A 57,671-nucleotide genomic window follows, 5' to 3' on the forward strand; every position below is an offset into this window, starting at 1 on the left:
TTTTTTTTGCCTAAAATTTTTGTATTTTCAACTCTCTGTCAATTCGCTTATCTGTGAATTGTGTCAGAATGGGCATGTTAAATTAGAGCAATTACTCTTTAATTCAAGTATTGCATCTGATAAGGTACGCCTAAAAGGAAAAACAAATTAATTAGAGGACAGGAAGAATGTCTAAATTCCAAAAAATGGGACAGGGTGTGGCGGTTGCGTTACTCACAACATCAATATTATCAGGGTGTTCACAAATCATTAAAACAGGGGCTAATGTCGCATTAAGTTTTAGTGAAAATCATATTGTTCCACCAATTTTGGCGATGGATGACGCCGAAATGGTGTGTAATTCAGGTAATGCCTTAACTCCAGCGGTGATGTCAACCAAGGATATGGGTGCTGATCCAACACGTATGGCGGTGTTATTGTATACCTCAGCAGGTATTTGTGCTGAAAATAAAGCCTTAGAAGCGGAACTCCGCTATTTGCGTGCTTCGAAAGCAGGTCAAGTTTCTGAAGCTCAAGATGCTCGTATTGAACAAAAACGTTGGGCGGGGATTGCTGCTGAACGTCAATATGCAGGTTATCAACTTTTTGCAAATCGTTGGGAATCAAAATATAAATATAAATTGGGTGATTCATGCCCAACAATGCGCAATGATTTAGATCAGACAGTTTACCTTTTAGGGATGGTAAGTGGTCTGCAAGCGATGACCAATGATATTAACTCTGGTGGTGTGGTTAATGTCCCGAAAGATATTGCGGGTATTGTTGAGCGTGGCATGACCTGTTTGGATAATGAAAAATTCTGGGGCGCGCCGATGGCGACGCGAGCAGTGATTTGGACTTTATTACCAGGTGCGGGTGACGGTAAACCTGAACCTTATGCAACCATGAAAGAATCAATGCAAATTGGTGAGAAAAAAGGTGTTCGTTTATCACATGCATTATATGCAGTTGCTGCACAAGCAAGTGGTGATGATGCCAAACTGCGTGATGCTTTCCGTTCTTATGCTGCTGCAACAGGTGAAGACAAACCAGTAAATCCTCAATTTAGATTGATCGATAAGATGGCTGGTTTGATGGTCCAGGGTATAGCTGATCGTTATTGGACTGAAAATACAGGTGTACGTTCTAGTGATGAAGGTTTGACTTCTTTCTGGGACGATAAGAAAGAAAGTTCATCTGAATTGGATGCTTTATTTGATGGTGGAGATGGCGCATCAGCACCAGCAGAGTAAACTTGAATTAAACGACCTTTTACAAGTGAAACATTTAAACTGGTAAAAGGTCAGTTTTTTCATGGGGTGGTAATGGATGAAAGATCACGTATGGATACCGAAAGTTATTTTAATCGCTGTATGTGTTTCTATATCAGCGTGCTTGCAAGTATTTGCAGATCACTTCATTTATTGGAAACCTAGTTTATTCGCTGAGTTTTGGCGTTTATGGACTGCACATTGGGTTCATGTTGGATGGATGCATTTTTTCTTAAATATGCTGGCATTTGCATGTTTACCTTTTATTTTTCCTCATGCTCGTAATTGGCACTTATGTGTTCTGCTTTTAATCCTTCCTCCCTTTATTAGTCTTATCTTTTATTTCTACTTACCTTATATCGATGCATATGCTGGTCTTTCTGGCGTGTTGCATGGATTATATGTTGCTGTTGGTCTCGTGTATCTGAAATATCCTAAAGAAAGAAAATTTGCCTTATTGGTCTTGTTGCTGATCTCAGCAAAATTAATATGGGAAAATACTTTTGGCCAGACGGGTACTGCACAGTTAATTGGTAGTCCTGTTTTGACAGAAGCTCATTTGATTGGTGCGATTGGTGGTTTGTTCTGTGGGTTAGGTTATTCATTGTTAAGAAGGATAGAGAGAGAACATATAAGTTGATAAAAAAAACCAATAAAAAAATGATTGTAGTCATTCTTTTTTGGGAAAGATTGCTGCAAATTTAGGCGGTTAAAAGGGATTGGTTACGAAGAGGGTAAATTCACTTATCTATCAACCATGGACATCGCATGATTCAACATCTTTGGATGGGTGTTGATAACAATAAACTGGAATATACATGCAAAATGATCAAGAGAAAAAGTCTGGATTAGCCCGACTGGGTTATATCTGGAATGATTGGATATCAACATTCATCATTCTTGCTTTGTTGCTAATGACTTTGCTTATTGGTACTGGCGAGATGATTCACGGTCAAATGCTCCGTATGGGGGAGCGTTTGTATGGTGATGAAAAAATAGGAATGCAGTATTCGTTTTTACGAGCTGAACCTGAAAAACCATCTTGTGATCGACATCCTAATATTGAAGCGCAAGTTCAAGAGCAGATGAAAGCAAATGCTGCTGATGAGTTTGCAAGTATGTTTGGTACAGCATCTGAATCAGATGTACGCGCTTCTTTATTAGCTGCACAACAACAGTGTGAAGAAAAATATCAGTTCTATGATAAAGCAATGAAGCACTTGGAAGCTCATCCAAGTATTCGTACTTATCGTCAAGTTGAAACCACATTCTTCGGTATTTTTAAGTTAGGTTCTGAAAACCAGACTGTACTTTTACTGATCATGGTGTTGTTTACATCTATCACAGCTTCTTTACGCTATCACCACATTGGTTTACGTGCACCTAAAACGAAGATGGACTATCGTGTCTATTCAGCATATATGGTTGTAGGTAATGCTCTACTGAGTTTATCGACAATTAGTCAATATAACTCGTTGCTGAATTCTGGCGTAGAATTGACTACGAAGACATTGGCGATTTCATGGTTATGGATAGCACTCTTTGTCTCTTTAACCGTAATCAGCTTAGTGCAATTATTTTTAATTCCTAAAACAGCGCAACCTAAAGGTAATTTTGGTTTGGCGGTGCTGAGCGTACCATTGTATGCACAGATGTCACTGATCACGGGGATAATCTTTACTTTCTTCATGGATTATCCAATGGGGCAAGGGATCTACTTGGGAATTATTGTTGAGTTCTCTGGTATTTTCTTAAACCTTGCATTGTTTATTTGGGCAGGTATGTTACTGACCCAAACGCGTGTGATGGATTTATTCTTAAATATCCTGCGTCCGTGGAATCTAGCACCTGAAACTTTAACTTGGTTAATCTTAATTGCAGCGGCAATTCCAACAGCATATACAGGCGCTTCTGGTATTTTCGTTATTGCCGCAGGTGCAATCATTTATAAAGAGGTTTGGAACTCTGGTGCGCGCCGTCAATATGCATTAGCTGTATCGGCAATGTCGGGTTCTTTAGGTGTGGTGATTCGTCCATGCTTACTTGTAATTTTGATTTCAATGCTAGATAGCCGCCATGTAACGTCTACAGAATTATTTGATCATGGTATCTATGTTTTCTGGTTAACTGCATTTATTTTCCTTGGCGTTTCATTGATTCTTGCTGAAGAAAAGTTCCGTGTTGCTTCACCAAAAGTTGCTGTACCTGGAATGTTACGTGCATGTGTACCTGTGATTCCTTATGTAATCATTGGTTTTGCAGTTGTGATGTTCTATAAACTTGCGTTAGATACATCAATCAATGAATTTACAGCGCCAATGATTTTACCATTGGTGTTGATTGCAATGATTTTGTTTGACAAATTGTTTGCAGCAAAACTTGCACCAGCTCCAGTTATTGATGCAAAGCATGAGGCGTTAGTTCTTGAACATGAACAGAAATCAGACTTCTTAAAAAGCCATGATCCTCATGGTGGTAAGAGTTTTGGTTTTGGTGGAGCATTACGTTTTGCAACTTCAGAAACAGTGGGTCATATCGGTGCCTTGATTCTACTGATGGCATTATCTGCGAGCGTTGGTGGTTTAATCGAGCGTGCTGAAGTGGTTGAGTTATTACCAACTCACTTGGATAATATCTATATTTCTCTTGCCTTTATTGCAATATTACTTGCAATTATTGGTATGACTACAGATCCATTTGGTGCGGTAATCTTAGTTGCTGCGACAGTAGCGCCAGTTGCTTATGAGAATGGTATTCATCCGATTCACTTCTGGATGATCGTATTGGTTGCATTCGAATTTGGTTATGTAACACCACCTGTTGCATTAAACCATTTGTTGACGCGACTCTCTGTCGGGGATGAAGAAGTATCAGCTGCTGATAAGGAAGCAAAAGAGAAATACACAAGTTTCTATTATCGTTATGAGCGCTGGTTATTACCGATTATCGTATTGTTCTCGTCTTTAGTGTTGGTGACTTATGCACCATATATCTTCCAAATGTTTGGTTGGTATAAACACTAAGTGTTGAAATAAAAAAAGCACCTTCGGGTGCTTTTTTATTTCTAAGATTTAAAATGTTTTAGACATTATTAATGTTGATAAGTTATTTTTAAAGATCAAATATTTTAGCGTTGAATCATTTTCTTTTGACGTTGAGTCAATGGACTACATAATAAAATTGCAAGCAAAATAATACAAAATCCAATCACGCTGTATAAATCAGGTACTTCATTCCAAAGTAAGAATCCCCATACACCTGCAAAAATAATGGCCATATAATTCACAGGTGCAATTTGTCCTGCTGGCGCAAGTCGATAAGCATGAGACATAAAAATTTGGCTGACATTAGCAAGTATCCCTGCGCCAATCAAAAATAATAATTCTTTTACATGATAGGTTCGCCACATCCAAAACATTGGAATCACAGAAAGTGCTGATCCTATCAAGCAGAAATAAAATACGATGCGTTCAGGTGGTTCGGTTTGAGTGAGTGCTCGAACGGTTACAAAAGCCATTGATGCAAGTAAGCTAGAGGCGATACCAATCACCGAAATCCAGTTCAGTAGACCTTGATCGGGTTTAGCCACACAGAACACCCCAATAAAGCCGAGTCCCGCGGCACAAAGCATAGCAATGGTGATTTTTTCTTTTAGAAATAACCATGCAATAACTGGAATAAAAATTGGGGAAGAGTAGGTAAAAACCATTGCATTTGATAGCTTTAAATGCGCAATTGCGTAAAAGAAACCATACATAGCTGCAAGTCCAACAATACTACGCCAACTATGCATCCATAGTTTTTCTGTTTTTACAAAGCCAATACCTTGTTTAAAAATAAAAGGCAGAAACAGGATAAGTCCGACCACGTTGCGGAAAAATACAATTGTATAGTTATCAACCGTATGTGATGCATAACGAATACAGATACCCATGATCGAAAAGAGAAGGGCCGAGGTTGTTAGGCAACCAATCGCAAGTAAAAGGTTACGATTAGTTTGAAGTGAATTCATATTAGACGCGAGGCTTTGAGACTAAAGTTATTCTATGCTTCTCAACGGATGAAAGAAATGTGCTTTTAAACTGGATTTTAGATTTGTTGAGTGACTTATATCCATCATACCGCAATCAGTGTAAATACAAACTTATGAGGGGGCTGTATGAAAAATCGCGATTAGAAATATGAGATTGATATTTCAATGAGTAAAAAGCTTTAAACTGGATTAAAGCTTTTGTTGTTTTAAGATTTATGCTGTGCGGAGATTTGAGCCTCCAAAAGTTTAATTTGATCTTCTTTGAGCTTAAGTAAAGTATCAACATCATTATTTTGTTCTTTCAAGTCACGCTGTTGGTCTTGCAGTTGCTGTTGAATATCATCTAGCTTTGCAATCTCTTCTTTGGCTAAACTGTCATTGCTCGGAAGTGGTGATTTGACAATTGACTCTTCGACTAATTGTATTGGTGCAGCAACTTCACTGCTCGCCGTATTTATATTTGGACTAACAGTTGTTTCTGCTTTGGATATAATTGTTTTTTCGGCAATTGGTTGTGTAGCTGTGCTTGTCGATTGCTGATCTTTTTGTGATAAAAACCATTGAATTGCAAGAAACAAAACCACAACAACGCTAATTCCACCAATTATCATCCATAATAATTTGGAATTTTGAGTTTGGTATGTGGACATCATTTTTAACCTTCTAGTCAAAATGACGAGGTTTGAATTGTATCACCCCAATTTCATCTGGCTCAGCGGTTTGTTGCTCTTCCACGTGGGTCGGGCGTTTTTCGCTATAAGCACATTCGATACATTCAATCCACTCGTCATCCACAGTGATGATCTTAACCACACGATCTAAGGCGCCACATTTAGGGCATTTTGCACCCGCGATGAACTGTCTTTTCATGTCAGTTAATTACCACCCTGTGAACAATAATGACGTAGTTTAAGCGGTTTTATTGGTGTTCGTCCAACCTTGATGGCGTAATAATGCATCTATTTTTGGTTCTCTTTTTCGGAAATTGCGAAATGAATCAAGTGCAGTATCTTTTCCGCCAACTGCTAGAATAAACTTTCTAAACTCTTTGCCTGTCTCAGTGTTAAAAATACCTTCGCTTTCGAAGCGATCGAAGGCATCACTCGCTAAAACTTCTGCCCATTTATAAGAGTAATAGCCTGCCGCATAACCGCCTGCAAAAATATGGCTGAAACTATGTTGAAAACGGTTATAAGGTACCGCAGGAACCACGGCAAATTTATCGCGAATATCGTCCAGTGTCGCTTGGATTTGCTGACTGTTTAAGGCAGGTGCCTGACGGTGAATGCTTAGGTCAAACAATGCAAATTCAATCTGACGTAATGTTTGCATGCCTGATTGGAAGAAACGCGCATTGAGTAACGCAGACAGCAATTCTTGTGGCAAAGTTTGCTTAGTTTCGGTGTGTTCACTGAGTACATCTAAACTTTCATTATCCCATGCCCAGAATTCCATAAACTGACTTGGTAACTCCACCGCATCCCAAGCCACGCCGTGTGTGCCTGCAACAGAGATGTTATCTACTTCGGTCAACATATGGTGTAAGCCATGACCAAACTCATGGAATAAAGTAATGACTTCATCGTGGGTGAGTAGCGCAGGTTGATCGCCAATCGGTGGGGTAAAGTTACACACCATATAGCAAATTGGTTTTTGTAGACCATTGGCCGTTTGCACACGAGAACGGAAACCACTCATCCATGCGCCACCGCGTTTGCCGTTACGGGCATATAAGTCAAAATAGAAACCACCGACCACTTGACCTTGATCTTCAATTTCAAAATAACGTACATCATTTTGCCAAACAGGGGCTTGGCGTTCGACGATTTGAATTCCATAAAGACGTTGCACGATCTTGAATAAACCGTCCACCACTTTTGGCGCAGGGAAATACGGTTTAAGCGCTTCTTGAGAAAGATTGAATTGCTGCTGTTTCAACTTCTCAGAATAATAGGTTGCATCCCAAGGTTTGAGTTCCTCAATTCCATCTTGTTGTGCAATGCTTTTGAGTTCAGCAATTTCAGCCAGCGCAGGCGTACGCGCATGCTCTGCCAAATCCACTAAGAATTGATGAACAGTTTCAACATCAGGTGCCATTTTGCTGGCAAGGGAATATTCAGCGAAGTTATTAAAGCCAAGCAGTTGCGCCATCTCCTGACGTAAGCTCAGGATTTCCTCCATCACAGGTGTATTGTCAAATTCAGTCTTGTCGGACTGCTCAGATGCACGGGTCACATAAGCTTTGTAGAGTTCTTCTCTTAATTCACGATCATCGGCATAGGTCATAATCGCAAAATAAGCAGGGAAATCCAGTGTGGCAACGGCTTGCTCAAGCTCACGTTGTTGTCCGTATTGTTTTAACAGTTCAACACTGCTTTGCGGTAAGCCTTTAAGTTGTGCTTCTGTTAGCGGTTTAAAGTAGGCTTGGGTAGCATCGAGTACATGGTTCGAGAAGTCTGAAGACAGTTGTGATAAACGTGCCGAGATTTCTGCGTAACGTTTTTTCGCTTCGCCTTGGAGTGCAACACCCGACAGTTTAAAGTCACGTAGCGCCAGTTTAATCGCGCTTTGTTGTGCTTCGCTCAATGTTTGAAATACATTACTATCATGAATCTGCTGATAGGTTTGATACAGCGCTGTGTGTTGTCCCAACTGAGTGTAGTATTCACTTAAACTTGGTAACAGCGCTTGATAGACTTCACGGGTTTCCGAATTGTTCATGACTGCATTGAGATGTGACAAAATGCCCCACGATTCGCTCATGTTATTTTCAAGTTGATCAACTTCTGCCAAGGTTGCGAGTTGGGCTTCAGAGCCTTGCGGAACTTCATTGAGTTGATTTAAGAAGTTCTGACCATTTTGAATGTTTTGTTCGATCTGTTTTTTCAGGTCGGCAAGTTGAATTTGATCAAATTGAGGAAGGGGAAGTGTCGCTTGTTGGAGTGTCATTCTATTTTTGCCATATTCATCTTTAAACATAGTTATAGATGTAGGGCTTTGAGGGGGATAAATCAAGGTTGATTGATTATTTATTAGATGAGTATTTTGTTGTTCTATAAATTTTATTCATTGCTAACGCAGATATTTCAAGAGCAAAAAATTAGAGAGCCGAAGCTCTCTAATTAAATGTTATTCACTCTTGGTCTTGGCATTCGACTTTTTCTTTTTCACTTTCTTCTTTGGCTTTTCTTTGCTTTCAGACTTCGCAGAAGATTTTTTACCTGTTTTTTTGGTATAAGAATTAGAATTCGATTTGCTCTTATCCTTTTTCTTACGTACAGGTTTTTCGCCATCTTCACTAAGTTTAGCTGTTGTCGATTGTGGTTTGCCAAATACCTCTTCAGTGGTTGAAGCACGATTTGCAGTATTGGTTCTTGGCGCTTTTTGACGAATTGTACGTCCCAAATGCGTCAGTTGTTGAACCAATTGGAAGTCAATCTTACGTTCTTCCAGATTCACGCCTGCCACTTGAATTTTGACTTCATCGCCAAGGCTGAATGACTGTCCACGATTCTGACCAATCAAACTTTGGCTGGCTTGATCATACAGGAAGAAGTCTTCACCGAGCTGACTGACATGAATCATGCCATCGACATAGAGGTCTTTCAGCGTCACAAATAGACCGAACTCAGTCACCGCACTAATGATACCCACAAACTCATCGCCTAAATGCTGTTGCATATAATGGCATTTCAACCATGTTGTCACACTACGTGATGCTTCATCGGCACGACGTTCAGTTTGTGAAAAATGCTCCCCTGCATCATCTAAAGCTGCACCAGACAATGGATAAGCTTTCTTATCGAGATAGGCTTTAATGGCACGGTGTAACAATAAATCTGGGTAACGACGAATTGGTGAAGTGAAATGCGTATAAGCTTCATAAGCAAGACCATAATGTCCTGCATTATTCGCACCATAATAGGCTTGCATCATTGAGCGTAATAACACCGCATGAATACTTGGCGCATCTAAACGATCTTTGGTCGCTTCAATCACGGCTTGGTAATCAGCTTGAGTGGGTTGCTCTGGAAATGGCAAACCGAGTAATTTGACGAAATCACGGACTTTTTGAATACGTGAGAATTCTGGTGCTTCATGTACACGATATAACATCGGAATATCATGTTCTAATGAGTATTCAGCTGCGGCAACGTTCGCCAATAACATGCATTCTTCAATCAGTTTATGCGCATCATTACGAGTACGTGGCAAGATTTCTTTAATGCCGCCCAACTCATCAAAGGTCATATAGGTTTCAATGGTTTCAAATTCCATCGCATGACGTTTGGCACGTAGTTCTTTTAGTGTCTGATAAAGCTGGAATAGGGTATTTAACGATTTATGAACGCTTTTATCCTGTGGAATGGCATCGGTTGCGCCGTCAAAATAAGCAGCCACCTGATTATAGGTCAAACGTGCTTTGGAATGCATCACCGCAGGATAGAACTCATAACCTGTGACTTTACCTGCACGAGACAACTTTAAATCGCAGACCATACACAGACGGTCAACATGTGGATTGAGAGAACACAAGCCATTTGATAGTGCTTCTGGCAGCATTGGCAAAACAAAGTGTGGGAAATAAACCGATGTACCACGTTCTTCAGCTTCTTCATTTAAAGGTGAGTCTAAACGGACATAATGGCTCACGTCTGCAATTGCCACGACAACACGGTAACCACCGCCTGCACGCTTCTCTGCATACACGGCATCGTCAAAGTCACGGGCATCTTCGCCATCAATCGTGACGAGTGGTAAGTCACGCAGATCGACACGACCTTTGCGATCTTGTTCTGAAGGTTCTTTAAAACTTTCAGCTTCTTTAATGACGGCTTCTGGAAATTCATAAGGCAAACCAAATTCTAAAATGGTTTGCGGAATAATAATTTCAGTGTCAGCTTTGTCCGCCATCGACTGTACAACATGACCTGTCGCTAATTCTTCACGAGTCGGGTAATCATCAATCGCAACTCGCAGCATATCGCCAACTTTGGCATTGGCATGTTCAATCAATTCTTTTTCTAAGGTAATTGGTTGGTGCTGATTTGGATTGCTTGGCTGAATAAAGTATTCACCTTCATGTTCAGCGACTTTACCAATAATTTGTTTGACACGGCGTTGTACGACTTCGGTAATAAAGCCCCAAGCTTTACCTTTACGGTCAACAGAAGTTTGGCGTACTTTAACGCGATCACCATTAAAGACTAGACGTAATTCACGTTCAGGTAATAGTACATCATCCTGACCTGCGATATTGGCCGTACCTAGACCTTTACTATTGATATAGACCGTTGCTTCATGGCTTGGTAAATCGGTTGCAGGTTGGTATTTAAAACCATCTTTCATTAACTGACCGTCGCGAACCATTGCACTTAAACGATGATTCAATGCATCAATACTTTTTTGATCTGGGATATTAAAGTGATCAACCAGTTCTGCATGAGACTGTGCAGTTTTTAATTGTTCTAATGTAGTTAGAATAAGAGTTCGGCTAGGAATAGGATTATCGTAACGTTGCGCTTCTGCTTTTGCTTCGGGATCAACCCAATTTGTAGTCATATCGTTTCATTTCACATCTGGCAGATCGGTTTAGCATAAGTCATTCAAACTTTAACTGCACGTCAAAGATTGCAAGATTCTGTTTATTGTCCAATCTGAATAAAGGAGAGAACACTATATTAACAAGCGTTGAGCTAAAAAATGCCGAAAAAATATAAGAATTGGTTAAAAAACATTTGATTGATTTAAAAAAACAGAAAAAAACAGGATCATCCCTTGTGTAATGTGGTTTTAGTTTGTATTATTGCGCTCGTGTTACGGTGAGATGGGTGAGTGGCTGAAACCACATCCCTGCTAAGGATGCGTACGGGTAACTGTACCGAGGGTTCGAATCCCTCTCTCACCGCCACTTTACTTAAAGCGCTCATAGCTCAGCTGGATAGAGCACTTGGCTACGAACTAAGGGGTCGGGAGTTCGAATCTCTCTGAGCGCACCAAGTAAAGATTTAAAGTAACACATGCCTAAATTGGCGATATAAGTAATGCGCTCATAGCTCAGCTGGATAGAGCACTTGGCTACGAACTAAGGGGTCGGGAGTTCGAATCTCTCTGAGCGCACCAACTTAATAGAAAAAACCGCTTAATTGCGGTTTTTTTGTGCCTGTAAGTTGGAGTAGTTAAACTATAAAATATCTATTTGATGTTCAAATTAAGGCTCTTCATTTTTTTATTAATAATAAAATCAGTTGTTTATGTTGTTTTTAAATATAATAACTCTTGCGTTGTAAACTTGTAACGATCAATCTATCACCATTTGATTTCTATTTTATTAAAAAACACTTATCAATAGGGGAAAAATGCGTATAATGCGCTCCATCAAATATGCGCTCATAGCTCAGCTGGATAGAGCACTTGGCTACGAACTAAGGGGTCGGGAGTTCGAATCTCTCTGAGCGCACCAATTTGAATTTATCGAAAGATAAAGTGAAAAAAACCGCTTAAATGCGGTTTTTTTGTGCCTTACATTTTTGCTTTAATTTTCTGAACAAACACAGTATTACCACCAACTGCGGGTAGTACATCATGATAGGGTAAACTTCGCATAGCCCTTAATAAAAAGGGTGCTTTTTCATCAATTTTCATTGAACTGGTTATTTTAAATAAACTTCCGTGATTCAATTCTGTAGCAACCATTTTTCCTTTAATCAATCGTAAATCACCACCATTGGCATAAAAGTTATTTTCAACAGTATTTGGATAGTTGAAATGCAGCTTAAATGCAAAAGGAATATTAATCACACCTAAACCCACATTCACTTGAATATCCGCATCTTGACCCTGATTTTGGATTGGAGAGGTGATGATTTTCTTGATTTGTCTTGGAAATAATTCTTGATAGGCTAAAGGGTTTAACCATTTATTTAATTGCTGTGTTGGCTGTTGATAAAATTGATAGGTGGTGGTGAAGCGCATGGCTTCACGTCCATGGGTGTACATGATGCTGGTTGGAGCATGCAGAAAGCTAATGGGTTGCTGTGCATTTTGACTCAGTTGTGCAATCTTAGCCAATTGAGCTTCATTTAATTGAGGGCTTGCTATTTGTCCTGAATTTAAGGCAACGATATTCTGTTTAATAAAGCGTGTTCGAAGTGATTCTAGGATAAAAGCATTGGTTGAGCTCGGAATCCCTAATTTGACCTCTGGAATCGCATTCAGAATTTTTTTAAAAATAAAACCTTTAGGTTGATTTAAATCTCCCCACTGGGTGAGCGTAATTAAAGTTCTATGATCATCTAAGGCAAACCATTCAAACTTTCCTAAACCGTATGGAATAGGAGAATCAATCACTAAACTGGAAATACTGTTCGATTTAATCTGATGCTGTAAGGTAACGTCTTCATTAAAATTGAGCACTGGAATAGGCGTTGGAATGGAGACACGATATTTCATTTTTACAGTATTGCCAGATTGTTCTAGTATTTTGGCCGATTTAAGTGTTGGAAATAGACCGACATAGTGATTAAAGTCAGTCAGGGTCTTACTAACCTGTTGTACATTGGTAGGAACAATAAGTGCTGCGGATGTAAAACTGGCGTTTGGTTGTGAATTGGATTTGAGAGTGGGGAGGTTAGTTTTAGTTGTTGGATGCGCATAAATGAAAATATTATTTTGCGTGTAGCTTGCCAAAAGCTGGGGGTTATTTTGAAAAGGTTGTAAAGCGCTTGGGATATTGTCTGTCCATGTTATGATTTGAGTAAAACCAATTTGACTGATCCCGAATAAAATACCTGTACATAGCAGGCGGGTAAAATAAGACATCACATTCCTTTGATTTTTTATAAGTGACTGAGTTAGAAATTCAGCATTTCAATCTTGATCAATGCCAGTAAATTGGAAAATAGTTATAAATTTTTTTGTGTGTAAAGAATAGCCATATTGTGTAAAACAACGTCTTAGCCCCTAAACTGGTGTAATATTTACGCCCATCCATGATGAAACAAATTGAAATCAAAAATGTCTGAACAACGTCCAACTGTATCTGTGCGCTATTATCTTAATTTAGAAGAATCACAAGATGGTTTTGCTCTTGTCACTTTTGGTAAAAAGACCTTTAGTCGTTTTCTAACACCTGTTATTAGTATTGCAATTATTGGTTGGGGAATCTATTTAGGTTTCTCAGACGTTGGTCGTTATTACGTTGCATTAGGTGCTTTTTTTCTGATTATGCAAGGATTGATGCGCTATTGGTTGTTACCGATGTTGTTTAAACGTCAATTTGTTCGCTACCAATTTGGAAAAAGTGAGCAGGGAATTGACCTTTATCAAGATCATTTTGAACTTTATTCAACAGGTAAAAAGCAAATAGCGCAGTATGCTGAGGTGCAATCTTTTGCAGTTGGAAAGCTCACGTATATGTTAGAGCTGAAGAATCATACCGTCATTATTGTTCCAAAGCGTTCATTCAATGATCCAGCAGATCAAACCAAATTTGAAAATAGTTTTAAAAAATAACTTCATTCGCGATTTAAGGAACAAGGAGCTTTTATGAGCACACGTCCGTCAAAAATTGTTTGTGTAGGCAGAAATTATGCTGAACATGCGAAAGAACTAGGTAATGCAATTCCTGATCGCCCAATTTTATTTATCAAACCACCAAGTAGTTTGAGTAGCTTAGCCCAAGGTGCCCGTTGGAATCAGGCTTTGGGTGAATGTCATTTTGAATGTGAAATTTGTTTGCAGATCGCACACCCATTGTCGCAGGAAACCAATCCAAGCAAAGTTTTAGAAGCGATTGGCGCTGTGACTTTAGGGTTGGATTTAACTTTACGTGATTTGCAGAATGACTTAAAAGCGAAAGGGCAGCCTTGGGAGCGAGCAAAAGCTTTTGACGGTGCATGTATCTTGGCAGACTGGGTTGAAGCGGATGCAATTGGCGATTTACAAGAGTTAGAGCTTGTTTTAATGATTAATGGCGTTGAACGCCAACATGGTTTTAGCCAAGACATGATTTTTGATATTGGTGCATTATTGGTTGAAATTAATCAGTCATTTAGTTTGGAAGCGGGTGATGTCATTATGACGGGTACGCCTGCTGGCGTCGGGGCATTACACCCAAATGATCAATTAACCATGAAACTAATAACCCAATCAGGAGAATATGATTGGGATACATTTGTTCAAGCATAATGATTAAAAACAAGTGCTGTTAATAAATAGCTTCTACCTAATTTCGTATAAGCGAGATAGTAAAAGAAAGACCTCAGTTGAGGTCTTTCTTTTACTTCTGTTCAAAGATCGTCGAAAGAGGAATCGAAAGTTTTGCAGCTAAATAATCATTACTCTCGATGAGGGATGGCCCTAAACGTTCAATCCATTCATCATCTTGATGGATATTGGCGACATCATGACGTAATGGTAGGGGATAAGGGAGTGCTGTAAAAAAGCTCCAGAAATCGACTTGCGCAAGATTTCTAGCCAATACATACTCATCGTTGTCTGTACGTTTGACTAAATTCTGTTTTTCTAACTGTAAGATATATGCAGGTAAACGTCCTAATTCACCACGTCCAATAATCCCAAGAAGTTCTTGTTCACTGACACTTTCTCCAATTTGTTGCTTTTTATAAAATAACTCCAATATGTCTAATAACATTAAGATAGGATGACGCTTTTGTTCTTTATCTGAATGAAAAGCAGTCAGTGCATAACTGATTTCTACGCCTAATAAGATAATGTTCCAAGACAAATAAATCCAAAGAAGGAAGATTGGAACAGCAGCAAAAGCACCATACACAATTTCATAACTGGTGAAATTACTCATAATCCAACCAAAGAAATTTTTTAAAATTTCAAATACTGTTGCGCTAAAACATGCAGCAATAACAGCGGAAAGAATAGGGACGCTACGATTAGGAATGGTCCAGTAAAGAATGAAAAAGCCAACAATTGTAAGTAGGAATGAAATAAGCCATAAAAGGAAGGAGCCATTTAATTGATAGCCCGCAAAATTATTGCTCAGAATATTCATTGAGGCGACAGTAGATGAAAGTACAAAAGCACTGCCTAGAATGATTGGACCTAAAGAGATAATTGTCCAATAACGCATAAAACCAACAAGACCTGTTCGAGTTTCTTTGACACGCCAGATACGATTGAAAACGGTTTCAATCGAAGACAGCATCAGTACAGTGGTGACAAAAAGAAACAGTACCCCAATCACGGTGAGGTTACTGGATTTTTCGGTAAATGCGTTCAGTGCCTTGTCAAAGGCAATGGTACTTTTAGGCAAAAAGTTGCTGTAGATCAGTTGTTGTAGTTGTTGTCGAGCAGGCTCTAAAGCTTTAATTGAGGAGATAATGACTAAGAAAACGGTCAGCATCGGAACAACTGCAAACAAGGTGGTGTAGGTGAGTCCTCCAGCTTGTTCTCTACAGCGATCAGCTTCGAAACGCCGTAACACAAATACAATAAATTGAAACCATGTTTTTTCTAAAAAAGGCAGATTTTTTAGATAACGATTTAAGATCATGGGTTCTATCCTAGTTATTTTTAATAAAATCCTGTGTCAGCACAGGATTAATTACGGCTCAAAAGAGGAAAAATGTCGTATAGTGTTCTTTTTAACAAAATTTATTAAAGTGATGCAACCTTACGTTCTTGTTCTTTATTACAGTAAATATGGTTCAACTCGAGAAATGGCTCATCTAATTGCCGATGGAATTGAGTCTTCTGGTATCACAGCTCGTATTCGAACCGTTCCTAATCTCGCAACTGTTGTTACCCAAGCAGAACCGAGCATTCCTGCAGAGGGGGATGTTTATTGTACTTTAGATGATTTGACGTATTGCTCAGGTTTGGCACTTGGTTCACCTACTCGCTTTGGTAATATGGCGAGCGAGATGAAATACTTTTGGGATCAAACCACGAGTTTATGGTTGAATGGTGCTTTGCATAATAAACCAGCATGTGTTTTTACTTCTTCTGGCTCGATGCATGGTGGGCAGGAAAGTACTTTGCTTAGCATGTTACCGCCATTATTCCATCATGGTATGTTCATCATGGGGTTGCCAAATTCAGTTCCAGCCCTGTCCAATACCAAAACAGGCGGAACACCCTATGGTGCAAGCCATGTCAGTGGCCCTCGTCATGATCAAAGTTTGAGTGCAGATGAAAAAGTATTATGCGAAGCGCAAGGTAAACGTTTAGGTGATGTCGTAAAAGCGTTGTTAGGAAAAGTTTAGATCTAAAAATGGGAGCATCTGCTCCCATTATTTTATTTTTTAATTTGCCAATCGTAGATTTTTTTCTGATAGGCATACCACATCATCCACAGTCCAATCAGTAACATTGGTACAGTGAGAATCTGACCTTTAGTCATCCAACCGAATAGAATAAAACCTTGATCTGCATCGGGCTGACGGAAGAACTCCATAAAGAAACGTGCAACTCCGTAACCCATCAGGAATAATGCTGAAACCGCCATACGAGGACGTGGTTTAGCACTAAACCACCAAAGTATGATAAATAGAATCAGACCTTCACAGAGCGCTTGATAAATTTGCGACGGATGGCGAACTAAACCTAAAGGATCAGTTGGAAAAATCATACCAAATGGATAGCTAAGGTCTTGAACTTGACGACCATACAATTCACCACCAATAAAATTACCGATACGACCAAACATCAAACCTGTCGGTACACATGGTGCAATAAAGTCCAAGGTTTGAAACCATGTTTTCTGATATTTCTTACACCAGAATAGCATTGCGATCATGACACCCAAGAAACCGCCGTGAAAGCTCATCCCACCTGTCCAGACTTGGAATAACCAAAGTGGGTTTTCTAAGAATTTGCCAAACTCATAAAACAAGACATAGCCAATACGACCACCAAGTACGACGCCTAGAGCGCCATAAAACACCAGATCAGAGACCATATCGGCAGTCCAACCATCACGTTGTTTAGCACGATAAGAGGCTAAGCCCCAAGCGCATAAAAATGCCAAGAGATACATCAATCCGTACCAGTGTACCTTGACTGGCCCTAAACTCAGTGCCACTGGATCAATATTTGGATAGGTCAGCATTGCTGTTCCTCAATTTAGAATTTGAAATTAAGTTTTGAGCAGATTGTAGCGGAATGATGTGAAAAATGTTGTACATTCAATGTGAAAGTCAACAGACGCTAAATGAGTGAAAACAGGATCAATGTGTATTGTCGCTTTTGCATGGTATGTTCTTGATGATATGCCCTTGTGTTTAATTTCAAATCGTGATGAATTTTATCATCGACCAAGTACTGTTTTACATCGATGGGATCACAGTTCGATAATTGCTGGGCAAGATTTACAGTCAGGTGGGGCATGGATGGGGGTCACTGAGTCTGGGCGTTGGGCAATCGTGACTAATTTTCGCAATGGACGAGATAAGAACCAATATTCAACTTCACGTGGGCATTTAATCCAGTCTTTTTTAGAAAGTGATTTAGCCCCCTTTCGTTTTGCACAACAATTAGAACAGCAACAACAGGACTACGCTGGTTTTAATTTGTTTGTTGGTGATCGAGAGCAAGCGGTTTATATGAGTAATCGGGGGGAAGCACCACAAGTCTTAGCGAATGGTGTTTATGTTGTTTCCAACGGTTTAATGTCAGAAGATTGGGAGAAAACCAAACATTTACGTAAACGCTTTACGCAAGAATTTTTACCAATGTTGCAACAATCAACGATGACAGAATCTGATTTGCAATATTCAGTCTGGGATATTTTGGAAGATGAACGAAAAATTATTCCAGATTTGTTACCAGATACAGGGATTAGTGTGGAGATGGAGGAATTATTATCTTCAACTTTTATCCAAAGCCCAATTTATGGCACACGCTGTTCAAATTTTTTAAGGCTGACATCTGAGCAATGGCTGTGGCTGGAAAAGTCCCAACAGGGTGGAGATCAGGGAAATATTGTGGAAATGAGGATTGACTTGCTGAAATAACAAATGCCGACATAAGGTCGGCATCTGCATTGAATAATCTGGCTTACTTTGTAGTTGCAGCCTTTTTCTCAACTGATGGCAAAACATCCGCCGTGATATAGCCCACGCACGCGCTAAAGCCATTGTCATAGTTTTTTAGCACTGCTGTTTTTACATCTGCTGGAATCTTTGAGCTATCGCCTGGATGCTGGAAATTGCTCATGATATAAGTCCAGCCGTTGACCGAATCCACCGCATGTAAACCTGTTGACTCTGCACCTGCTGGAGTAGAGAGGATACGATCTAAAGACTTAGTATCAACATTATATGCCCATAGGAAGTTATTGGTATGGTTACCACTGTCTTCACCAATGAATAATGTACGTAAAGTTTCAGAGAATTTTAAATTGTCTGGGCTTGCAATATTATTTGGATCTGCCGTGTTACCTAAGCTATCCACAGTAATATCTTTACCCATAAGAACCATATGGCTTTGGTAAGGTGTCCATTCACTATTGATCACATTGTTAAGATGATCAACTTGGCTACCTTTGAGGTCATGTCCAAGGACACCACCTGCTTTTAGCGTGCTCTTAAACTTAACATTATGTGATTCAATCCAAGCTGCATTTCCACCAATCATTGATTCTTGAATATTGGCAAGTGCAGAGTAAGCAACTTTATCTTTAATATTTACGGTAGTACCTTCCATTTTTGTGAAAGCCATACTACCGCCTTTTAGGGCAGCATATCGATGTGTTTCTAGGAATGCAGCAGCAAGCTCAATCTCAGCTTTGCTAAAGCCATTGTTGGCTTCTTTGAGTTTAACCCACAGCGATTTTCCATCTAACACAATCTTGGTATAACCTGTTAAATCAGCTGGTGCTGTTTTCAAGCTTTCCATAATGTTTTCAGATTTGATTCCTCGAACATTCACGAGGTCTTCGATGGTCTTACTATCAGTATGACCTAACTTGATCCATTTGATTGCGGCGGTAGAGGTCTCATTCAATTCTGATGTGTATTTCGCAACATATAATGTTCCAGCAGATAAGTTTTTTTCTTTGTCTGCAATAAACATGAAGAAACCACCGTTAGTGTAATCGTCACCCATGATTACAGTGCGGTTATCTGGCATGACTTGAATCAGTTCATGTGAAATACGACCTAAGCAGTAGTGTTTAACTGCTTTTGCACGCCCTTTGCCATCAAGGATGATTTCTGGCAAATGACCATAGTTATAGGCATTTGCAGTATTTTCATTGCCATATAGATTTTTACTATATGCTTTGAGCATTGCCAGATCTGAACCGATTTGGTCAAATGCATCAGGCTCATATTCTTCACTTGAAAGGTGAGTATTCCACGGAGAAAGGCTAGCACCACAGGTGATCCATAGACCATGAACTTTAGACATATCGACATTGTGGTATTTCTTCAATGCCAGATGACCCGTCTTTTGATCCTGATCCAGCGTAAGCACCGCAATTGGTGATGGCAACTTGCCGTACATATTTTGATTTGCCAGATTTTTAGTCGTGTATTCAAATTGAACAACGTGGAATACAGGGTTAGCCACACCAGATACAGAAGCGCCATTGATGTGGATTAAAGATGAACCATCAGGAGAGTCAGAGAAAAACTGGCGTTCTTGACCGATTACAGAAGTATCTTTAATCGGTTGATTATTAATATCATAATAACTACCTGCAATGATTTTTCCACCATCAATGTTATCAACTTCCGCACCTGTACGGAAAAACTCCTGATAACCCAGTTTGTACTCGGTGGTTGTATTGTCATCCCACGTAATCGTCAAAGCAGATTTAACTGAAGTTGTAGCCATCTCTGGTACAGTTGAAGGTGCCGCCATAGGTGTAAATTTTGCATTTTTAAATTTTGCAGCAGGTACGGTTGGGGTAACGGTAGTATCGTTATTATCATTGCAACCTGCTAAAGCTGCTGCTGTGCCCATTGCCCCGAGTGGTAAAAACGGAACACCCGCGAACCACTTTAAAATATCACGACGACTTGGCTGATTTGTATTGGTTGTCATAATAAATCCATATCTTTAATAAATGGTAAATAAATCTAGATTGATTTTATGCTTGATAGATGACATTTTTTTGACACTTTTAAGGCAGTTTGAAGACAATTTAATTTTTATAAATCTATGAAAAATATAATTTTAAAATAAAAAAATCCCTGAGATTATTCAGGGATTCAACAGAGATATTATTATTCTGAAACTGCTTTACGCTTTTCTAATATTTTTCCAAAAAGTAAACCGATTTCAAAGAGCATCCACATCGGAACAGCCAGCATAATCATGGATAAAGCATCAGGTGGGGTAACAAACATCGCCACGAAAAAGCATCCAACAACAATAAAACGGCGTTTTTCAATGAGGCTTTGTGTACTCACGACACCAATCAAAATCAGCACTAGAGTAATAATTGGAATTTCAAAGGTAAAACCAAAAACCAAGAATAGTTTTAAGCAGAAGCTCAGATAACTATTAATATCTGTCATAGGTGCAACAGTTTCAGGAGACACACTAATAAAGAAATGCAAAATAGCAGGTAGGGTAATGAAATAGGCGAATGCGACACCTAAGTAGAATAAAATAATGCTGCCAAATAGCAAAGGAATCGCTAAATGTTGTTCTTTTTCATATAGCGCAGGTTTTATAAATGACCAAATTTGATAAATGATATAGGGCATTGCCAACATAAATGCAACGAATAAATTGAGTTTAAACGGTGCCATAAATGTCGCCGTGACATCTGTGGCGATCATGCTTGAAGTGGCTGGCAATTGCTGCCTTAGCGGTTCAGACAGCCATTGATAGGTTTGATTTCTAAAAGGTAATAAACAAAAAAACAGAAAAATTGTTACGCCAACAATCTTAAAAAGATATTGGCGAAGTACGATTAAATGCTGCATGACCGGCATTTGTTGTAGGGTTTCTTCAGTACTGACTGAAGTTGATGGTAATTGGCTCATACGGCAATCTTTAATTCGTTATCAAACTGATTCAACGATGGGTATGCTTCCATACCAATCACAGATGATTTTTGGTATTGAACACAAAAAGGAATAATAGAACTTGAGTGATATGGCACATAGCGAATCGAATTTTGAGGTTTAGTTACTGATGGCGCAGTCTCTACCTCATGATTTTGAGTTTTTAATTCATCTAATTGTTTTTGTAGCCGACGTTCAAGCTCAGTAATCTTTTCAATTTCTTTTTGCATTTCTTCGCGGAACTCAGAAAGACGGAGCTCTCGATCAATTTCATTCTGAATATTGTTGATAAATTTTTTAATTTTCCCATACCATTTTGCTACAAATCGAGCAGCTTCAGGTAATTTATCAGGACCGAGAACCAATAATGCAATAACTGCAAAGCAAAAAATCTCAGTCATTCCCAAGTTCAGCATAATTCCGCTCGCTTAGCTTTTTACTGAGCTTTCAGCATTTTTAACTTGAGCATCAATGGTACGAGGCTCATTGAGTGGCGCAGTAACTTCATCATCTTTAATAGACTTTTTGAAATCTTTAACAGCACCGCCAATATCTTTGCCTAAATTTTTAAGCTTTGATGTACCGAATAGTAAAATCACCACAATTGCAAAAATAACGACGTGCCAAATTGATAAACCAGCCATAATTCTATTCCTATATAACTTTGGTTATATCTCAACAGTTTGGCATGACAAAGATGTGACACTTATATTGCAATTTTGCGACAAAAAATTATGAGATTAAGTATGTTGATAGATAATTTTTTACTTTTTGGTTTGTAATCAATGTTTCGTTGAAGTGAGTTTTTACTCATTATTCAGTATTTTTATTCAATCTAAATTTAAATAATTTGCCCTAGGGTTTAGCTAGAGCAAATGATCTTTAAATCAAACTTGCTTTAAACAGCTGCATTGCTTGACCACGATGACTGATTTTATTTTTGTCAGCTTTGCTCAGTTCAGCACTTGAAAGATTGAGTTCTGGTAGCCAGAACAATGGATCATAGCCAAACCCATTCTCACCGCGCGCTGCTTCTAAAATCTCACCTTTCCAAATGCCTTGGAAAATCTGTGGCAGCGGATCTTCTGCATGCGTAACTAAAGCCAATACACACACGAACATACCTTCAATCACTTCGCCGTCTTTACGGAAAGGTGCGAGATCAGCCAATAATTTTTGGTTATTAGCTGCGTCATTACCATGTTCACCTGCATAGCGTGCAGAGTAGATGCCTGGTGCACCGCCTAGAATCGGAACACAAATCCCTGAATCATCTGCAAGAGCAGGTTTACCTGAAAGCTTAGACGCATGGCGTGCTTTGATAATGGCATTTTCAACAAAGCTGAGCCCGTCTTCGATGGCATCTTCAATATCTAGTTTGCCTTGAGGAATGATTTCAACAGGGAGATTGAGCTGCTCAAAAAGATGGGTAAATTCAGCAACTTTGCCTTTGTTATTACTTGCAAGCACAAGGCTGCCTTGGTTGAGCCATGATGGAGTAGACATATAAAATTTTAAATTCGCTTAGATTGAGTAGAATTTTAGGGTGTTTTTATAGAATAGGGTAGAGAGTCACTATTTATTTTCGGTAAATGTTCAACAAGTTTAGATATTAATTTCAAAAAGTAGAGGAATATGATCACTGTAGTTAAGCCATTCATATTTATCGAAAATTTTAAAAGATGAGTTATTCTTAGAGAATAAATTGCGGTGACAAAATAAGTAGTCAATATGATAGTTTTTTTCATGATTTCTATTCATAAAAAATGTGGGAAGTGTCTCTTTTCCCTGCTCTTCATTTGATAACTCATGGTAAAGGCTAAGAATATTCATTGCTTGTAATTGATTTACTACATCACTGTGATTCCACCAGCGATCCCATACATCCCATTGAGCGTTACTATTTAAATCGCCACAAATAAGAGTAGGTTGTACTTTTATTAGCTCTTCATGTAACTGTAAATATTTCCAAAGTTGCCCAATGTATTGAAATGTAGGGGAATTGGCATATTTAGTCCAAGCAGCTAAGAGCTGGAAATTATCATTAACTCTTATTGGTAAAAATAATTCTAATTCGAAATCCTCCCAATACAATTGTTCTAATTTATAGTCTTCTCTAGCAAAGACTCCTAATCCTTTATTTTTATTATTACCTTTCCAAATTAAATTTGGTAACCATGCTTCATAAGCACCTTTGGACTGTTGTTGATTTTCACATTCTTGAATGATGTAGATGTCTGCTTCAATTTGTTGAAGAAACTTGATTTTATTTCTAAAAGCCCCGTTGCAATTCCATGTTAATATTTTCAAACTTTAATTTCCTTAAATAAAAAACCGACTCACACAAGTCGGTTTTTAAATCACTCAATAGAGCTGAGCAAGACTATTGTGCTTGAATCCATTTATCAGCACGATCACGTGCAGCACGAATTTGATCTTGGGTTAAGTTTGCAGCCAATGCTGTTTTCTTACCTTCAGAAAGACTGATGACTTTAGTATCCAGCATACCGTCACGTGTTGAAAGCTCATACCATTGGTAAGCACCAACATAGTTTTTCTTTTGCTCTTCCATCATCGCCAGATTAAAGCTGGCACGGTTATCGCCATTACTCGCCGCTTTTTCGAAATATTTACGCGCTAAAGCTTCATCTTTCTTCGTACCGATGCCATCTGCATACATACGACCTACATTTAACTGTGCAGCAGATAAACCTTGATCTGCTGCCGCTTTAAATAAAGAAAAAGCTTGTTTCTCATCTTTAGCAACGTCTTTACCGTACTGATAACGTGTTGCTAGATAAAATTGTGCCCCAGCTTGACCAGATTTTGCTGCGCTTTGTAATTCACTGATACTCATCACTGAATATCGTGCTGCCTGTGTTGCAACCGATTGGGGTTGAGCAACATAGTCAGCATGCGCTTGTATACTGATCAGACCAAATAAAAATGTGCTGATAAATGTCTTTTTCATAGAGCGCTCACTCGATAAATTGCGACTTCACCAAATAGGTTCGGCATATGCTTACTGAGCATACTACCTTGTTGGTCACCATTAACGGCAAGTCGATTAATAATTTTAATCCGATTCTCAGCACATAAGGCTTCAAAGTCACGGAAAGTACATAAATGAATATTCGGGGTGTTATACCACATATAGGGTAAAGCTTCCGAAACAGGCATTTTACCTTTTAATGCAAGAAAAGAACGTGTCTTCCAATACGCAAAGTTTGGAAAGGTAATAATCGCCTGTTTGCCAACACGCACCATATCACGAAGCAATACATCAGGTGCATCTACAGCTTGCAAAGCTTGTGCCATGACTACAGAATCAAAAGATTGGTCGGCAAAACGGCTTAAACCTAAGTTTAAGTCCTGTTGAATAATATTTAACCCTCGACTGATGGCAATTGCAATCTTTTCTTGATCAATTTCTAAGCCATAAGCACGAATATTGTGCTGTTTGCTCATATGAGCCAGTAATTCACCATCACCACAGCCTAAGTCTAATACGCTAGAGTTCGGACTGATCCATTTTTCAGCGAGTCGTTGATCTATTCGCATTAGTGCTGCTCCTGCGGTGTAGCTTGCAACTGTTGTTCTCCACCTAAAAATGCTCTTAATGTTTTCACATAGAGTGGGATCGGGAACAAGAACGAATCATGACCTTGTTCCGCATCAATATCTAAGTAACTGACGGGCTTATGATTATCAATTAAAGCATCAACTAATTCTTGTGAGCGACTCGGGCTAAAACGCCAATCTGTAGTAAATGAAACCACCAAAAATTGGCACTTTGGTTGACTCATTGCTTTTGTTAATGAATGTTCATATTCACGAGAGGGATCAAAATAATCCAAGGCCTTGGTCATAATCAAGTAAGTATTTGCATCGAAATTGCGGCTAAATTGTTCGCCTTGGTAACGCAAATAGCTTTCCACTTGGAATTCGACATCAAAACCATACATAAATTTGCCAGATTTTAAATCACGACCAAATTTCTGTTTCATGGCTTCTTCAGACAAATAAGTAATATGACCGACCATACGTGCCAAAATTAACCCACGTTTTGGGTAGCTGTCATTTTCCAGATAACGTCCATTATGGAAATCGGGATCAGAGAGAATCGATTGGCGAGCAACTTCATTAAAGGCAATATTTTGAGCTGATAATTTTGGTGCACTGGCGATAATGACACATTTTTTTAAACGATCAGCATAGTCCAATGACCATTGTAGTGCTTGCATGCCACCTAAAGAACCACCAATCACGGCAAACCAAACATCAATTCCGAGGCGATCAGACAACATGGCTTGGGTCTTCACCCAGTCACGAACAGTGACTAATGGAAAATCTGGGCCGTAAGGACGGTTTTCATTTTCTGGATTCGGCGAGGTGGGGCCTGTAGAACCATTACAACCGCCAATATTATTCAGTGACACCACAAAGAAGTGGTTGGTATCAATCGCTTTGCCGGGACCAATACAGCTATCCCACCAACCTGCTTTTTTATCATCTGCATGATGATAACCCGCAGCATGATGATGCCCAGATAATGCATGGCAAATTAAGATTGCATTGGATTTATCTGCATTAAGTGTTCCATAGGTTTCAACCATCAAATCAAAACGTGGCAGGATACGCCCACATTCAAGCTCTAATGGTTGCTCAAATTGAAATTTTTGTGGTGTGACTAAACCCACTGAATCCGATGGAAAAGACACTGGAATGATTCGCCTTGTATAAATCTTTGATCAATAATAAAAGGATACCAATTCAGGTATCCTTTCAAAAGTCATTTTTTCTGATATTACAACTCAGCTTTGCTTAAACTGCCGCAGCAGCAACTTGCTCAGTTGTAAGTACACCTTGTTCAATTAAACGATTGGTACATGCAATAATCGCTTCAATCGATGAGGTGACAATGTTGTCATGAATCCCTGCACCAAAAGCATTTTTACCTGTGCCTTTGACTTGAAGTTCAATCAAGGCAAGTGCTTTAGCATTTGCACCAGAACTGATACTACGTTCTTCATAATTTACAACATCAATTGGCAATTGTAACGCATCGAGCATCGCCGAAATTGGACCGTTACCTTCACCGCGTAAACGTTGTACTTCACCGTTAATTTCAATATCTAATTCAATGATTTGTGTGCCATTGATATCAGACAACTGATAATGTTTGGTTTGGTAATGGCTATTTTTCACATCCACATAGGTATTTTGGAATAAGGTCCAGATTTCATGTGCACTGATTTCTGTACCGTTTTCATCAGTATGTTGCTGTACGATTTGGCTGAACTCGATTTGTACTCGGTGTGGTAAAGCAACGTTGTAATTTGATTCCAATAAATACGCAATACCACCTTTACCAGATTGGCTGTTGACACGAATCACCGCATCATAATCACGACCTAAATCTTTAGGGTCGATTGGTAAGTACGGCATATCCCAGATCTCTTCGTTTTTCTGGAATTCGAAGCCTTTTTTAATCGCATCTTGGTGTGAACCAGAGAATGCGGTAAAGACTAAATCACCTGCATATGGATGACGTGGGTGCACAGGTAAACCTGTACATTCTTCAACAGTTGCAATGATTTCATTGATATTAGAGAAGTCTAAGTTTGGTGCAACACCTTGGGTATACATGTTCAAGGCAATCGCAGCAACATCGACGTTACCTGTACGTTCACCATTACCAAACACGCAACCTTCAACACGATCAGCACCCGCCATGATCGCCAATTCAGAAGCAGCGATACCACAACCACGGTCATTGTGACAGTGAACTGAGATAATCACGCCATCACGACGCGCCAAGTTACGGTGCATCCATTCGATTTGATCGGCATAGACATTGGGTGTTGAAACTTCAACCGTTGCAGGCAAGTTTAAGATCACTTTATTGGTTGGAGACGCTTCCCAAATTTCCGTGACCGCATCGCAGACATCTTTGGCAACTTCCAATTCTGTTGCAGAAAAACACTCTGGGCTGTACTGGAAAATCCAGTCTGTTGCAGGATATTGCGCTGCGTATTCTTTGACTTTATTTGCTGCATTAATGGCAAGTTGCTTTGCGCCGTTTGCATCTACATTCAACACTTTTTGACGGAATGTTGGTGAGTTTGAATTGTAGATATGCACAATCGCACGTTTTGCACCAACCAAAGACTCAAAGGTACGCGCAATTAAATGATCTCGAGCTTGAACCAAAACTTCGATATACACATCTTCTGGAATCAAATCTTCTTCAATTAACTTGCGAGTAAAGTCAAAGTCAATTTGAGATGCTGAAGGGAAACCAATTTCAATATGCTTGAAGCCGATTTTAACCAACATGTGGAACATTTTTAATTTTTGATCCATATTCATTGGTTCAAAAATCGCTTGGTTACCATCACGAAGGTCGGTACTCATCCAAATCGGTGCTTGGTTGATTTCGTTATTCGGCCATTGACGATCTGGTAAATCCACTCGTTGATACATACGGCGGTATTTTTTGCTTGGGTCAGCCAACATCATGAGATAACTCCTTGTTGTAGCATGGTTGCTGCTTCAAAATAAATGCAACGTGCTACGAATATATATGGTGTCTATAAGAATCAATTTAAAGAGAATATGTATTGAGTACCTAAAATCTAGGTAAAAATTTATACGCTCGCGAGGCGCAGCATCAGGAGAGCAGTGAGTAGTTTTATATCAGACGGATGGCTAAAATCATCACTCGTTTTCATCATCTACCGTTCAAAGCAAAAGTATTGGGTTTTGCAGTTATTTTAATCACCTAATTTGAATCAGTCTAGGTGAAAATACAAGCGACTGCAGTGGTCTATAATTTATTTTAATTCGAATGGATGGGAAATATTTTCCTATTTTTTGCATAAAAATAAAATTTAAGGAAAATATTTCCCATTAATATGCTTAAGGCTGATAAATATAGTCTTGATTAATGTCCTTTATGGTAGCGGTTCCCATGAGTGCCATCGTAATTTCAAATTCTTCCTTTAACATGCGGATGACATGAGCAACACCTAAAGCGCCTGCTGTTGCTAAACCATAAATATAAGGACGTCCAATCAATACGGCGTTTGCACCTAATGCAATTGCTTTAAAGACATCTGTACCACGTCGAATTCCACCATCTAATAATACAGGGTAATCAGGAGGAACAATTGCGCGAATTTTTTGTAATGCAATTAAGGGTGGAATAGTCGTATCTACAATGCGCCCACCATGATTAGAAACAATAATCCCAGATACACCATGATTGAGGGCTTTCTGAGCATCGGCAGGATGTAATATTCCTTTTAAGATTACAGGTAAATGTGTATTTGCAATCACCCAAGCAATATCCGCCCACTTAGGTGCAATTTGCATTAAGCCTTGAAATAGTTGGCTTTCGGATGGCGATACATCAGGAAAACTTAAATGGGTAGGGGTGTGTGGATGTTGCATTTCTTCTGGTAACTGAAAGAATAACTTACGTTCCCGATCTCGGATACCCACATGGGGAGCATCGACCGTAATCACAATTGCACGATAACCTGATTGTTCAGCTTGTTTGATCAAGGTTAATGATTTTTCTCTGCATCCTTGCCAATACAATTGAAACCACTTATACGGGTTTTCTAGTTTCAACTGTGCCATATGTGTATTTGTGAATGTACTTAATACCAAGTTACTTTGCATAAGTTCAGCTGCGAGAGCAGATGCAGCTTCTGCTTGAGGATGAAAAAGTGCTTGGTGGCCAATCGGTGCAAGAAAAATAGGATGCGGATATTCCATCCCAAATAAATGAAAACGAGTATTACCTTGTGTTAAGTCGTTTAGATGTCTAGGAATCAATTGAATATTTTGAAATTGCTGGCAATTATTTTGCACGCTAATTTCATGCATCGCTCCACCATTTAAGTATCCCCAAACATCTTCAGAAACATGTCGCTGAGCTTGTTGTTGATAGTCGTGAATGGTTTGAATATACGAAGGAATAGTATTCAAAGCGGGTGTAGGGATCTGGTCATGCATTATAAATCCCCCCATTGTCTTAATAAATTATGATAATGGCTGGTTAAACTAACAACTTCTTCTGTATCGCCTAATTGTTGTCTGAGTTTGATAATAGTCATGTCTAAATTGAATAGCATCGTTCGCTGCCAGTCATCTTTAACCATGCTTTGAATCCATGTGAATGCTGCGATTCTACGTCCTTGAGTCACAGGTTCAACACGATGCAAACTTGTTGCTGGGTAAACAATTGCATCTCCTGCATCGAGTTTGACTTCATGGCTGCCATAAGTATCTTCGATAATCAGTTCCCCACCTTCATATTCATCAGGTTCAGATAAAAAGACGGTAATAGACACATCAGTACGAATCATTTGCCCTGTTTTTGCAGAATATTGAATCGAATTATCAACATGGTTGCCATAATTGCCTTGATTTTGATAGCAGTTAAACATTGGCAATAACGTATGTTTAGGGAGGGCAGCTGAACGCAAAAGCAGATTTTGTTGTAATGCATTCAAAACAGAATGGCTAACAGATTCATACACATTACTCTGTATATCGACTTGTAAATTATTTTTAATTTTTTGTGCTTGTGGACCTGCACTATGTGTACCGTCAATCCAAACTGATTGTTGTTGTATTTGTTCGCGTAGCTCAGCAACTTGATGCTTATTGAGTACTTGGGGGATATGCAACATCATATTTTGAATCTTCCAAAAAATACAACCTGTCAAAAATTATAGCTTTTTTGACAGGCTGTGTTCATTTATTCAATCATGATGAATTAAATAAAATGACTTAGAATTTGTAGTTAAAGGTTAAGGCAGCAGAACGTGGCTGACCAAGTACGAAACGACTACCGCCATTATTTAAAGCACTAATGTAGTCTTTATCAGCTAAGTTATAAACATTTAGATTCACAGAAGCATTCTTGTTCAAGCTATACCCCGCCATTGCATCAAAGACAACATAAGATGGAACTTTAGGCATATTTGCTGGCGCTGTACTATCTGTGATCACACGTTTTTGTTCATCAACATAACGTGCGCCTAGACCTAACTTAAAACCTGCAATATCATAGGTTGTCCATAATGAAGCAGTCCAATCTGGAGACCAACGTACCGAATCAGTGACAGTTTTTTCACCTGTCGTAGTATTGAAACTTTGTTGATTTTTTTGCTTAGTTTTCATATGAGCAACGCCCGCAGAAATATTCCAAGCATCTGTAATTTGACCAACGACTCCAAGTTCTACGCCTTGAACACGTGTTTTGCCTTCTTGAATAGACTCTTTCGTAATTGGATCTTGGGTAAACTGGTTTTCATTCTCAGTATGATAAATCGCACTAGTTAATGCTAATTTATTCTTTAATACATCCCATTTTCCACCTACTTCATAGTGATTAGTTTTTTGTGGTTTAGCTGCTGAACTATTAGCTCCTGTGTCCGATAAGCTAAAGTTTGCACTTCCTGGCGGAGTCAATGATTTAGCGTAAGACACATAAAGGCTGCTATTTTTGGTTGGTTTGAATAAACTACCTAATTTCCAGCTCACCAAAGTATCGTGTGCTTTGAGATGAGTGGGAGTTTTCGTAATCGCAAGGGTGGTTGCATTCGTTGCAACAGCTAAAGCCTCATAATCGGTATGATAGTAATCAAGGCGTACGCCACCATTAAACTGTAAACGATTATCTAATAGTTTTACCGTATCAAATAAATAGGCTGCGGCTGTTTTGGTTTCACCATCACTATATGCACCTGTATAAACCAATTCAGGCATTACATCATCATGGTTAGGATTATAGAGATTCGCAGCAGGCGTTGTAGGAGCTTTTGTTCCTGGTTTTTGGGTAGATAAGGTACGAGAGATTTGTTGTTCCTGCAAAAATTCTAAGCCAGCAACTAAATCATGTTCAACAGCACCCAGTTTAAAATTAATATTCAAATTTGATGTATTCGCAAGGATTTTATTTTCTTGATCTACGCCTTGATGGGAACGAGAAATTGCCCATGTATCTCTATTATTAGGGTCAAATGACCCATAGTTAAATTTGTAACTATAGCTATTATCTGGATTAACGGTAACTGTAGCTGATGGAGCATTAATTGCATTAATTCCAGTTAATGCTCTTTTCATGCTGGTTTTACCTAATCTAGAGATATTGGTAAATTTGATATTTTCACTAAAGTCACTTTCGATTTTAGCCGAAATCATATCCGAGCTAATATCTTCATAGTCATTTACGCTTCCATAAAAGTTACTACGATCAACTTCAGGCGCATTTTGTAAAGCTTTATTCACTTTCTGCATATCAGCAGAGTTATTAATAGCTTCACGGATTTGATCTCTTAACGCAAGATTTTTATCGTTTGCGTAGCTAGAGGTGTATCCATAAAAGCCTTTCATACCTATAGTTGGAATACCACCATCAGGAATATTATTCTGACGAATATGTTGAGAATACAAATACAGACGAGTATCGCTGTCTAATCCGAATGCAATCGATGGTGCAATTGACCAACCGTTATTTTCTATAACATCTCGACCTTCTACACCACTATCTTGTCCCATTACGTTTAAACGGATTGCGGTACTTTCGCTAATTGCCTGATTAATATCAGCCGTTAAACGCGCATTTTCTGCTGTGTTATAACGTGCAGAGACTTCACGGCTATTTTCAGTTTTAGGTAATTTAGTGATTAAATTGATATAACCAGAAGCAGAGCCACGACCAGCTTCAGCACCTGAAGGACCTTTAACAACTTCAATTTGCTCTAAGTTAAATACATCACGACTTACAGCACCAAGATCACGAATTCCATCTACATAAGTCGAAGTTTGAGTCGAAAAACCACGCATTTGGAAAGTATCGCCTGCACTGGTATTTCCATTTTCACCCATTTGTAGGGTAATCCCAGGAGTATTTCGCAATGCTTCCACTAAAGAAGCAGCCCCTTGCTCTTGTAAAATTTCTTTTTTAATTACTTGAATCGTTTGAGGTGTGTCTACTAAAGGTTGTGTGTGCTTTGGGGAACTAACGGTATTGGCTTTATAGATCTCTTGTGCTGTCACTTCAATGGTTGGAAGTTGAGTCACTTTTTCTTCTTTAGTTGCCGCATGACTGGCTAAAGGTAGACTTGCTGCAAGTGCAACTAACGGTGTTGTAGCAATATGTTTACGGCTTTTGATTTTTGCCATGAGAGAACCCCCGAAATTAAACAGATGAATGACAGAGCTTTTGATCTTTTTAAACTTCCACAAAAATGTAGTAAAACTGAGTAGATTGTTAAGCTATGTAACATTTTGTGAGAAGTCTAATGATAATTATTATTATTATTATTATTATCAATTGTGATTTTGACTGTATAATGAATTGTATAGGCTTAAGCTTATGATATTTATAATTTAATTTTATAATTGGTATTATGCTTGTTTTTGATAATGAGAATCAGTATTAACTATTGATTTGTTTAATGCTATGTTTTTTATACTTAAATGATTATTTTAAAATTGTTAGTTTGATTTTTTAGGTTGAGAATTTAAATATTGTTTTTCTGGCAAATTAGGAAAAATAGGGAATTTTGATCATCTGATTTTGTATATCTAGAAAGTTGTCATATAATGTGGCACTTTTAAAAATGTTACTACTAACTATATATCGAGGAAGCCATGCAAGTAACGACTGAAGCGGTTTCGGGCGTTGCCCGTCGTTTAAATGTTTCTGTACCGACGAGCCGTGTTAACGAGCAATTTGAAGCTCGCTTAAAACGCACTGCCAAAACTGTGAAGATCAACGGCTTCCGTCCAGGTAAAGTGCCTTTAAATGTTGTTCGCCGTGAATATGGTGCGAGCATTTATCAAGAAGTTGTGAATGACATCATTCGTGACACAGTATTCGAAGCCATTCAACAAGAAAAAATCAATGCGGTCGGCATGCCGAACATTGAAAAAGTTGAAAACAAAGATGACGCTTTAGTTTATGAAGCGACTGTAGAAGTGTATCCAGAAGTAGAAGTGAAAGCTTTTGCTGACTTAGAGATTGATCGTAAATCATCAGAAATCAACGATGCTGATGTTGATGTAATGATTGAAAACTTGCAAAAACAACGTGCTTCATGGGTTGAAACCAAGGGCATGGCGAAAAAAGACATGCAAGTGACTTTCGACTTCGAAGGCACTATTGATGGTGAGAAGTTCGAGGGCGGTGCGGCTGAAGACTTTAAACTGGTTCTTGGTTCAGGTCGCATGATTCCTGGCTTTGAAGACGGCATCATCGGCATGAAGAAAGGCGAAGAGAAAGTGATTGATGTGACTTTCCCAGAAGACTATCAAGCTGAAAACTTGGCGGGTAAAGCAGCTCAGTTCAAAATCACTGTAAAACTTGTTGAAAAACAAAAACTTCCAGAAATTGATGCTGAATTCTTAAAAATCTTTGGTTTAACTGAAGAAGAAGGCGTAGAGAAGTTAAAAGCTGACGTTCGTAAGAATATGGAACGTGAAGTTCGCAACGGTCTTCGTAACCAAGTTAAACAAGCTGCATTTGATGCACTTGTCGCTGCAAACGAAATTGAAGTTCCAGCTTCTATGGTTGCTCAAGAAATTGACCGTCAACGTCAACAAATGATTCAACAGTTCACTCAACAGTTTGGTGCTCAAGGTGCAGGTGCATTTGATAGCAGCATGCTTCCAGATGAATTGTTCAAGGAACAGGCTGAAAAATCAGTGAAGCTTGGTGTATTGGTAAGCAAAGTATTAGCTGATGCTAAACTTGAAGTTGATCAAGCACGTGTTGAAGCTTACATCGATGACATGGCTTCTTCTTATGAAGATCCAACAGAAGTGGTTGAATACTTCAAAAATGACAAACAACAACGTGCTCAAATCGAAGCAGTTGTGCTAGAAGACCAAGTTGTTGATCACATCTTGGCTGCTGCTAAAGTAAATGATGTGGCTGTAAGCTACGAAGACTTATTAAAAGAACAACAAGCTCGTCGTGGCTAATCTTTTAAAAGTTCAGAAGAAAGGCGCTTAATGCGCCTTTTTTTATCCGTGTTATGAAAGTGTTAATTTATCGAAAAATTGCCAGCTTTTAGTCTAAATAGTCGAATATTTAGGGTTGAACCTTTTGCAATTTCGGCGATTATCCCTCATATTGTTGGCATGATCGAGTCACAATAATTTAGGAATAAATAAACATATGTATGTTCCAACAATTGAAAATGCTTTAGTTCCTGTAGTCGTTGAGCAGTCATCACGTGGTGAGCGTTCATTTGATATTTTTTCACGTTTGTTACGTGAGCGTGTGATCTTCTTGACTGGTGAAGTGGAAGATAACATGGCGAATCTTATCGTTGCGCAGATGTTGTTTCTGGAAGCTGAGAATCCAGAGAAAGATATCCATCTTTATATCAACTCACCGGGTGGCTCAGTAACTGCTGGTATGGCAATTTATGACACTATGCAGTTTATTAAGCCAGATGTTGTTACATATTGCATGGGACAAGCGGCTTCAATGGGTGCATTCTTATTGAATGCGGGTGCTAAAGGAAAACGTTACTGTCTTGAAAATGCACGCGTGATGATTCACCAACCACTCGGTGGTTTCCGTGGTCAAGCGTCTGATATCGAAATTCATGCACGTGAAATTCTTTATATCAAAGAGCGTCTAAACCGTCTGATGGCTGAGCATAGTGGTCAAGATTATGAAAGAATTGCACGTGACACAGATCGTGACAATTTTATGACTGCACAAGCAGCTAAAGAATATGGTTTAGTTGACCAAGTATTAAGCAAACGTCCCTAGTTTTTAAGATTTAAGTTGTGGAGTAAATATGTCCGAACATCCTCAAGGACAAAAGCATTGTTCATTTTGTGGTAAGACACAATCTGAAGTTGGAAAATTGATTGCAGGTGAGGACGCATATATTTGTAATGAGTGTGTGGATGTCTGCTTAGATTTAGTGCAAACCAGTCAACAAGTTGAAGCAGGTGACTGGGCGACTAAAGCTTTGCCTAAACCACATGAGATACGTGCTGCGTTGGATCAATATGTCATTGGACAAGATGTTGCAAAGAAAACACTATCTGTTGCGGTCTATAATCATTATAAGCGTTTGAAAGTTGGTCAGTCGCATCATGCACATCAAGATATTGAGATTGCGAAAAGTAATATCTTGTTGATTGGACCAACAGGTTCAGGTAAGACCTTGCTTGCGCAAACACTTGCACGCTTATTGGATGTTCCTTTTGCCATGGCAGATGCAACGACACTCACAGAAGCGGGTTATGTGGGTGAAGATGTTGAAAATATCGTACAAAAGTTATTGCAGAAAGCGGACTACGATGTAGAAAAAGCGCAGAAAGGTATTATCTATATTGATGAGATTGATAAGATTACCCGTAAATCGGAGAATCCATCAATTACTCGTGACGTATCGGGTGAAGGTGTACAACAAGCATTATTGAAAATGATTGAAGGCACCGTTGCTTCTATTCCGCCACAAGGTGGTCGTAAGCATCCGCAACAAGAATTCATTCAAATTGATACCTCAAATATTTTATTTATTTGTGGTGGTGCATTCTCTGGTTTAGAGAAAATTGTACAACAACGTCAAGAGAAAGGCGGTATTGGATTCACGGCTGATGTGAAGAATAAGGACGACAGTAAAAAAGTCTCTGAGTTGTTCCGTCAAGTCGAAGCAACTGATTTAGTCAAATTTGGTTTGATTCCTGAGTTTATTGGTCGTTTGCCTGTGATTGCAACTTTAGAAGAACTGGATGAAGAAGCATTAATGCAAATTCTGACAGAGCCTAAAAATGCATTAACTCGCCAATATCAGTATCTTTTCACGATGGAAAATGTTGATCTTGTTTTTGATGAATCTGCATTGCGTGCTGTAGCGAAGAAAGCACTTGAACGAAATACGGGTGCGCGTGGCTTACGTTCAATTTTAGAAAACGTTTTGCTAGAAACCATGTATGACTTACCAAGTCGTAGTGATGTGGGGACGGTTATTGTGGATGAAGCTGTAATTAATGGTACAGCTAAGCCAACATTTAAAGCTGAACGTTTACCACAAGTGACAACACCGGAATTAGTTGAAAAGAAAGATTTGAAAGTTATTGATTCAAAATCTGCTTAATTCTCATTCATCTAAAAAGCATGAAAGCTTAGACTTTTCATGCTTTTTTTATTTGCAATTAATTAATGAGGTGTTAATCTTAAAAATTGGAAAATCCGCATAGTTTTGCGCTGTTAAAAATAAATCCAAGAAAACGCCTTGAGGGATATCATGCGTTATTTAATATTGTCATTATGTTGTGCAGGGGTATTGGCTGGTTGTCAAAGTCATAAGACAGTTGAAGAAAATACGACAACACTCACAGCAACTTTACCTCCAGTAGATACAACAAAAGAGCCAGGTCTGCTTGATCAGTATCATGTGGGAGGTTTTACTGTTGGTGGATGGGTCAATCAAAAATTAGGTCAATTTTACACACCGATCAAACCACAAAATGAACAAGCCGCGGTGGTTTATTTGTATCGTCCAGATACACGTTGGAATCGTCAAGAAATTGCAGCAGCAAACTTATTTATTAATGGGCATCGAATCCCAAGCCTATTGCATAATCACTATTATTGGGTGGAACTACCAGCAGGTACCTATCGTTTGAGTGTGAGCCGCCCATTGGCTGGTATGCATTTCCAAAAACCAAAGTATTTAGATTTCACGGTTGATGCATCACAAACTTATTTTATTAAATATGATGAAGAAAATAAGATTTCTCGCAGCGAACATACGGGACCATTTATGATCATGCCCGATAAAGTCGCACATCAGGAAATTGCCTTTACCCGCCTAAAATCATCAAGCTATAACTTTGTGGCACAAGATGCCTCAGGTAAAATTCGGTCTAAGCCTCAAGAGTTAAAGCCAGCTAAGTATGATGAAAAATCTGAGGTCTTATTGGTTAAACCATTTAAACTTTGGAATCCATTGACGTGGTAGTCAATATTGAGCAGCGTTTATTCATCTTGAATTAAGGGTTTGATGATGCTTAAAAGCTGCTCTTTGAGTTTTAAATTTTGCTCAGGATCATTTAAGGTCTTTTGATTTAAATTATTCATGTATTGAAAAACATTGCTACTAATTGTTAAATTTTTTTGGTTGATTGATTTTCCTTCTGGCGTTCGCAAAAATTTTAAATAAGCTTGTACTTCTTCTTCACTCAGTGTTTCTGTGTAAATTTGCTCAATTGTTTGTAATGTTTCAGGCCGCATAAACATTTTTGAACTTGTGTCTTTTAATAATTGACTGAGTTCTACAAGTGCTAGATGTTCTTGATTGGTTGTTAGTCTCTCTTTACCTAAAATTTTTAAAAGCATACTTTCAGCTTCAGAGTCTAACGCAGGCTGCATTTCATCTAAAGATGAATGTAAAAGGTTTTCTAAATCACTGAGTTTAATTAGTTCTTTTACAGATTTTTTTTGAGCAGGGCTGGCAAATGTATTTTCTGTTGCCATGACACAGCAGAGACTTATTATTAAGATCGATATTGTTTTATTCATCTTGTTATCCTTATTGTTTTTTATAATTTAACAGATGCTTTAGGCAAAAAAATAGCCGAATACGATGATTCGGCTATAATTATTGTATGAGTATTATTTAGATTGCAGCAGCATCCACAACTGGAATCTTACCAATTTTAGCTTGCCAGATTTTTGGTGCAGTGGCATGGATCGAAGTACCATTGACATCAACTGCAACAGAAACAGGCATATCTTCAACCACGAATTTGTAGATTGCTTCCATACCTAGGTCTGCAAAAGCAACGACTTCAGCCTCACGAACTGCTTTAGACACGAGATACGCAGCACCACCAACAGCCATCAAGTAAGTTGCTTGATTGTCTTTGATTGCTTCAATTGCAGCAGGACCACGGTCTGCTTTACCAATCATACCGAATAAGCCAGTTGCTTCTAACACTTGACGAGTGAACTTATCCATACGGGTTGCTGTTGTTGGGCCTGCAGGACCAACCACTTCATCGCCAACTGGATCGACTGGACCCACGTAGTAAATGAATTTACCTTTGAGATCGACTGGAAGTTCTTCACCATTATTTAACATGTCGACCATGCGCTTATGTGCAGCATCACGACCTGTATAAATGGTACCGTTAAGTAGTAAGGTGTCACCTGGTTTCCATGAATTCATTTCTTCTTGGGTAATGGTATCAAGATTCACACGTTTTGATTGAGATGAATCCCAAGTTACAGCAGGGTAGTCTTCAAGTTTAGGTGCCTGAATATGCGCAACACCTGTGCCATCTAACTGGAAATGTGCGTGACGAGTCGCAGCACAGTTCGGAATCATACCGACTGGCTTACCTGCTGCGTGGCATGGGTAATCCTTGATTTTAATATCAAGAACAGTCGTCAAACCACCAAGACCTTGAGCACCAATACCCAGTGCATTTACTTTTTCGAAGATCTCGATACGGAGTTCTTCCATCTTGCTTTGTGGGCCACGACAAAGTAATTCGTCCATGTTGATTTCTTCCATGAGTGCTTCTTTTGCAAGCATCATGGCTTTTTCAGCAGTACCACCGATACCAATACCGAGCATACCTGGTGGACACCAGCCTGCACCCATCGTTGGTACAGTTTTAAGTACCCAATCTACGATTGAATCAGATGGGTTTAGCATCGCAAGTTTGGATTTATTTTCAGAACCGCCACCCTTCGCTGCAACGGTAATATCAACTTTATTACCCGGTACGAGTTTGTAGTGAATCACGGCAGGGGTATTGTCTTTGGTATTTTTACGACCAAAAGCTGGGTCTGCTAAAACAGAAGCACGGAGTACGTTTGAGTTTTCTAGGTAACCTTGGCGTACACCTTCGTTTACAGCATCATCCAAGCTCATGGTTAAATCAAATTTAACATCTAAGCCGACTTCAAGGAAAACGTTAACGATCCCTGTATCCTGACAGATTGGTCGGTGACCTTCAGCACACATACGTGAGTTGATCAGGATTTGGGCAATAGCATCTTTTGCAGCTTTGTTTTCTTCACGATCATAAGCACGGCTCATCGCTTGGATGAAGTCTTGTGGGTGATAGTAAGAAATAAACTGCAGGGCATCCTTGATTGATGTAATCAAGTCATCTTGTTTGATGATCGTTGTCATATCAAATTTCTCTTGAGCGGGCGATTAGCTGGCGGGCTAAATTATATGACAAAAAGCAATGAATGTGGGAGTTTTAGCTTAGATTTGGCTAAAGGTCTAAATAGGCAGGAGACGTGTTGAAATTTTTAGTTTTCCTTATGTGTGGCTGGCCGCATGGAAAAACAAGTCTAATAAAAAACCATCTACTTTTTATCTGGTAGATGGTTTTTTATAATATCAGGATCGTGATTTAATCCTGTTGCGCTGCCTGAATCGCCGTTAAGGCAATGGTAAACACAATATCATCAACCAAAGCACCGCGAGACAAATCATTTACGGGCTTGTTTAAGCCTTGTAGCATTGGACCGACACTGACCACATTTGCTGCACGTTGTACTGCTTTATAGGTGGTGTTACCAGTATTGAGATCAGGGAAAATAAATACATTGGCACGACCCGCAACTTTAGATTCAGGTGCTTTTTGACGTCCAACGCTTTCAACTGAAGCCGCATCGTATTGTAGAGGCCCATCAATCAGTAAATCAGGACGTCGTTGTTGGGCGATCTTGGTTGCTTCAGCCACTTTTTCAACATCGGCACCTGCGCCTGACGTACCTGTTGAATAACTAATCATGGCAATACGCGGATCAAGACCAAAGGCTTTAGCAGAGTCTGCAGATTGAATCGCAATTTCAGCAAGCTGTTTAGCATTTGGATCTGGATTAATTGCACAATCGCCGTAGACATAAACTTCATCAGGCAACAACATAAAGAAGATTGATGAAACTAATGAGTAGTTCGGGGCTGTTTTAATCAATTGAAATGCAGGTCGAACGGTATTGGCAGTGGTATGAATTGCGCCAGATACTAAGCCATCGACTTGATCAAGTGCTAACATCATTGTACCAAGGACTACAGTATCTTGTAGCTGTGCTTTTGCTTGTAATGCATCTAGCTTACCTTTGCGTAATTCAACCATAGGTTCAATATATTGGTCACGAATACTATCGGGATCAATAATTTGCAGATCAGCTGGAAGCTGAATACCACGTGCTTTAGCAACTTCAGCAACAGCTTCAGGTTTCGCTAATAAAATACATTCAGCAATACCACGTGATTGGCAAATCGCTGCGGCTTGTACAGTACGAGGTTCATCACCTTCAGGTAGTACAATGCGTTTTTTCGCAGCAATCGATTTTTGTACCAGCTCGTAGCGGAATGCAGATGGAGATAATCGTGGATTCAGGTTGTTCTGGGTATGTTGATCGAGCCAACTATTATCAAGATGGCTTGAAACAAAACGCGTCACTTGTTCAGCACGCTCAATATCATCTACGGGAATTTCATTGCCAAAATGATATAGGCGTTGTGCTGTTTCTAATGTGTCTAGCGAAGTGTGTAAAATTGGTAGACCTTGTTTAATAGCACCTTGGCAGAATTCTAAAATATTCGCGGCTGGAGCGGCTTGTTCAGCTAAAACTAAACCCGCCAAAGGAATTCCATTACTGCTTGCAAGACTTGCTGCAAGTAGGGCATCTGTACGTTGAGATGCACTAATGATGAGTTCGCCAGCAACAAATTTATGTAATTCGGCTTCAATATCCGATGCGATTAAACTGGTATGTAAAATACGGCGTTGTTTTGCTTCACCCTCATTTAACCAAGTACCATTAACAACAGTGGCAATATCTAAGCTACGCGGTACGCTGAGAATATTACTGAATGGCACTAAACCAATGATAGGTAATTCACTTGTGCCAATAAAACGATTGTAACGTTGTAATTGTATTGAAAATTCAGCAATTTGCTTATCTAAACGCAAACTTGGATCAAGTGTGACAGGAATTGCTGCTGTACCTTCAGGAAGACCTTTGGTTCGCATAAATAAAATGCCTGTGGTGCGCGGTGATGCAGCACCTCCGAATTGACGCAAATGTGCATCAACTTTTTCAGCTGTTTTACGTGGGTCAGCTAAATCTGCTGTGCTGACCAAAACGACTTGGGCATCGAGTGCTTGTGCAAGTGCGGCATTAATTTCATTGGCAAAGTGATCTTGTCCATTTGGAACAAGTCCTTCTACAATAATCACATCATGATTGGCTGAGATTTTACGATGCAGTGCAACAGCTTCTTCGAGTAGCTCATCTGTTTCGCCTAAACCAAGAAGCTGGGTGAGCTTTTCATAAGCAATCGGTTCAACAGATTGATGTTGAAATAAATGACGATAAAGTGTTGCAGTACGATCAACGGTTGAATCTGCTAATTGAGAAAATGGTTTAAGAAAACCAGCATTAATCCCTTTACAGTCTAAAGCGTAGATCATTCCTAAACAGGCAGATGTAAGACCAACCCCTTCACCTGTTGGAATCAGTAAAATCGTATTCATAAGAACCTTAAAATTTATCTAAATTTTGTGAATTAAGCGAGCTGTTCAATGACTTGACGCGTTTCTTTCGCAATGCGTCCTTCTTCGTCTGTAGGTACAACCCAAATCTGTGGACCTGTACCATTATCGATTCGACCTTCAGTGCCGCGTGCTAAGGCATTATTTTTTTCTGCACTAAATTCCAAACCAAAGTGTGGTAGATAAGCCAAGGTTTTTTCACGAACATAAGCTGAGTTTTCACCGATTCCACCCGTGAAAACTAAACCATCTAAACGCGGTAAACCACAGCTCAAAGCAGATAATGATTTTGCTAAACGATAGCAGAATACTTCAATCGCCAGTGTTGCTCCTTCATGACCATTACCCGAAGCTTCAACTAAAGTGCGCATGTCGTTTGACAGACCAGATAAGCCAAGCAAGCCACTTTCTTTATTCAACATACTGTCAATTTTCTGGATACTCCAGCCTAAATTACTTGCAAGGAATAAATGTAGGCTTGGGTCAACATCACCACTACGTGTACCCATCACTACACCTTCTAATGGAGTCATGCCCATAGAAGTATCAAGACTTTGACCATTCCAAACCGCACAAGTTGAACTACCATTGCCTAAGTGAGCACTGAGCCAGCCCCCTTGATTTTTTGCACCTGCGAGTTCACTTGCACGTTCAGTCACATAAGCGTGGCTTGTTCCATGAAAACCATAGCGACGGACATGGTGTTCAGTATATAAATTTTGTGGTAGAGCATAACGATACGCGTGTTCAGGCATGGTTTGATGGAATGCAGTGTCAAATACAGCAACCTGAGGTAATTCAGGGAACAAACGCATGGTTGCTTCAATCCCAATCAAATGTGCAGGATTGTGCAAAGGTGCAAGTGGTGTTGCAGCTTCGATGCGGCTTACAATTTCAGGTGTTAATAGTTCTGCTTTGGTTAAATTGCCACCATGAACAACACGATGACCGATCGCTTGTGGATTGTAGTTCGCTAAACGTGCAAGAAGAGTTTCAAGTGCTTTGGCGTGATCTGCATGTGGAATCGAAAGTTCAAGTGGTTCACCACCAATCGTAACGCCTTTGATCCGTGCTTCAGCAGAACCTAAGTTTTCTGCTAATCCATAAATACGATCTTCACGGCGTTCTGAGATAAGCGCGTATTTGATTGAAGATGAACCACAGTTAATTACAAGTACAGATTTAGCCACGTTTGAACACCTAACAAATTTTGAATTTTATGACGAACACTTTTGATCTTGCTGCAACGTGTCGAGCACAGCAATCACGTGCAATGTTTTAACATGGGTTGTCATATTGGCGAAGATAGACTTTAGCCTATACAACTGATTTATAATTGAATCTAATGATTATAGAGTGTAAATACAAACTTCTTAGGATGAATCTGTTTGTTTTGATCAGGGTTTTTGTATGAAAATATGTAAAAACACGATAAAGATCAAATAAATGAGCTTTACCGTGCAGCGTTTTACTTGGATCTAAATGCCTTATTGGCGTATTTGACCATCACCAAATACGATCCATTTCTGAGAGGTTAGACCTTCCAGACCAACTGGACCGCGTGCATGAATTTTGTCTGTTGAAATTCCTATTTCTGCACCTAGGCCATATTCAAAGCCATCAGCAAAGCGGGTTGAAGCATTGATCATCACTGAACTTGAATCAACTCGTGCGAGAAACTCACGTGCTAGACTAAAGTTTTCAGTAATAATCGCATCGGTATGATGAGAACCATATTTATTAATATGTTCGATTGCTTCATCCATACCTGTAACGACTTTGATTGCAAGAATAGGACCTAAATATTCAGTGTACCAATCTTCTTCGGTGGCTGTTTTAACAGACTCACCTAAGATACGTTGTGTTTCCGCACAACCTCTTAGTTCAACTTGTTTATCTGCATATAGTTCAGCAATACTTGGTAGGAAATCTTCTGCAATTTCTTCATCAACAAGTAATGTTTCCATCGCATTACATACGCCATAACGATGTGTTTTTGAGTTGAGCGCAATTGGTAATGCTTTTTGTAAATCTGCTTGTGCTTCAACAAAAACATGGCAATTGCCATCTAAATGCTTGATCACAGGAATACGTGCTTCATTCGTTACACGTTCAATCAAGCTTTTACCGCCACGAGGAACAATGACGTCTACAAATTCAGTCATTGTGATTAAATGACCTACTGCTGCGCGGTCAGGTGTGTCAATCACTTGAACAGCATGTTCAGGTAAGCCAGCAATTTGTAAACCATGCTGAATTGCGATTGCAATTGCTTTATTCGATTCAATTGCTTCTGAACCACCGCGTAGAATAATGGCATTTCCTGACTTTAGTGCTAATGATGCGGCTTCAAGGGTAACATTCGGTCTCGATTCGTAGATCATACCGATTACACCTAAAGGAACCCGCATTTTACCCAGTTGAATACCTGATGGACGGTAAGCTAAATCCGTAATTTCGCCGATTGGGTCAACAAGTGCAATAACATCTTTTAACCCTTGTAGCATGCCTTTAAAGCGAGCAGGAGTGAGTTCAAGACGATCAAGGAGGGCAGAATCTAATTGACGTTGGTGACCATTTTGCATATCAATTTGATTGGCTGCCAAAATTTGTGCTTGATTATTTTCTAAAGCAGTATAAATTGCAGACAGAGCATGGTTCTTTAGATGCGTTGATGCGCTCATTAAGATACGAGACGCTTTGCGTGCCTGAGTACCAACCTGTTGCATATAGTTTTGAATAGAATCTTGCATAGCATTTTGACGATTGCATATATTTATAATGATAGTAACAGTCAAATGCTGAACAATGAATAGGCTGAACTGATAATTCAAAAAATTATAGATTGTAAATTTTGAGTAGCTCTTTTGATTTAAAATTGAATTTACAAGCTGATTACATATTTTGAAAAATATTATTGATCTAAACAAGATAAGTGGTTAAGGAAATGATTGCGTATAAATCATGCATTTGTATAGAATGAAAAATGTATAGGATAAATGTAATACAAATTTTATAAATTTGTTAACTTGTAACTAGAACTCACTAAAAATGAGACTAACTACAGCAAAAAAATAAACAAGGATGGAGGAAGGATATGAATTCCATAATCCAAATGGACTCGGATTTAAATCATACCTACACAGGGTTTGGTTTTTTCGACATATACAATAAAAACAGTTTTAAACAACCAGCGCGTACTACATGGATAGATGGTTGGAAAATTGAATATATGGCAATTGCAGATCCTAAGACGATCTACAACACGCCAATTGTAATTGTCGGGGGCGCATTTCAAAATTTTAACTCTTATAAGTATTGTGTTGAGCAACTCTTTGAGAGTGGTCCTGTCATATTGATTGATTTACCATCAATGGGCGCAAATCAGCAGATTCGAAATGTGGATACAGGCGAGTCAGCTGGAATTCTTGAATTACCAGATTTATCAAAAATGTTGGGTCAATGGCTTGATATTGTTGGGATTGATAAAGTTTCTGTCATGGGTATGTCGTTGGGTTCAGTTGTTGCATCTTCATTTGCACACCAACGTCCTGAACTGATTGATCGTATGGTCTTGATGGGTGTGATGCAAAAAACCCGTAAAAGCTGGCGTATGTTGCTCGAGGAATCTTTACACTTGATGCGTGAAGATCGTATGGAGGAGTTTGGGCAAGCAGTTATTTTGTATCTTGTGAATCATGCCAAGCTTGATAAAACGCGGATGTCTCCAACGGCAAAACGTTTATTCTTTAGACAGATGGCAGAGTTTACTGCAACTGAACGTGAGCGTTACGAGATTAATTGCAATCGACTACTCCGTTTAAGCAATGTACCTGTTGCGCAGTGTAAAACTCTCGTTGCAGCAGGGCAGTACGATAGCTTTACTTTGCCACATGAAAATGCTGACTTTGCTTTGCAATGTAATAATATGGAATTTGCATTAATTGCCAATGCAGACCATGTTCCACAATTACAACGCCGCAAAGAAACGATGACGCTTTTTACTACGTTTTTAAAGGGAGAATCCATCGACAATCTTGATGGTGTTATTCCAATGAACCGCGAACAGATGAAAAACATTGAGCGTCGTGGTGAAGAACGTATTCCTGTTTTAAAACCAGACACTAAATTATCACATCGACATTCAGATACCGAAGTAGCAGTAAAGATTGTAGATATTACGTTCTTTGGGGTGTATTTAAAACTTGATCATTTGGATCAGCTTGATTTTGTTAGCCAGCATCCACGAGATTTAGCCTTACATTTAGCTGATGAAGAAGGTGAGTTTAAAATAGAATGTTTAACATTTGAGGCAACTGAACAGGGTTTACGTATCTTGTTTAAACACGGTAGTTTCGACGTTGCGGATCGTTTGTCTCGTTTTATTGAGCGTCAGAAACAAATTTAATTATCTTTAATAGAATTTTAAAAGAGAAGTGTTTTGAATTCACTTCTCTTTTTTTGACTTTTATTTATTGGTGGCTTGAATCATCCAAACAAGATCACCCAGATGCTGTTCCTTGTTTTCTAAACGTGTTTGTTCAAAAAATTCTTTAGGTTGAAGCACTTCAACTTGCTTAAAACCGGCTTCATGAAAAAAATTCTCTACCTCAGCTGGTGTTTTAAAGTGGAAGCTAAAAGCACTGCGTGACATTAATTTCAATAAACGACTACTATTCCAGATAATGGTTGCTAATTTATTTTGAGTGGGTTCGGGATAAAGATCGGTTAAATAATGAAGTTCTTTGAAGTCGCGACCATAGATCGCTATTGCTTGAATAAGTTGCTGAAGTAACGGCTTTTCAAAGTAGTTAATTAAGCCTTCACTAATAATCACCAAAGGTCGTTTAGGGTCAAAGACTTTAAATACGTTGGCAAATGCTTCTGTGAATAAATCAACGGATAGGACATCATCAACATGTGGTTCAATTTGTTGTAATGCTGCTTGTTTTGTAGCGGCCATATCAGGTAAGTCAAGCTCACGATAGCAAATTTCTGGGTGATGCTGTCTAAACCACCAACCTCGTGGCGATAAGCCACATGCAATTTCAAGTACTTGTAGGTTTGGATATTGCTGAATCAATTGCTCTAAATGCGTATCAAGCATGGTATGGCGTTGTTTCAAGGTTGTTCGCATACTTCCACCAACATACTTTTCTGCCCAACTTTCAATCGGATGGACTAAGGCTGCTAGTGTTTTTCCTTTAGTTGTCGCTAATGCAGGATGGGAAATGCCCATCTGATACCAAATATAGCCGGTATAGTGTGCAGTAAAAGAAATATGGCGGTGTTTCGAAAGTTGTTGTGTCATCTGTCCTAGACTCAATTTTTTTCATTTTATTCTGTTCCCATGCACAACCCATTTGCGCGAGGAAATTGACCTATTCATTTTTAAATAGATCAATTGGAGATGGTGTGTTAAATCATCTTTTGCTTATTGGCAAGTTAAAACGAATTCTTAAAGTCTTCAATGACTTTTTTTGCGTTCTGCCAACTTTCATCTAAATTTAGTGTCGAACCTACTTGGATGTTTGGAATTTTACCGCGCATACGCTCTAGACGTTGTTGATTTGGTAAAGCCAATTTTTGAATGCCATCTAAAGCTGTACATGCTGCTGTTCGATCATTACACACTAATCCCATATCACAACCCGCATTTAATGCCGCTTGAATACGTGCATCAGCACCACCAGCAACACACGCAGCTTGCATACTCAGGTCATCAGAGAACAAAACGCCGTCAAATTTAAGTTGCTGACGTAAAATATTTTGTAGCCAGAACGGAGAGAAGCCTGCTGGGTTTGGATCGACTTGATCATAAATCACATGCGCTGGCATCAGTGCATCAAGTTGAGGCATCAACTTGATAAAACTTTGCATGTCTTTGTCGTAAATTTCTTGATATGAGCGACTATCAATCGCCGCAGCGACATGTGAATCAGCTTTTACAGAACCATGTCCAGGGAAATGTTTTCCAGTTGTCGCCATGCCTGCTTGTTTCATTCCACGCATAAAGGCATCAGCTAGTGGAACGATGTCTTGCATATTTTTAGCAAAGCTTCGATCACCAATGACATCACTAATATCATTGAGATCTAAGACTGGAGCAAAACTAAAATCGATACCTACAGCGAGAACTTCAGTTGCCATTAACCAACCACACTGTTGGGCTAACTCAATTGCTTGTTCGGGATGATGAACATAATGTTCACCAAGTCGCCCCATTGCAGGTAACAAGGTGAAGCCTTGTCTTAAACGTTGAACACGCCCACCTTCTTGATCGACAGCAATCAGAATATCTGGACGGACTTGGCGCATATGATCAGTTAAAGCACGAACTTGTTGAGGAGACTCAATATTTCGTGCAAATAAAATCATGCCACCGACTTGCGGAGCTTGTAATAGTTCAATATCTTCTTGAGTAAGTTCTGTGCCAGCAACGTCTAGCATCAATGCGCCGATCATATAGATTCCATTTGAATTTTGATGTAAAAAAAGCGATAGCTAAATTGTGCAATGATTTGCTACATTTTGTCAGTACAGAATATGATAAAACTACATGATATTGATGATAAGTGCTTGTTGGTCATTTATTTATAATGATTAACCTGTACTACAGTTTGGTAAAAATATTGAATGAAATATGTTCATATTGATTGTACTAGCATGTAATAATTGCCATATCCAAGGAAGTACCAAAATTTTATGAAACTTCAAATGATAGCGTGTGCAGTTGCAATCGCGACTGGTGGTTTATTTTTTTCTCATACAATGAATGAGGCATTTGCGGCAACGGAAGCTCCTGTTGTTTCAACCGTGATCAAGCCATCACAAGAACAAGCATTGGTCGCACGTCAGTTGGCAACATTAGTTGATCGTCAGCATTATCTGAATATGCGTTTAGATGCTGCGACATCAAATCGTATTTTAGATATGTATTTGGACAGCTTAGATCCAGATCATTCATTATTTCTGAGCAGTGAAGTTTCAGAATATAAAAATAAATATGGTTCAAATTTTGGTAGCTCATTAAAAGCAGGAAACCTAACGGGACCTTTTGCGATTCATGCCCAATATCGTGAACGCTTGAAACAATTCTACGAATTTATGTTGGCTGAATTGAAGAAGCCACAAAATTTACAGCAAAAGGGTGTTTACCTTGATATTGATCGCGAAAAAGCGCCTTATTTTCAGACTTCTGCCGAGCAACAAGCACATTGGCAGAGAATGTTGGTGTCTCAGCTAATTAATTTAACGATTAGCAAAGAAGAAGAGCAAGCGAAGCAAAAGGCTTTGAAAGCTGATCCATCGCTTGCAAATGGTCAGGATTTAACTGGTCCAGAGGATTTAACACCAGTACAAACGCTGACAAAACGTTATACGCGCCAGCTTGAACGTATTGGTCGTGTAAAGAGCGATGATGTTTTAGATAAAACATTAAATGCAATGTTGGCAACTTACGATCCACATAGTAATTATTACCCTCCTATTGATGCGATGGAGTTAAATCGCCAGACCACATTGCAACTTGAAGGCATTGGGGTATCTATTCGCCCAGAACGAGGCAATGAAGATTACACCAAGATTGAAACTATTGTTGAAGGGGGACCAGCGAGTAAATCTGGTCAAATCAAATCAGGAGATCGAATCATTGGCGTTGCCCAAGATGGCGAAAAAATGATTGATGTCATTGGTTGGTCGAGTTCAGAAATTGTTGGATTGATTCGTGGTAAGCGTGGAACTAAAGTAACTGTTCGCTTACTCGGTGCAGGTGCTTCGATGAGCCAAGCACGTAATGTGAGTTTAGTCCGAGATGTGATTCAGGAAGAGGATGCGGGTGTTCGCTCACGTACAGTTGAAATTACACGTGATGGGAAAAAACATCTTTTCGGTGTGATTGAAATTCCATCTTTCTATTTCGATTATCGTTCACGTCGAGCTGGTACAGAATATCGTTCAGTTTCTGAAGATACAGCAAAAGCATTTGAATCGCTCAAAGCAAAGAAAGTAGAAGGTGTTCTGGTTGATTTACGTAATGACCCAGGTGGTTCATTAGAAGAAGTTGCTCGTATGCTGGGTCAGGTGATTAAGTCTGGTCCAGTTGTACAAATTCGGGATGGCAATGGCAATGTGAATGTCTTTGAAGACACTGATGGCGGAGAGCAAATTTATGCTGGGCCAATGGCAGTGCTTGTTAACTTAGCCTCTGCATCTGCGAGTGAGATTTATTCTGCGGCAATCCAAGATTATGAGCGCGGTATTATTATAGGTAGTACCACGACAGGAAAAGGCACCGCTCAGGTTCAATTAGACTCCTTAGCACATGGTCAGGCAACGTTAACTCAACGCAAATTCTATCGTGTCACGGGTGGAAGTACGCAGAACAAAGGCGTGATTCCTGATATCAAACTTGTTGATATTTACAATGAAGAGTTTGGTGAGCGTAAAGCTAAAAATGCATTGAAATGGGATACCATTCCAACAGCTCCTTTCAAGCGCGAAGGTTCTGTGCAACCGTATATTGCTAAGCTTACCCAATCTTCTGAACAGCGGGTGAAAGCTGATTCACAATTTAATTATTTAGAAGCTCGAAAACTGATCGCACAAAAAAGTTCTGATCAGAAGAAAGTTGAGTTAGATATTGCTCAACGTCGAGCTGAGCTAATTGATTTAGAAAAGCAAACACTCAATGCTGAAAATCAGCGTCGTATAGCGACAGGTCAGGCACCTTATGCCAACTGGGAAAGCTATCAGGCTTCGATTGATGCATTAATTGAGTCACGTGCCAAAATGAAAGCTTATGCACGACCAGCATTGCCTGAAGAAGAAACCTTTATTACAGAAGCTGCAAATGTTTTGATTGACTACGCAAAGTTACAAAGCCATTAAACTACAGTTATAGCAATATAAAAAAGCCCTTAAATTGAGGGCTTTTTTATTGATTAGATTTTTAGTTATTCACACGAATCCAGATTTGACTACGACCCAATACTGATACGCCAACATAACCTCGTAAATGTAACCTTTGTCCATTGTTACTTAACTTTGCTGCGAGACTATACATACGACCAGTGTTTGGATCTAAAATTTTTCCATCTGCATAAGACAAATCCTTTTTATACTTCAGTTTAGTAATTACATTTAAGCCTAAGATGGGTTTGTTCGTGTAAGGAGCAGGGCAACCCGTACAGAATTCTTTTGGTGTATAACCTGTTCGCGGGGTAATTTTAATAACTTTACCAATATAAGTTCCATCAGCTTCTTTGATAATTTCAACCTGTCCTTTAGGCGCTCCTGTTACATCGTCAACGCTTTGCCAAGTACCTACGATATCTTGTGCAAAAGTCAGATGGCTAAGACTAAATAAGAAGAAAAACGTAATGAGTTTTGTGTACATGTCTAAGTTACTCAGCCACTATTATTGTCTCTCTATTATTTCGGATTTTTAATCCTAGATTCAATCATTATTTTACAATTGTGTATTTTATTAATAATTGAAATTTCAAGGAATTTTTAAAATTTAATAAAAAAACACCCTTAATTCTGAAAGAAATAAAGGTGTTTTATAGTGCTAAACCGTGACCAATTTGATCAAATACGGAGATGACTGGCGCAATTGATAGCTCTAAAAATTTATTCTGCACGAATCCAAATTTGATTACGACCCAATGCAGATACACCAACATAGCCTCGCAAATGTAAGCGTTTGCCATTAGAACTTAATTTTGCTTTCATACTATAAATTTTGCCAGAATTTGGATCTAGAATACGACCATTAACATAGTTCAGCCCTTCACCTTGTTTTAGGCCTGTCATCACGTCTAAGCCTAAAATAGGTTTATTGGTATATGGTGCTGGGCAGTCTACACACGTTTCTTTTGGTGTGTAACCCGCACGTGGAGTAATCTTTACAATCTTACCCGCATAAGTACCGTTCGCTTCTTTACGAATTTCGACTAAAGCTTTTGGTGCACCAGTTTTGTCATCGATACTTTGCCACATACCTGTAATATCTTCTGCAAAGCTTAGACTACTCATTACAGATAAAATCAACGCACCGAATAATTGTTTTCCCATCATTAAAAATCCTTTTAACGTTTGAACTTTCATTATGTAGGATTTTTGACAACTAGTTCAATATAAATTGACATCTTTGTGACAAATTAAGAAAGAGACAAAATAAAAGTGGGTAGCCATATAGCAGTAAACACACCATTCACAGCCATACCAAAAGCGGCATAACGACCTGTAACAGGACCTCGCTGCCATGCTTGTGCTGTACCAATTGCATGAGCTGCCAAACCTAAAGCTAAGCCTGAAGCCCGTTCATCATGGATATGTTTTAAAATCCACGGAGAAAATGCGGCGCCAATGACTCCAGATAAAATCACAATCAGTGATACCATCATCAGAGGAGCGTGTAATAGTGTGGCAATATTCAGAGCAATTGGCGTCGTTACAGCTCGGGTTGCAAAAGCCATAATTGTTGGTTCTGACATGTGTAATAAATATGCAAGCCCCATCGGCAATGCAACTGCACTGATACTTGCAAAACACAAAATGCCAATCATCGATTTAATTGGTAAATCATCATAACGCATTGCAGCCAGTGGAATTGCCAAAGCGACAGTCACATAACCAAGCAGATGATTAAAGACACCATTCACATTATTCATGTACTGTTCATAAGGAATACCCAAAATTGCGAGTAGTCCGATCACAATAAACATCGCAAAAACAATTAATGGAATCTGTGGAATTTTTTTGTTTAAAGGTTTTGCGATGAGATAACTGATTAAGGTAATCACGAATCCATATATAACCATTAACATATTCATGAACTCCTATAACCAGCGTTTCGCCATTTTGGCGTAAATCCACAATGGCAATAAAGTACTCAAGGTTAAGACAAATAAAAAGATTGGAATTTCTTTGCCTAAATGTACCAACATGATCAAAGAGCCAGCACAGATTGGCAAAAATGCAAAAGCACTTTCTTTCATGATTTTGTTGTTGGTATCGATAAGACGATTGGAGATTTTTCTAAATCTTCTCCAAAGTAATAAAGTTGCAAGTAAGCTGATCAGTCCGACGAGATTACCTAATTCTGGATGATGAAAGACCGTGGTAATAGCAACAGCACCTTCACGAAATACAATAATTAATAGAATCGTGCAAAACCAAGCTGTCCAATCAATTTCTTTCATCTTTTTTCTAACTCTCACTTATGAACGATTATTACATTGATGCTTACTTTTCAAATTCTTCCAAAGGCCTGTGAAATAAAGCTGCTTGGTTTCCAAGAATTTCATCTAATGGTAGATGTGCTTGTTTGATCAGTTGATGCAATTTTTGTGGAGCAATACAAACGGATAAATGCAAATCACCTTGCTCATCATATTGTTCAGTTTGAATGACATTCAGTGTATAAAGTTGTGTGCGTAGTTTACCGTAAGCAGGTTTGAGAACTAAGTAGAAATGTTGTAACTGTCCCATCAGGCATTGTTGAACAGCTTGGCTTAGTAAATCCAATCCCTGTCCAGAATGCGCAGAAACATAAACGCGATCAGGTAAATCTGCTGCTTTATAAATAATTTTTGCCGTATCACCGCTGAGATCAATTTTATTGTAAACATGAAGAATCGGTGCATCGGCTCCAATTTCTTTCAGTACAGATTCTACTGCTTCGATTTGTTCCAGCATATTAGGGCTACTGCTGTCAATTACATGCAAAAGTAAGCTTGCTTCTAGTGTTTCTTCTAAGGTCGCTTTGAAAGATTCAACCAAATCATGCTGTAAATTTCTCACAAATCCAACCGTATCTGCGAGTACGACAGTACCAATACCATCCCATTCTAGACGACGTAAGGTTGGATCGAGTGTTGCAAAAAGTTGGTCTGCTGCATAGACATCACTTTGCGCTAAAGTATTAAACAGTGTCGATTTACCGGCATTGGTATAACCAACCAAAGAAATCGTTGGAATTGCTGCTTTTTGGCGTGCGGCACGACCTTGTAATCGCGTCTGTTGAACTTTGACCAATTTGTCTTTCAGTTGGGTAATACGTACTTTGATGAGTCGGCGATCAGTTTCAAGTTGTGATTCACCAGGACCACGTAGACCAATCCCCCCTTTTTGTTGTTCTAAATTACCTGTGAAGCCTCGAATTAAGCGCGTTGATAAATGCTTAAGTTGGGCAAGTTCAACTTGTAATTTTCCTTCGTGTGTACGCGCTCGTAATGCGAAGATATCTAAAATAAGCCCTGTACGATCAATCACACGACATTTTAAGATTCTTTCTAAATTACGTTCTTGAGCTGGTGAAAGAGAGTGATCAAAGATAACTAATTCAGCTTCTAGCTGCTGAACTAATTCTGCGATTTCATCAACTTTACCTGAGCCAATAAAAAATTTAGGGTCTGGTTTATTTCTTTGTACAGAAATATGTTCAAGAATTTCAGCACCAGCGGATTGAGCGAGCAATCGAAACTCTTCAGCATCAAGGTCATCGAGTAACTGCACAGAAACACTGACTAAAATTGCTCGTTCACCACTTTGTTGCCGCTCAAAAAATTCCACGCTATTATCATATCCTGAGTATTGAAGCCTTATTCTAGAATAAACTTCAAGCAAAGGGCAAAGGCTTCATGGATTTATATGACATGGTGGTGAATAAGTTTGATAAAACCAACGAGTGTGCCGATATATAAAATTGACCAGCCCAAAAATATTCTTAAAGCATAGCCATAAGGAATATTCACTTGATTATGAGATGTTGTGTGTTGAGGATTCATCATATGACCTCTTAATTTATTAATTCGATCTATTTATAATATTTAATTTAAAAAACCTTTTAAAATTGAAAATAATTATATTCACATTCGTTTTTTCTCATGGTGGTAACTTTTATAAATAGATACGGGCATGATATAAGTGAGCTAGTTCAATGCAATGTGCATACATGCGTACGGTTTTAATGATTTATGACTCAAGAAGCAACAGCAGCAAATAACACACCATTAAATTTCATCTCTAAATTGAGCTTGTATAGTAAAAAATTAGCCTCAGGTCTAGAAACAATTGGTGAAGGTTTTTATCTCATTTATCGACACGGGTTATACAAAGACCCGAATAATCCAACGAATACGCGTTATGTTCAGTATTTTTGCCGCCGTTTATGCGAAGTTTTTAATATCGAAGTGCAGATTCATGGCACTATTCCACGAGAACCAGCGCTTTGGGTGAGCAATCATATTTCTTGGTTAGATGTTGCTGTACTTGGCTCTGGAGCACGTATTTTCTTCTTAGCAAAAGCAGAAGTCGAAAAATGGCCCATTTTGGGTAATTTAGCAAAAGGCGGTGGAACCTTATTTATTAAGCGAGGTTCTGGTGACTCAATCCGAATAAAAGAACAAATTACAGCGTTTTTAAAACAAGATATTCCAGTTTTGTTTTTTCCAGAAGCCACAACCACAGATGGTCGTCAGGTCAAAAAAGTACATGGGCGCTTATTGGGTGCTGCGATTGATGCGCAACGTCCAGTTCAAATTTGTGTGATTTGCTATGTCAATCAACAAGGTGAATTAGATCTGGTCGCACCATTTATTGGTGAAATGTCTTTTGCAGAACATGTGCAACGTGTTTTAGAAATGCCAAAAGTTACCGCTCATTTATTGACCCTACCTGCAATTCCTGTAACAGGCCATACAGTAGATAGCTTAACTAAAGAAGTTGATCGTCAAATGCGAGCAGGGCTGCTTGAGTTACAAAGCAAAGTTTTAAATACTCAGCCATAACAATACTCGCTTTAAATTACATAAAGCCTTCAATCGGCAGCCATGAAATAATTTTCAGTCCTGCCTTTTGCCACCATTTCATTCGAGGTTCTTTGGTGTAGATGACAGCACCTTGTGGTGTTTCACGTCGCCATGTAATTTTTTTATTGGCATCTAACACTAATTTATAGGCATATTTACTTAGGTTTTGGTCCATAGTCGCATGAACAGCCTGCGCTAAAGGTGGGCTATCTAAAAGCACGCCAATTTCAGTGTTCAAGTAAGCAGAGCGTGGATCAAAATTAAATGAACCAATAAAAACTTGCTTTTCATCTAGCGCCATCAGTTTGGCATGTAAACTGGAACGGCTTAGCCCTTTGATATTTACTTTTGCTTTCTTCGCGAGTTCTTCGGTATGTTTATCGAGATCATTTTTATTTAATGCTGGGAGAAACTCATATAGCTGTACACCATGTTCCAGTAAATCCTGACGATATTTTCCATAAAATGCATGAACAACAGCGACATCGTTTGCCTGAAATGAATTTGTGAGCACTCGAACTTCGATTCCATCTTTTGCAAGATCATTGAGAATTTTAGCTCCCTTTTTTTCAGGGACAAAATAAGCCGAGATGAGGTCAATATTTTTTTCAGGTTGTTCTAAGTGGTTAATCAATTGGAAATTAAGGTGTTCTTGTTTTTTGGCTTTTGATTTAATTTTGTCAGGAGAGTCTTTTACAACCTCAGCTTTTACCCAATTTAAAGGAATATCCCGACTGATAATTGAATCAATTGCCTGTGAGTTGCCAGTCAGGTCAAGATAATTCTGTACCGTTGCTCTCTTATAATGCTCATCAAGTTGCTGTTTTAGGCTCTCATAGCTTAAGCGATGAGCATTTTGATTGACAATTTCCCTTACATCGTAAGCGTAACTGTGATTCCAGTATTCGTCAAAAGATTGTGAAATGTCATTGACCGCTTTGCCTACCAACATCACATCGACATCAGAAAACTGATAGTTATCACTCACGTTATAGTATTGATTCGTCATATTACGTCCACCAATCAAGGCAACTTGTTGGTCTGCAATAAAACTTTTGTTATGCATTCTGCGGTTGATACGTTTTAAGTCTAAAACCATATCAAGCGCACGGTATTTGCGAAAACGATAGGGATTGAATAATTTAACTTCAATATTTGGATGCTGTGCCAGAGCTAAGAAGATTCCTTCGGTTTTCTTTGCATTGTTATCATCAATAAGTAATCGCACTTTGACACCACGATCTGCTGCGCGAATCAGCGCATGCAAAGCAAGAGCACCTACTTTGTCGTTGTCCCAAATATAATATTGCAAATCTAAGGTTTTCTCAGCCTTATCAATTAAACGTAGTCGTGCTGCTAACGCTTCTAGGGGTTCAAATAAAACGTGATAACCCGTCAATCCAGGATTTTGTTGTTCTAAAGGTTGAATGATCTGAGCCAAAGTTGTCTGATTTATTTCTAATTGTTGAATGTTAGATTGTTGTATTGGCTCTATTTTATGTTTAGGTAGTGTGCTGCATCCTGTGATTGTGATCGCAATACTGCAATAAATCGCAAGCATACTTTTATTGTAAGTAGTTGTACTTATTTTTGTATGTTTGCGATTTAGATGAGAAAATTGCGTCATAATCTTTACTGATTAAAAGTTGGACTTGAGTATAGCATTTCATCAAAAATTATAAATATGAGATGCGATGTATGCCCTAATGTCAGATTAATGAGAGTGTTAATGTCGAATTCGGACACAGTTATATTAGTTTTTTATATTATTTTTATTGTTTTAGCGTTGTGGGCATTCGCTCAGGCATGGATTCATCAAGCAAGAACTGAAACGATTCATCCTTTCAAAGCTTTTGTACATCTAGCTGCATTTTATCTTTCTTATTTGTTAGTTCCTCTCTGGTTTTTTACCTTGTATGCAGGTTGGTCTGAGTTTTACAGTTTACATGAAAGTATTTTTGTTTTCCTTTTAACGAGCATATTGATTTAT

The 57,671-nt window shown here is 38.9% G+C and carries 49 protein-coding genes and 4 tRNA genes (1 of these 53 only partly in view); 19 read left to right on the forward strand and 34 right to left on the reverse strand.

The annotated features are described in order from the left end of the window. Nucleotides 1-167: 167 nt before the first annotated feature. From HYG88_RS05110 to HYG88_RS05120, 3 genes are all read left to right on the forward strand, one after another. Complete coding sequence (locus HYG88_RS05110; RefSeq protein WP_178882686.1) at nucleotides 168-1,232, forward strand: hypothetical protein; 1,065 nt, start codon at nucleotides 168-170, stop codon at nucleotides 1,230-1,232. 76 nt (nucleotides 1,233-1,308) lie between these two features. Beyond that, nucleotides 1,309-1,890: a rhombosortase gene (gene rrtA / locus HYG88_RS05115; protein WP_178882687.1), complete on the forward strand. Its 582-nt coding sequence runs from the start codon at nucleotides 1,309-1,311 to the stop codon at nucleotides 1,888-1,890. A 178-nt stretch (nucleotides 1,891-2,068) separates the two neighbouring features. Continuing rightward, a complete protein-coding gene (locus HYG88_RS05120; protein ID WP_178882688.1) occupies nucleotides 2,069-4,273 on the forward strand; it encodes a TRAP transporter large permease subunit in 2,205 nt (734 codons plus the stop codon). 104 nt (nucleotides 4,274-4,377) lie between these two features. Here HYG88_RS05120 and HYG88_RS05125 read toward each other — a convergent pair whose 3' ends face one another. The 5 genes from HYG88_RS05125 to rnr all read right to left on the reverse strand — a co-directional run bounded on the left by HYG88_RS05125 (nucleotide 4,378) and on the right by rnr (nucleotide 10,845). Further along, on the reverse strand, nucleotides 4,378-5,262 hold the full coding sequence (locus HYG88_RS05125) for a DMT family transporter (RefSeq protein ID WP_178882689.1): 885 nt from the start codon (nucleotides 5,260-5,262) through the stop codon (nucleotides 4,378-4,380). A gap of 227 nt (nucleotides 5,263-5,489) precedes the next feature. After that, nucleotides 5,490-5,936: a hypothetical protein gene (locus HYG88_RS05130; RefSeq protein WP_178882690.1), complete on the reverse strand. Its 447-nt coding sequence runs from the start codon at nucleotides 5,934-5,936 to the stop codon at nucleotides 5,490-5,492. Nucleotides 5,937-5,946: 10 nt separating this feature from the next. Then, nucleotides 5,947-6,153, reverse strand: coding sequence for a YheV family putative metal-binding protein (locus HYG88_RS05135; RefSeq protein WP_087536469.1), 207 nt, complete (start codon nucleotides 6,151-6,153; stop codon nucleotides 5,947-5,949). A gap of 39 nt (nucleotides 6,154-6,192) precedes the next feature. Continuing rightward, the gene (locus HYG88_RS05140) at nucleotides 6,193-8,232 is read right to left on the reverse strand and encodes a M3 family metallopeptidase (protein ID WP_178882691.1); all 2,040 of its coding nucleotides are present in this window, start codon (nucleotides 8,230-8,232) and stop codon (nucleotides 6,193-6,195) included. Nucleotides 8,233-8,412: 180 nt separating this feature from the next. Then, nucleotides 8,413-10,845 (reverse strand): ribonuclease R, encoded by a 2,433-nt coding sequence (gene rnr / locus HYG88_RS05145; protein WP_178882692.1) that lies wholly within the window; start codon nucleotides 10,843-10,845, stop codon nucleotides 8,413-8,415. Between the two features lie 259 nt (nucleotides 10,846-11,104). Here rnr and HYG88_RS05150 point away from each other — a divergent pair. The 4 genes from HYG88_RS05150 to HYG88_RS05165 all read left to right on the forward strand — a co-directional run bounded on the left by HYG88_RS05150 (nucleotide 11,105) and on the right by HYG88_RS05165 (nucleotide 11,746). After that, nucleotides 11,105-11,194 (forward strand) — tRNA-Ser (locus HYG88_RS05150). 11 nt (nucleotides 11,195-11,205) lie between these two features. Next, nucleotides 11,206-11,282, forward strand: a tRNA-Arg gene (locus tag HYG88_RS05155). Nucleotides 11,283-11,329: 47 nt separating this feature from the next. After that, nucleotides 11,330-11,406, forward strand: a tRNA-Arg gene (locus HYG88_RS05160). Between the two features lie 263 nt (nucleotides 11,407-11,669). After that, a tRNA-Arg gene (locus HYG88_RS05165) sits at nucleotides 11,670-11,746 on the forward strand. 59 nt (nucleotides 11,747-11,805) lie between these two features. On the opposite strand, the gene HYG88_RS05170 is transcribed toward HYG88_RS05165, so the two are convergent. Beyond that, on the reverse strand, nucleotides 11,806-13,104 hold the full coding sequence (locus HYG88_RS05170) for an SRPBCC family protein (protein ID WP_178882693.1): 1,299 nt from the start codon (nucleotides 13,102-13,104) through the stop codon (nucleotides 11,806-11,808). A gap of 195 nt (nucleotides 13,105-13,299) precedes the next feature. Here HYG88_RS05170 and HYG88_RS05175 point away from each other — a divergent pair, with 195 nt between their 5' ends. Together HYG88_RS05175 and HYG88_RS05180 are read left to right on the forward strand one after the other, a co-directional pair. Next, nucleotides 13,300-13,797 carry a YcxB family protein gene (locus tag HYG88_RS05175; RefSeq protein ID WP_005156231.1) on the forward strand — a complete coding sequence of 166 codons (498 nt, stop codon included), beginning with the start codon at nucleotides 13,300-13,302 and terminating at the stop codon, nucleotides 13,795-13,797. 33 nt (nucleotides 13,798-13,830) lie between these two features. Continuing rightward, entirely contained in the window at nucleotides 13,831-14,472 is a 642-nt protein-coding gene (locus HYG88_RS05180; RefSeq protein WP_178882694.1) for a fumarylacetoacetate hydrolase family protein, read from the forward strand. 91 nt (nucleotides 14,473-14,563) lie between these two features. Here HYG88_RS05180 and HYG88_RS05185 read toward each other — a convergent pair whose 3' ends face one another. Further along, nucleotides 14,564-15,814 carry a YihY family inner membrane protein gene (locus HYG88_RS05185; RefSeq protein WP_178882695.1) on the reverse strand — a complete coding sequence of 417 codons (1,251 nt, stop codon included), beginning with the start codon at nucleotides 15,812-15,814 and terminating at the stop codon, nucleotides 14,564-14,566. Nucleotides 15,815-15,926: 112 nt separating this feature from the next. Here HYG88_RS05185 and wrbA point away from each other — a divergent pair, with 112 nt between their 5' ends. Beyond that, the gene (wrbA, locus tag HYG88_RS05190) at nucleotides 15,927-16,526 is read left to right on the forward strand and encodes an NAD(P)H:quinone oxidoreductase (RefSeq protein ID WP_178882696.1); all 600 of its coding nucleotides are present in this window, start codon (nucleotides 15,927-15,929) and stop codon (nucleotides 16,524-16,526) included. A gap of 32 nt (nucleotides 16,527-16,558) precedes the next feature. Here wrbA and lgt read toward each other — a convergent pair whose 3' ends face one another. Then, nucleotides 16,559-17,371, reverse strand: coding sequence for a prolipoprotein diacylglyceryl transferase (gene lgt / locus HYG88_RS05195; protein WP_087536474.1), 813 nt, complete (start codon nucleotides 17,369-17,371; stop codon nucleotides 16,559-16,561). A 121-nt stretch (nucleotides 17,372-17,492) separates the two neighbouring features. Here lgt and HYG88_RS05200 point away from each other — a divergent pair, with 121 nt between their 5' ends. Continuing rightward, nucleotides 17,493-18,275, forward strand: a complete 783-nt coding sequence (locus tag HYG88_RS05200; protein WP_178882712.1) for an NRDE family protein — start codon at nucleotides 17,493-17,495, stop codon at nucleotides 18,273-18,275. 43 nt (nucleotides 18,276-18,318) lie between these two features. Here the strand turns inward: HYG88_RS05200 and HYG88_RS05205 are convergent, their stop codons facing one another. The 13 genes from HYG88_RS05205 to HYG88_RS05265 all read right to left on the reverse strand — a co-directional run bounded on the left by HYG88_RS05205 (nucleotide 18,319) and on the right by HYG88_RS05265 (nucleotide 32,486). Further along, nucleotides 18,319-20,310, reverse strand: coding sequence for a PhoX family phosphatase (locus tag HYG88_RS05205; protein ID WP_178882697.1), 1,992 nt, complete (start codon nucleotides 20,308-20,310; stop codon nucleotides 18,319-18,321). A gap of 182 nt (nucleotides 20,311-20,492) precedes the next feature. Continuing rightward, on the reverse strand, nucleotides 20,493-21,260 hold the full coding sequence (gene tatC, locus HYG88_RS05210) for a twin-arginine translocase subunit TatC (protein WP_005156215.1): 768 nt from the start codon (nucleotides 21,258-21,260) through the stop codon (nucleotides 20,493-20,495). Next, the gene (gene tatB, locus HYG88_RS05215; protein WP_087536478.1) at nucleotides 21,257-21,697 is read right to left on the reverse strand and encodes a Sec-independent protein translocase protein TatB; all 441 of its coding nucleotides are present in this window, start codon (nucleotides 21,695-21,697) and stop codon (nucleotides 21,257-21,259) included. Before tatB ends, tatC begins: the two co-directional genes overlap by 4 nt. A gap of 12 nt (nucleotides 21,698-21,709) precedes the next feature. Continuing rightward, complete coding sequence (gene tatA, locus HYG88_RS05220) at nucleotides 21,710-21,925, reverse strand: twin-arginine translocase TatA/TatE family subunit (protein WP_178882698.1); 216 nt, start codon at nucleotides 21,923-21,925, stop codon at nucleotides 21,710-21,712. A gap of 238 nt (nucleotides 21,926-22,163) precedes the next feature. Continuing rightward, nucleotides 22,164-22,787: an RdgB/HAM1 family non-canonical purine NTP pyrophosphatase gene (gene rdgB / locus HYG88_RS05225; RefSeq protein WP_151974923.1), complete on the reverse strand. Its 624-nt coding sequence runs from the start codon at nucleotides 22,785-22,787 to the stop codon at nucleotides 22,164-22,166. A gap of 99 nt (nucleotides 22,788-22,886) precedes the next feature. Next, a complete protein-coding gene (locus HYG88_RS05230) occupies nucleotides 22,887-23,591 on the reverse strand; it encodes an endonuclease/exonuclease/phosphatase family protein (protein ID WP_151974921.1) in 705 nt (234 codons plus the stop codon). Between the two features lie 73 nt (nucleotides 23,592-23,664). Beyond that, entirely contained in the window at nucleotides 23,665-24,252 is a 588-nt protein-coding gene (locus tag HYG88_RS05235) for a tetratricopeptide repeat protein (RefSeq protein WP_005219707.1), read from the reverse strand. Further along, entirely contained in the window at nucleotides 24,249-24,842 is a 594-nt protein-coding gene (gene metW / locus HYG88_RS05240; RefSeq protein ID WP_004660432.1) for a methionine biosynthesis protein MetW, read from the reverse strand. The genes HYG88_RS05235 and metW overlap by 4 nt, the downstream gene beginning before the upstream one ends. Further along, the gene (locus HYG88_RS05245) at nucleotides 24,842-26,002 is read right to left on the reverse strand and encodes a homoserine O-acetyltransferase (protein WP_151974919.1); all 1,161 of its coding nucleotides are present in this window, start codon (nucleotides 26,000-26,002) and stop codon (nucleotides 24,842-24,844) included. Before HYG88_RS05245 ends, metW begins: the two co-directional genes overlap by 1 nt. Before the next feature lie 103 nt (nucleotides 26,003-26,105). Beyond that, complete coding sequence (gene leuA / locus HYG88_RS05250) at nucleotides 26,106-27,803, reverse strand: 2-isopropylmalate synthase (RefSeq protein ID WP_178882699.1); 1,698 nt, start codon at nucleotides 27,801-27,803, stop codon at nucleotides 26,106-26,108. A 399-nt stretch (nucleotides 27,804-28,202) separates the two neighbouring features. Next, on the reverse strand, nucleotides 28,203-29,306 hold the full coding sequence (locus tag HYG88_RS05255; protein ID WP_178882700.1) for an alpha-hydroxy acid oxidase: 1,104 nt from the start codon (nucleotides 29,304-29,306) through the stop codon (nucleotides 28,203-28,205). Further along, nucleotides 29,306-29,989, reverse strand: a complete 684-nt coding sequence (locus HYG88_RS05260) for a Fe2+-dependent dioxygenase (protein WP_005156185.1) — start codon at nucleotides 29,987-29,989, stop codon at nucleotides 29,306-29,308. The genes HYG88_RS05255 and HYG88_RS05260 overlap by 1 nt, the downstream gene beginning before the upstream one ends. 97 nt (nucleotides 29,990-30,086) lie before the next feature. Then, nucleotides 30,087-32,486 carry a catecholate siderophore receptor Fiu gene (locus HYG88_RS05265; protein WP_178882701.1) on the reverse strand — a complete coding sequence of 800 codons (2,400 nt, stop codon included), beginning with the start codon at nucleotides 32,484-32,486 and terminating at the stop codon, nucleotides 30,087-30,089. A gap of 471 nt (nucleotides 32,487-32,957) precedes the next feature. Between HYG88_RS05265 and tig the strand changes: the two genes are divergently transcribed. The 4 genes from tig to HYG88_RS05285 all read left to right on the forward strand — a co-directional run bounded on the left by tig (nucleotide 32,958) and on the right by HYG88_RS05285 (nucleotide 37,297). Continuing rightward, nucleotides 32,958-34,289, forward strand: a complete 1,332-nt coding sequence (gene tig, locus HYG88_RS05270; RefSeq protein ID WP_178882702.1) for a trigger factor — start codon at nucleotides 32,958-32,960, stop codon at nucleotides 34,287-34,289. Nucleotides 34,290-34,485: 196 nt separating this feature from the next. After that, nucleotides 34,486-35,091, forward strand: a complete 606-nt coding sequence (gene clpP, locus HYG88_RS05275; RefSeq protein ID WP_004660445.1) for an ATP-dependent Clp endopeptidase proteolytic subunit ClpP — start codon at nucleotides 34,486-34,488, stop codon at nucleotides 35,089-35,091. Nucleotides 35,092-35,119: 28 nt separating this feature from the next. Beyond that, entirely contained in the window at nucleotides 35,120-36,430 is a 1,311-nt protein-coding gene (gene clpX, locus HYG88_RS05280; protein ID WP_004660446.1) for an ATP-dependent Clp protease ATP-binding subunit ClpX, read from the forward strand. Nucleotides 36,431-36,580: 150 nt separating this feature from the next. Continuing rightward, nucleotides 36,581-37,297 carry a DUF2846 domain-containing protein gene (locus tag HYG88_RS05285; protein ID WP_005156180.1) on the forward strand — a complete coding sequence of 239 codons (717 nt, stop codon included), beginning with the start codon at nucleotides 36,581-36,583 and terminating at the stop codon, nucleotides 37,295-37,297. Nucleotides 37,298-37,314: 17 nt separating this feature from the next. On the opposite strand, the gene HYG88_RS05290 is transcribed toward HYG88_RS05285, so the two are convergent. The 5 genes from HYG88_RS05290 to HYG88_RS05310 form a co-directional block, all read right to left on the reverse strand. Beyond that, the gene (locus HYG88_RS05290; protein WP_178882703.1) at nucleotides 37,315-37,857 is read right to left on the reverse strand and encodes a DUF2059 domain-containing protein; all 543 of its coding nucleotides are present in this window, start codon (nucleotides 37,855-37,857) and stop codon (nucleotides 37,315-37,317) included. A 97-nt stretch (nucleotides 37,858-37,954) separates the two neighbouring features. Next, nucleotides 37,955-39,481 (reverse strand): fumarate hydratase, encoded by a 1,527-nt coding sequence (locus HYG88_RS05295; protein WP_178882704.1) that lies wholly within the window; start codon nucleotides 39,479-39,481, stop codon nucleotides 37,955-37,957. Nucleotides 39,482-39,710: 229 nt separating this feature from the next. Then, nucleotides 39,711-41,846, reverse strand: coding sequence for a phosphate acetyltransferase (gene pta / locus HYG88_RS05300; RefSeq protein ID WP_178882705.1), 2,136 nt, complete (start codon nucleotides 41,844-41,846; stop codon nucleotides 39,711-39,713). A gap of 32 nt (nucleotides 41,847-41,878) precedes the next feature. Continuing rightward, nucleotides 41,879-43,054: an acetate/propionate family kinase gene (locus HYG88_RS05305; RefSeq protein ID WP_005156171.1), complete on the reverse strand. Its 1,176-nt coding sequence runs from the start codon at nucleotides 43,052-43,054 to the stop codon at nucleotides 41,879-41,881. 297 nt (nucleotides 43,055-43,351) lie between these two features. Next, nucleotides 43,352-44,617, reverse strand: a complete 1,266-nt coding sequence (locus HYG88_RS05310) for a glutamate-5-semialdehyde dehydrogenase (RefSeq protein WP_005156167.1) — start codon at nucleotides 44,615-44,617, stop codon at nucleotides 43,352-43,354. 344 nt (nucleotides 44,618-44,961) lie between these two features. Here HYG88_RS05310 and HYG88_RS05315 point away from each other — a divergent pair, with 344 nt between their 5' ends. Then, nucleotides 44,962-46,272, forward strand: a complete 1,311-nt coding sequence (locus HYG88_RS05315) for an alpha/beta fold hydrolase (RefSeq protein ID WP_005156164.1) — start codon at nucleotides 44,962-44,964, stop codon at nucleotides 46,270-46,272. 60 nt (nucleotides 46,273-46,332) lie between these two features. On the opposite strand, the gene HYG88_RS05320 is transcribed toward HYG88_RS05315, so the two are convergent. Together HYG88_RS05320 and nagZ are read right to left on the reverse strand one after the other, a co-directional pair. Next, a complete protein-coding gene (locus tag HYG88_RS05320) occupies nucleotides 46,333-47,175 on the reverse strand; it encodes a class I SAM-dependent methyltransferase (RefSeq protein WP_005156161.1) in 843 nt (280 codons plus the stop codon). A gap of 134 nt (nucleotides 47,176-47,309) precedes the next feature. After that, nucleotides 47,310-48,329, reverse strand: a complete 1,020-nt coding sequence (gene nagZ / locus HYG88_RS05325; protein WP_005156157.1) for a beta-N-acetylhexosaminidase — start codon at nucleotides 48,327-48,329, stop codon at nucleotides 47,310-47,312. Between the two features lie 240 nt (nucleotides 48,330-48,569). Between nagZ and HYG88_RS05330 the strand changes: the two genes are divergently transcribed. After that, nucleotides 48,570-50,753 (forward strand): carboxy terminal-processing peptidase, encoded by a 2,184-nt coding sequence (locus HYG88_RS05330; protein ID WP_005156156.1) that lies wholly within the window; start codon nucleotides 48,570-48,572, stop codon nucleotides 50,751-50,753. A gap of 61 nt (nucleotides 50,754-50,814) precedes the next feature. Here the strand turns inward: HYG88_RS05330 and HYG88_RS05335 are convergent, their stop codons facing one another. From HYG88_RS05335 to hflX, 5 genes are all read right to left on the reverse strand, one after another. After that, a complete protein-coding gene (locus HYG88_RS05335; RefSeq protein ID WP_005156153.1) occupies nucleotides 50,815-51,261 on the reverse strand; it encodes a DUF2147 domain-containing protein in 447 nt (148 codons plus the stop codon). Between the two features lie 236 nt (nucleotides 51,262-51,497). Beyond that, nucleotides 51,498-51,941 (reverse strand): DUF2147 domain-containing protein, encoded by a 444-nt coding sequence (locus HYG88_RS05340; protein WP_171063525.1) that lies wholly within the window; start codon nucleotides 51,939-51,941, stop codon nucleotides 51,498-51,500. A gap of 86 nt (nucleotides 51,942-52,027) precedes the next feature. Continuing rightward, nucleotides 52,028-52,696, reverse strand: coding sequence for an LrgB family protein (locus HYG88_RS05345; protein ID WP_005156147.1), 669 nt, complete (start codon nucleotides 52,694-52,696; stop codon nucleotides 52,028-52,030). A gap of 12 nt (nucleotides 52,697-52,708) precedes the next feature. Beyond that, nucleotides 52,709-53,071, reverse strand: coding sequence for a hypothetical protein (locus tag HYG88_RS05350; protein ID WP_178882706.1), 363 nt, complete (start codon nucleotides 53,069-53,071; stop codon nucleotides 52,709-52,711). Between the two features lie 43 nt (nucleotides 53,072-53,114). Then, nucleotides 53,115-54,443, reverse strand: coding sequence for a ribosome rescue GTPase HflX (gene hflX, locus HYG88_RS05355; RefSeq protein WP_178882707.1), 1,329 nt, complete (start codon nucleotides 54,441-54,443; stop codon nucleotides 53,115-53,117). Nucleotides 54,444-54,847: 404 nt separating this feature from the next. Between hflX and HYG88_RS05360 the strand changes: the two genes are divergently transcribed. After that, entirely contained in the window at nucleotides 54,848-55,660 is an 813-nt protein-coding gene (locus HYG88_RS05360) for a 1-acyl-sn-glycerol-3-phosphate acyltransferase (RefSeq protein WP_178882708.1), read from the forward strand. A gap of 16 nt (nucleotides 55,661-55,676) precedes the next feature. Here HYG88_RS05360 and HYG88_RS05365 read toward each other — a convergent pair whose 3' ends face one another. Next, nucleotides 55,677-57,242 carry a phospholipase D family protein gene (locus tag HYG88_RS05365; protein ID WP_372616326.1) on the reverse strand — a complete coding sequence of 522 codons (1,566 nt, stop codon included), beginning with the start codon at nucleotides 57,240-57,242 and terminating at the stop codon, nucleotides 55,677-55,679. Between the two features lie 168 nt (nucleotides 57,243-57,410). Here HYG88_RS05365 and HYG88_RS05370 point away from each other — a divergent pair, with 168 nt between their 5' ends. Next, a protein-coding gene (locus HYG88_RS05370) for a metallophosphoesterase (RefSeq protein ID WP_178882710.1) crosses the window boundary here: on the forward strand, nucleotides 57,411-57,671 show its 5' portion. 750 nt of this gene lie beyond the right edge of the window; only the first 261 of its 1,011 coding nucleotides appear in the window; the start codon lies at nucleotides 57,411-57,413; its stop codon lies off the right edge, out of view.

The sequence above is a fragment of the Acinetobacter sp. SwsAc4 genome (genome assembly GCF_013391535.1).
Taxonomy (GTDB): Bacteria; Pseudomonadota; Gammaproteobacteria; order Pseudomonadales; family Moraxellaceae; genus Acinetobacter.

What these genes read in the sequence shown, in the direction of transcription:
- HYG88_RS05110 (WP_178882686.1), top strand. Translation starts at nt 168, where the DNA reads ATGTCTAAATTCCAAAAAATGGGACAGGGTGTGGCGGTTGCGTTACTC.
- rrtA (WP_178882687.1), top strand. Translation starts at nt 1,309, where the DNA reads ATGAAAGATCACGTATGGATACCGAAAGTTATTTTAATCGCTGTATGT.
- HYG88_RS05120 (WP_178882688.1), top strand. Translation starts at nt 2,069, where the DNA reads ATGCAAAATGATCAAGAGAAAAAGTCTGGATTAGCCCGACTGGGTTAT.
- HYG88_RS05125 (WP_178882689.1), bottom strand. Translation starts at nt 5,262, where the DNA reads ATGAATTCACTTCAAACTAATCGTAACCTTTTACTTGCGATTGGTTGC.
- HYG88_RS05130 (WP_178882690.1), bottom strand. Translation starts at nt 5,936, where the DNA reads ATGATGTCCACATACCAAACTCAAAATTCCAAATTATTATGGATGATA.
- HYG88_RS05135 (WP_087536469.1), bottom strand. Translation starts at nt 6,153, where the DNA reads ATGAAAAGACAGTTCATCGCGGGTGCAAAATGCCCTAAATGTGGCGCC.
- HYG88_RS05140 (WP_178882691.1), bottom strand. Translation starts at nt 8,232, where the DNA reads ATGACACTCCAACAAGCGACACTTCCCCTTCCTCAATTTGATCAAATT.
- rnr (WP_178882692.1), bottom strand. Translation starts at nt 10,845, where the DNA reads ATGACTACAAATTGGGTTGATCCCGAAGCAAAAGCAGAAGCGCAACGT.
- HYG88_RS05170 (WP_178882693.1), bottom strand. Translation starts at nt 13,104, where the DNA reads ATGTCTTATTTTACCCGCCTGCTATGTACAGGTATTTTATTCGGGATC.
- HYG88_RS05175 (WP_005156231.1), top strand. Translation starts at nt 13,300, where the DNA reads ATGTCTGAACAACGTCCAACTGTATCTGTGCGCTATTATCTTAATTTA.
- HYG88_RS05180 (WP_178882694.1), top strand. Translation starts at nt 13,831, where the DNA reads ATGAGCACACGTCCGTCAAAAATTGTTTGTGTAGGCAGAAATTATGCT.
- HYG88_RS05185 (WP_178882695.1), bottom strand. Translation starts at nt 15,814, where the DNA reads ATGATCTTAAATCGTTATCTAAAAAATCTGCCTTTTTTAGAAAAAACA.
- wrbA (WP_178882696.1), top strand. Translation starts at nt 15,927, where the DNA reads ATGCAACCTTACGTTCTTGTTCTTTATTACAGTAAATATGGTTCAACT.
- lgt (WP_087536474.1), bottom strand. Translation starts at nt 17,371, where the DNA reads ATGCTGACCTATCCAAATATTGATCCAGTGGCACTGAGTTTAGGGCCA.
- HYG88_RS05200 (WP_178882712.1), top strand. Translation starts at nt 17,493, where the DNA reads ATGTGTATTGTCGCTTTTGCATGGTATGTTCTTGATGATATGCCCTTG.
- HYG88_RS05205 (WP_178882697.1), bottom strand. Translation starts at nt 20,310, where the DNA reads ATGACAACCAATACAAATCAGCCAAGTCGTCGTGATATTTTAAAGTGG.
- tatC (WP_005156215.1), bottom strand. Translation starts at nt 21,260, where the DNA reads ATGAGCCAATTACCATCAACTTCAGTCAGTACTGAAGAAACCCTACAA.
- tatB (WP_087536478.1), bottom strand. Translation starts at nt 21,697, where the DNA reads ATGCTGAACTTGGGAATGACTGAGATTTTTTGCTTTGCAGTTATTGCA.
- tatA (WP_178882698.1), bottom strand. Translation starts at nt 21,925, where the DNA reads ATGGCTGGTTTATCAATTTGGCACGTCGTTATTTTTGCAATTGTGGTG.
- rdgB (WP_151974923.1), bottom strand. Translation starts at nt 22,787, where the DNA reads ATGTCTACTCCATCATGGCTCAACCAAGGCAGCCTTGTGCTTGCAAGT.
- HYG88_RS05235 (WP_005219707.1), bottom strand. Translation starts at nt 24,252, where the DNA reads ATGAAAAAGACATTTATCAGCACATTTTTATTTGGTCTGATCAGTATA.
- metW (WP_004660432.1), bottom strand. Translation starts at nt 24,842, where the DNA reads ATGCGAATAGATCAACGACTCGCTGAAAAATGGATCAGTCCGAACTCT.
- leuA (WP_178882699.1), bottom strand. Translation starts at nt 27,803, where the DNA reads ATGATGTTGGCTGACCCAAGCAAAAAATACCGCCGTATGTATCAACGA.
- HYG88_RS05255 (WP_178882700.1), bottom strand. Translation starts at nt 29,306, where the DNA reads ATGCATGACCAGATCCCTACACCCGCTTTGAATACTATTCCTTCGTAT.
- HYG88_RS05260 (WP_005156185.1), bottom strand. Translation starts at nt 29,989, where the DNA reads ATGATGTTGCATATCCCCCAAGTACTCAATAAGCATCAAGTTGCTGAG.
- HYG88_RS05265 (WP_178882701.1), bottom strand. Translation starts at nt 32,486, where the DNA reads ATGGCAAAAATCAAAAGCCGTAAACATATTGCTACAACACCGTTAGTT.
- tig (WP_178882702.1), top strand. Translation starts at nt 32,958, where the DNA reads ATGCAAGTAACGACTGAAGCGGTTTCGGGCGTTGCCCGTCGTTTAAAT.
- clpP (WP_004660445.1), top strand. Translation starts at nt 34,486, where the DNA reads ATGTATGTTCCAACAATTGAAAATGCTTTAGTTCCTGTAGTCGTTGAG.
- clpX (WP_004660446.1), top strand. Translation starts at nt 35,120, where the DNA reads ATGTCCGAACATCCTCAAGGACAAAAGCATTGTTCATTTTGTGGTAAG.
- HYG88_RS05285 (WP_005156180.1), top strand. Translation starts at nt 36,581, where the DNA reads ATGCGTTATTTAATATTGTCATTATGTTGTGCAGGGGTATTGGCTGGT.
- HYG88_RS05290 (WP_178882703.1), bottom strand. Translation starts at nt 37,857, where the DNA reads ATGAATAAAACAATATCGATCTTAATAATAAGTCTCTGCTGTGTCATG.
- HYG88_RS05295 (WP_178882704.1), bottom strand. Translation starts at nt 39,481, where the DNA reads ATGACAACGATCATCAAACAAGATGACTTGATTACATCAATCAAGGAT.
- pta (WP_178882705.1), bottom strand. Translation starts at nt 41,846, where the DNA reads ATGAATACGATTTTACTGATTCCAACAGGTGAAGGGGTTGGTCTTACA.
- HYG88_RS05310 (WP_005156167.1), bottom strand. Translation starts at nt 44,617, where the DNA reads ATGCAAGATTCTATTCAAAACTATATGCAACAGGTTGGTACTCAGGCA.
- HYG88_RS05315 (WP_005156164.1), top strand. Translation starts at nt 44,962, where the DNA reads ATGAATTCCATAATCCAAATGGACTCGGATTTAAATCATACCTACACA.
- HYG88_RS05320 (WP_005156161.1), bottom strand. Translation starts at nt 47,175, where the DNA reads ATGACACAACAACTTTCGAAACACCGCCATATTTCTTTTACTGCACAC.
- nagZ (WP_005156157.1), bottom strand. Translation starts at nt 48,329, where the DNA reads ATGATCGGCGCATTGATGCTAGACGTTGCTGGCACAGAACTTACTCAA.
- HYG88_RS05330 (WP_005156156.1), top strand. Translation starts at nt 48,570, where the DNA reads ATGAAACTTCAAATGATAGCGTGTGCAGTTGCAATCGCGACTGGTGGT.
- HYG88_RS05335 (WP_005156153.1), bottom strand. Translation starts at nt 51,261, where the DNA reads ATGTACACAAAACTCATTACGTTTTTCTTCTTATTTAGTCTTAGCCAT.
- HYG88_RS05340 (WP_171063525.1), bottom strand. Translation starts at nt 51,941, where the DNA reads ATGGGAAAACAATTATTCGGTGCGTTGATTTTATCTGTAATGAGTAGT.
- HYG88_RS05345 (WP_005156147.1), bottom strand. Translation starts at nt 52,696, where the DNA reads ATGTTAATGGTTATATATGGATTCGTGATTACCTTAATCAGTTATCTC.
- HYG88_RS05350 (WP_178882706.1), bottom strand. Translation starts at nt 53,071, where the DNA reads ATGAAAGAAATTGATTGGACAGCTTGGTTTTGCACGATTCTATTAATT.
- HYG88_RS05360 (WP_178882708.1), top strand. Translation starts at nt 54,848, where the DNA reads ATGACTCAAGAAGCAACAGCAGCAAATAACACACCATTAAATTTCATC.
- HYG88_RS05365 (WP_372616326.1), bottom strand. Translation starts at nt 57,242, where the DNA reads ATGCTTGCGATTTATTGCAGTATTGCGATCACAATCACAGGATGCAGC.